Origin of the sequence: Rhodococcus marinonascens NBRC 14363 (assembly GCF_001894885.1) — a bacterium.
Classification (GTDB): Bacteria; Actinomycetota; Actinomycetes; order Mycobacteriales; family Mycobacteriaceae; genus Rhodococcus_F; species Rhodococcus_F marinonascens.
The window spans coordinates 1-53922 of the sequence record NZ_BCXB01000029.1 but is presented as its reverse complement, the minus strand read 5'-3'; the positions used below and the strand labels follow the sequence as shown (position 1 = coordinate 53922).

The following is a 53922-nucleotide window of genomic DNA, read 5'->3' as shown; positions in this document are numbered from 1 at the left end:
TCGACCACCCCGAGGAGGATGTTGTTGACCCGATATTGCAACCGGGCTGAACTCCCGATTGCCGATTATTGGTAACGCTCTACGCCTTCCATGACGCTTCGCGGTCCGTGCAGGACGAGGCGCGGAAGTTGCAACAGCCACGCGCCGCAGAAAATTCAAATCAGAGAGCACATCACGTCCGCTCGGGCCTGTGCCCTTCACAGTTCTGAGGTCGGCGGAACTCGACCTCGGAACACGGAAACCCCTGACGAAAGACCAGGGTCGAGATCGGGGTATCTCCCGATGTGCGAACTGGCCACGCAGACCAGACTGCAAGCATGACATTCGACAGCAACACTCCCCGCCAGTTCACTCGATCCGGAAACCAGAAGATGTTCGCGGGAGTCTGCGGCGGCCTCGCCGAATACGTGGGTGCCGACGTGAATCTCATCCGACTGCTGACCGTCGTCGCCGCGCTGGTCACGGTCGGCACCGCTGCGCTCGTCTATCTGGCAGCGTGGATGCTGATGCCGGCAGGTCACTGAAACCCGTGAAACCAGAAGCACTGAAACGGGCTGTGTCGAACCCTATCCGCTCGCCTGGATCACAGAGAACCCACGAGAAAACCAGACAAGATCATCAGAACAACTTTCGCTCCCGAGATGATCGCGGACGAGATATCAGCGCTTCCCATCAGTTTCTCCATGAACTTGAACGCATCGTGCGTCTCTTCGGTAGAGGTCCGTCCCGATAGCGCCGAGAGGTGGTTTGATCAGCTGAAGAACTTCACCGTCTCTGTGAGCAGATCGAAGACGAACGCGAGTGCGTCAGGTACGCTTCCCATGAATCTTCCTGCTAGCCAGTTGTTTCCAAGCAGCGGTCTTCACATTCCGTTACTTTCCGATACATTAGATCAGCTTTCTGAAATGACCAGGTTCCCCGGGTGGTCCCGGTGCCTATCTAGAGTCCGATGCCCAATGCTGGACGCAGGAGGACCTCACAATCGAAACACGACGAGAGCATACCCCCGACAAGGCGTTCTGCAAGTTCCACTAGGGTGAGGCAGCGCTCGGGTAGGTAGTGGCACCGCTCTCGGGGTCCCGTGATCGAGGGAAGAAGATCGATCGAAATCCACCTTCTGCAACAGATTGCAAGCACCACACCCAATACATCATCGGCACGACAACGGCATTATGGGCAGACGCGCAGTGAATTAGTCACTCTGCTTATGGCAGAGACGAATTAGAGACAGCGGGCAACAAATGCGCTATTGATTCCAGCAACTGTGCCCGATAGTCTTTTCATCGACTCGGCTCCACCGAAGCCAATCTCTTCCGTCCCCTGACCGTCATCGCGCACCGGTCACGGGCGGCACCGCCGCGCTCGTCTACCCAGCGGCGTGGATGCTGATGCCGGCCAGACACTCAGACACCGAAACAAGAATGACTGAAGCGCACTGCGGCCGTGGAAAAAATCCACGAGCACAGTGCGCTTCGGGCCCTACCTGCTTGCCAGGATCACAGAGAGCTTGTGAAGATACCCTGCATTATTTGCAGCACGATTTTCAACATGCCCGCGTCGATGCTTCCCGACTCCGCGTCTCCCATAGTTTCCTCCGTGGTCTTGGACGCACTGCGCCCGTCTGTAGATCCGTCCCGGCGGCGCCGGAAGGTAGTTCGATCAGCTGAAGAACACCGTGAAATCTTCGAGGCTCCCGAAGATGAACGTGACGAGATCGGATGTCAAGCTTCCCATGTATCCTCCTATTGATTGATCTTCAGCAACGGAATTCATGTATCCATTGCCGTGTTCGCGCCTTCTGCGGTGTGTGCCAATGGATCGAAAACCACTGTTTTACAGCAGTTTCCGACCTATGCCACACCAAGGATGATCATCGGCAAGGCAGGAGCGCTATCATCCCGCCCCGCCGATTCAATCTCGTTCGGCTGACACCAGCGTCTACAGTGATGCCGGCATGACACTGAAACAGCCGAAGCGATCAACTCTGCTGTGGCCCTGAAACAAGTCCACCACCACGGCCGAGTCGAGGTCTATCGGCTCGTCAGGAGTCCTCCATCGACCCCGCGATAATCACGCCTCCGAGCCCGAAGATCGCCTCAAAAACTGATGAAATCGCGGTGATGCCGCCAGCCAAGCTTCCCATTGTTTCCTCCATCATTTGGACGCAGGTGCGCCAGTTCGTCAAACGTGCATCCCGGCAGCGCCGGGAAGCGGTTCGATCAGCTGAATTGGTCCACAGAACCACTGAGCTGACCGAAGATGAATTCAATGACCTCGGTGATGGTGGTGCTTCCCATGAATCCTCCTGGTAGTCGCAGCGCAGCAACGGAATTCGTCGTCTCCGTTACCGTCGATAACATTAAATCATCAACTTGGCCCAAAGTGTATACCAATCGGAAACTATTTTGCTGCAATATTTTCCGGCACCTTGTGCATAGAACTTTTCGACATCACAAGAGCTTGGTCGTCCGCAAGCTGGATCAATAGATGCGCAGATCTACTGTTGCAGAGACAGATTGGAGAAAGTGATGTTCCTTAGACTCAATCCGTAGCCCAATCGATACGGCGAGGACGCGGCGACGATTCGTGTGGGTCTTCCCCGTTGCCCACCTGATCCTCCGGCAGTGCCGGCCCACGGCCGATCGACCGCGCATTCAGAATGCCCTGCCCGCCAGGAAGTCCCGGGTCGAATGAGATGAACATGATTGTACTAGCAAGCTTCTCGCCGTGGCCCAACGGGTCGTTCTCGGCACGGCCGAGGCCTCCGACTGGACCACAGATGTTCCCCACGCTGGCTCCGATCCCCTGATTCAGCGACGGGTTCGCGATTGCGAGACTCAGCATTGACGCCCCGAACTCGACATCGATGGACCCGGCATCGACGATCGGTCGCCACGCCCTCGCCAGGAACGTAGGCCCTTCTCCTCGACCGTCTTCACGGTAGTCGCACAGCCTTCGCTGAAGCAGATGACAGAGCTACCAACGCCGTCCAGTGCGCGTTGCGCCGCTCTTGCCTGTAACTCACTTCGTTTCCCTGTTCTGTCGTACCTACACGGCAACCAACCAGAGCCGTTGTTCGGAATGGTTGCCGAGCGTTCCTTGTACACGAATAGGTTCTTTGTACACGAATTTTGTCGGCATGTGACCAGAACGAGAAAATGAGTTGAGCAACTGAACAAAATGAGCAGAAGTCGAGTTCAGACACAAGAAAAGGCCCGGGACACCATGAGGTGTCCCGGGCCTCTTCGGGCACTTCGGGCCTGTGCGTGGTGAGGGAGTCCGTGGACTCCTCAGCCGCTCACAGGAGGCGCAACCGCCTTTAGAAGTCCATACCGCCCATGCCGCCGGTCGGATCGCCCGCGGGCGCCCCGGCCTTCTCCGGCTTGTCGGCGACAACGGCCTCGGTGGTGAGGAACAGAGCCGCGATGGACGCTGCGTTCTGCAGCGCGGAGCGGGTGACCTTCACCGGGTCGTTGATGCCGGCTTCGAGCAGGTCGCCGTACTCGTTGGTCGAGGCGTTGAGGCCGTGACCCGCGGGCAGGTTGCGAACCTTCTCGGCGACGACGCCGGGCTCGAGGCCTGCGTTGAACGCGATCTGCTTCAGCGGTGCTTCGAGGGCGACGCGAACGATGTTCGAGCCGGTGGCCTCGTCACCCTCGAGCTTCAGGTCGTCCAGGACGGGAGCGGCCTGCAGCAGAGCCACGCCACCACCGGCGACGATGCCCTCTTCGACGGCAGCCTTGGCGTTACGCACGGCATCTTCGATGCGGTGCTTACGCTCCTTGAGCTCCACCTCGGTGGCAGCGCCGGCCTTGATGACTGCAACGCCACCGGCCAGCTTGGCCAGCCGCTCCTGCAGCTTCTCGCGGTCGTAGTCCGAGTCGCTGTTCTCGATCTCGGCGCGGATCTGGCTCACGCGACCGGCGATGGCGTCGGAGTCGCCCGCGCCCTCGACGATGGTGGTCTCGTCCTTGGTGATGACGACCTTGCGGGCCTGGCCGAGCAGCTCGAGTCCGGCGGTCTCCAGGGAGAGGCCGACCTCTTCGCTGACGACCTCGCCACCGGTGAGGATGGCGATGTCGGCGAGCTGCGCCTTGCGGCGGTCACCGAAGCCGGGAGCCTTGACGGCTACGGACTTGAACGTGCCACGGATCTTGTTGACCACCAGCGTGGACAGGGCTTCGCCCTCGACGTCCTCGGCGATGATGAGCAACGGCTTGCCCGACTGGATGACCTTCTCCAGCAGCGGCAGCAGGTCCTTGACGGTCGAGATCTTGGAGCTCACGAGCAGGATGTACGCGTCCTCGAGGACGGCTTCCTGACGCTCTGCGTCGGTGGCGAAGTACGCCGAGATGTAGCCCTTGTCGAAGCGCATGCCCTCGGTGAGCTCGAGCTGCAGGCCGAAGGTGTTGGACTCCTCGACCGTGATGACGCCTTCCTTGCCGACCTTGTCCATGGCCTCGGCGATGAGCTCACCGATGGACGGGTCGCCCGCGGAGATACCAGCGGTAGCAGCGATCTGCTCCTTGGTGTCGATCTCCTTGGCGGTGTCGAGCAGCCTGGCGGTGACGGCCTCGACGGCCTTCTCGATGCCGCGCTTGAGACCGAGCGGGTTAGCGCCGGCAGCAACGTTGCGCAGACCCTCGCGGACGAGAGCCTGGGCAAGAACGGTCGCGGTGGTGGTTCCGTCGCCGGCGACGTCGTCAGTCTTCTTGGCGACCTCCTTGACCAGCTCGGCACCGATCTTTTCGTAGGGGTCCTCGAGCTCGATCTCCTTGGCGATGGACACACCATCGTTAGTGATCGTGGGGGCGCCCCACTTCTTCTCGAGCACGACGTTGCGACCCTTGGGTCCCAACGTCACCTTGACTGCGTCGGCGAGGGCGTTGAGTCCCCGCTCGAGGCCGCGACGAGCCTCTTCGTCGAACGCGATGATCTTGGCCATTGCGAAGTGATCCTCCGGATTCGGGGTGACACACAGGACGACCGCTTGACGGGTCGCCCCATTTACGCGTGCGGCCGGGGTCAGTGCCCGCGACGGACGACCAGGGGTGTCTGTGGTTCCCGGTCTCACCGTCCCGACCTGGCACTCACGTGTCGCGAGTGCCAACTGCCTTTTTAGCACTCGAGCGAGGTGAGTGCAAGGTCGGGACGGAACCGCCAGGCAGTGCGATCAGCGCATCGCGCAGAACTGACCGGTGTTCAGATTGAATGCGAGAGACAGCGCGCCGACACAGTCGACGCCAGTGGAGTCGACTGTCGCACCAGAACCCCAGCCGGCGATCGCGACGGTGGTTGCGCCGTCGTTCGCAGCGGAACGAGCGATGCCGCCGCCGAGTGAGATCGCGTACGCCTGGCCCGAACCCGTCGAGGTGCCGAGCGAGGTTCCGAAGCCGTTTGCGTAGGTGGTGGTGGAGGAACCCTCACCGTTGGCAACGCTCACCGCCGTACCACTTTCCATCGCCGACGCACGCGAGAGACCGCCGTCGTTCGCCATGGCTCCGCAACTGGCGGTGTCCGACACCTGGATGTCGTTGTCGGATGGCGGGGAGACGCACATGACTGGGGCGGCCGCGGCGACGCCTCCACCGGCAACCGAGATTCCCGCCGCAATGCCGAGGCCCACTGCCATTGCTGCTCCCGCACGCACAAGCCGCCGGTCGAACAGTGAGGAGGTGCGAGTACGAGTTGCCGAGGCGGCGGGCGCGGAGACAGCGAGCATGGAAGCTCCTTCTGGGAACGTCGAATTGGAGGAATCGTCGAGACTACCTGTTCTCGTCCGGATAGTCCCGCACCGCGGTCAGGCAAGTTCGTCGAGGAGCCTGGGGAGTTGCGCGACGGAGTCGATGACATGGTCCGGTCGCTGTTGAGAAAGATCAAGAACCGACTGCCGAAACTTGCCCGTCCGCACCAGCGCACCGGTGAGTCCGACCCGTTGTGCGGCCAGGACATCGCCCGTCAGGTCGTCGCCGACCATCATGGTCATATCGGGTTCCGTACCCATCAGTTCGGTGGCGGTGAGGAACGCTGCGAGCGACGGCTTACCCACCGAGACGACATTGGTCCCCACGACCTCCTCCATCCCTGGGAGGTAGGTGCCGGTGTCGATGAGCAACCCGTCGCGGGTCGCCCAGGTAGTGCCGCGGTGCATCGCGACGACGGGGACACCGTCGAGCATCAGCTCCACCACGCGACTGAGCGCACGGTGGGTGAATTCCGGGCCGGCCCCACCGAGGATCACCACCTGTGGGTCGTCTTCGTCCAACTCGATACCGGACAGGTCAGCCGCAACATCGCCGCTGTTGAGGACCCAGGCCCGCCACCCCGGATACGTCGCCCGTACGTACTCCGCGGTGAGCCGGGCCGCGGTCACGATCTCGCCGGATTCGGCCTCGATCCCTGCGGAGCGCAGTGAATCCGCGATCTCGTCGCACGTCCGCGAGGTCGTATTGGTGAGGTAGGCGCACGCGAGGCCGCGGTCACGCACCTCTCGCACGGCGACGGCAGCACCGTCGATCGGGTGCCACGAAGTAACCAGTACCCCGTCGATATCGAGCAGAACGCCCTCGACGCCAGCCATACGTCGAGCCTATCCGCGACAGACCAGGGACGGGCAGGGAACGTGACCCCGTCCAGTCATTTTCGTCCCTCTACATCTCGAGAACTGCTGCACCACTGAAATTTCCGTCGGACAAGTCACGCAAGGCGCAATCGGCCCGGTCGAGTGGATAAGGGTGGATATCGATGGTCAACCGACGTTCCGCTGCGATGCGCAGGAATTCGACCGAGTCCGCGCGTGTATTGGCGGTGACACTCCGGATCTGTCGCTCCCGGAACAGATGCTTCTGGTATTCGAGCGGAGGAATGTCGCTGAGGTGGATTCCCGCAATCGCCAGAGTGCCACCGTCTGCGAGCGCCTCCATTGCGGTGGGCACCAGATCTCCGACCGGCGCGAACAGAATCGCCGCGTCGAGCGGTTCGGGCGGCACGTCGCGCACTGCCTGCACGGAAACCGCTCCGAGTCGCTCCGCCAGCGCGCGGGCCTCTACCCCCCGCGTCATCACGTGGACCCGTGCACCCCTGGCCAGCGCAACCTGGGCTGTGAGGTGGGCACTGCCGCCGAATCCGTAGATCCCGAGCGCGCCGCGATCCGGCACGACGGCACGTTCGAGCGCGCGGTAGCCGATGATCCCGGCGCACAGCAGAGGCGCAAGTTCGCTATCGGTATAGCCGCCCGGCAGACGCAGCGCATAGTCGGCGGGCACGGTCGCGAACTCCGCGTATCCGCCGTCGGCGTCCCATCCCGTGTACTGCGATTCCCTGCACAGATTCTCGGCACCCCGCCTGCAGGCCGCGCAGCGTCCGCAGGTGAAGCGCAGCCACGCGATACCCACCCGATCCCCGGTAGAGAAGTCGCCGGACACCGAATCACCCAGTGCGGCAATCTCACCGACCACCTCGTGGCCTGGAATCACCCGGGGTCGGTGCACCGGGAGATCTCCCTCGGTCACGTGGAGATCGGTTCGGCACACACCGCACGCCAACACTCTGACCAACAACTCGCCGGGGCGGGGCTCGGGGATCGCCTCACGCCCCCACTCCAGTGGGTGACCCGAGACGGGGCCTGGACTGACAGCACGCCACGCCGACATCGTCCCGGATTCGACCAGCGCCGCCGCCATGTCTACAACAATGCCCCGTACTGGGAGCAGCCGCCAGGGCAATTCGACAATTCGGGCCGACCCGCCCACAGGCTCTCCAGAGATTAGGCTCCAGGTCATGGACCTGCGCAGTGAGGACCTGTTCGCAGTGGCGGAGTCACTCGCCGAACTGATCGGCGCCCCGGTCACCATTGAAGACGAGAATTCGACGGTGCTCGCCTATTCGACTGGCGAGCAGTCGGTGGACGAAGCCCGCATCGACACAATCCTCAAACGGCAGGTGCCGGGCCGGTATCGGCAGCTACTCACCGACGCCGGGGTGTTCGAGCGGTTGTATCGCGACACCGATGTCCTCTACGTCGACCTGCACCTACCCGAGGTTCTGCCACGCGCAGCGATCGCCGTACGCGACGGCGACCGGCCGGTCGGGTCCATCTGGGCGGCGATGAACTCCGTCCCAACCCCCATGCAGGAATCGATCCTGCGGTCAGCGGCCCCCTTCGTCGCCGAACACATCGCGGCTGAGCGGGATCGAAGCGACGTGACGCGCAGAGTGCAGGTCGATCGGGTCCGTACGCTGATCAACGGGGGAGAGCCCGCTTCCCGAGCCGCCGAGGCCCTTGGGATGGAGGGGCGACTGACGGTCGCGGCCGCCGCCCCGGTTGCGATCGGACGATCGGTGCCGTCCGGAGGCCTTTCTTCCTTCTCCCTGTACCTCGACGCGCTGGCGGTCGATTCGGTCGCCGCTCAGTTCGACGACGTCATCTACGTGGTGCTCGCAGCATCCGAAACGGATGTCCGACGCCTCGCCGAGGATTTCCTCGGGCGCTCTCGCAGCGGACCCACGTTCGTGGTGGCGATCGGGCGCGAGGTGAACACGGCCAGTCAGGCGCACCTATCGAAAGGGGACGCCGACCGCGTACTCACCGCCCTCCAGCACGCGCGAACAGGCGGCGCCGTCGGGACCATGAGAGAGAGCCTCGGCTCGGTGCTTGCGCTGCACGTAGCGGACATCTTCGACGGACTGGGCGCTCTGACCCCGCTCGCCGCACTCGCCCGACACGACGACCAGCACGGTACAGATCTGGTGGCCACAGCCAGCGCCTTCCTCCGCTGCGGCGGCGATGTCGCCGCAGCGGCCGCCACTCTGCACGTACATCCCAACACGCTGCGGAACCGGCTACGGCGCTGCGTCGACTCATGCGAGGTCGACCTGACCGATGCGGACACCCGGCTCATCCTGATGTTGCATCTGAAACTGGCCGGATTGCGGGACCGCTGAGGCCCCCTGTCCAATTGCACTGGGGTCCCTGTCCTGCACTGGCCAAGCGGCCACTCCCCCAGCGCCGTCCTCGACCGATCATGGACTCATGAGCGCAGCCAAACACCCGGACCACGTCGCAATCGTCGGCGCCGGCATCGTCGGATTGTCCACGGCATGGTTTCTTCAAGAGCGTGGCGTCCGCGTCACCGTCGTCGATCGAAAGGGTGTCGCGGGCGACTCGTCATGGGGCAACGCGGGATGGCTGGCACCGGCGCTGACGCTGCCCCTGCCCGAACCCGCGGTTCTGAAGTACGGGCTGCGCGCGATGCTGAATCCGTCCTCCCCCGTCTACGTTCCGTTCACCACCGACGTCCGCCTCTTGCGTTTTCTCGTCGGCTTCGCCAGGCACTGCACTGCCTCCCACTGGGAGTCCGCGATGAAGGTGTACGCCGAGGTGAACCGGATGTCGCTGGGTTCCTACGACGAACTCGCGGACGGCGGCGTGCGGGAGCAGACGCACCTGGCCGACCCGTTTCTCGCCGCGTTCCAGTCGAACGACGATCGGGAGTTGCTCGTCGACGAGTTCCGGCATCTCGAAGCCGCGGGCGGAGAAGTCGAGTACGACCGACTCGACGGAGACGAGATCCGATCTCTCGAACCGAGCCTCGGCGGCGGTGTCCGATCGGGTCTCCGCCTGCGCAACCAACGCTTCATCGATCCGCCGCGTTTCGTGCATTCCCTTGCGGACGCTGTGCTGGACCGCGGCGGCGAGATCGTGTCCGGCTTCGACGTCTCGGCGGTCCGCGACAGCGAACGCCGCGGTGTCCGACTGTTGTCGCGTACCGCCGATTCCGTGACCGCCGATTCCGTCGTCGTCGCCAGCGGTGCCAGGCTGAACGCGCTCGCCCGGCCGTTCGGTGTACGGGCACTCGTTCAGGCCGGCCGCGGCTACAGCTTCAGCGTCCAACCCCGCCAGATACCGAAGAACCCGGTGTACTTCCCCACCCAGCGGGTGGCATGCACTCCACTGCACGACCGTTTCCGCGTCGCCGGAATGATGGAATTCCGCGGGCCCGATGCGCCTCTCGACCCTCGGCGCGTCCAAGCCATCGTCGAGGCCGCGAAACCCATGTTCACCGGTATCGACTGGGATTCACGTCAGGAGGAGTGGGTCGGGTCCCGGCCCTGCACCACCGACGGCCTTCCGCTCATCGGTGCCACCCGCTCGCCCCGCGTCCACGTGGCGGGCGGTCATGGAATGTGGGGCGTCGCCCTGGGTCCGCTCACCGGTCGCATGATCGCCCAGTCGATGACCGGCGACCAGGTTCCCGGCGTCATACGGCATTTCGACCCGCTGCGGTAGCGGTCGGATCAGGCGCCCCCAAGGCGCGGGCCGCGCGGATCGATCTACTACTTGCCTCGGAGAACTTCCTCGATCTCGCAGGGCGTCAGGAGGCGTTCGAGTTTTTCACTCGGCCACTTCGACGGGCGGCCCTGCATGCGGGCCGACTGGAGCAGAGGGACCGAACTACGATCCCACCGCAGGATCGAATGAACATTCACGACAGATCACTTCCGAAAATAAGCTGGACAACTCTTTTCCTTACATCTGCAAACTTTCGTCCACAATGAACTCATCGTCAACCCTCCCCATTTGGTTACACCGCTTTCGACGAGATAGCGGAAGGGGTGCGGATCGTCCGCCGGGCGGGTTGAGTGACCTGCCGCACACGCGATTGTGTGTCGCGCCTACGATGGCGCGGAAGTAATTGTTACTGCCCGTATCACCTTCCTGACTGGAGACATCCGATGCCCAACGCACTCGAAGCGAATATCGATATCGACGCGACCCCGCAGGATGTGTGGGCGGTCGTGTCCGACCTGAAGAGGATGGGCGAGTGGAGCCCTCAGTGCCGCCAGATGCGCGTCCTCGGTGGAATCGTCCAAGAAGGCACGAGAACCCTCAACATCAACCGCAAGGGTTTCCTCGTCTGGCCCACCAGGTCGAAGGTCGTGAAGTTCCAGCCGAACAAGACGATCGCGTTCCGCATCCTCGAGAACGGCACCGTCTGGTCTTACGAACTCGAGCCCATTGCCGGCGGAACCAAGGTCACCGAGCGCCGCGACATACCGGCCGAGGTGTCGAAGGTGTCGCGGTTCCTGGTCAAGACGGTCTTGGGCGGCAATGACGACTTCGAGGTCGATCTCGTCAACGGCATGAACACGACGCTCGCCCGCATCAAGTCGGAGGCCGAGCGCAAGTAGTCCGCCTGGGCAGTCGCTGGGTGGACAACCGTCATCCGGCAACAGTCCGATCGCACATCAGATCTCCCGGGTGCGCACTCTCCCCTGATGCCATTGCAGTCGGTAGTGCTCACGTAATCTGTGGGGGCTATCGCACAATGCGAAGGCAGCACGCCCGTCCGACACAGTAAGAGGAGCCCGTGGCACGCAAGCCCACACCACCCGGAACCCCGCAAACCACAGGGGTAGGTCACATCGCCGACCTCGTCCGCGGAGCCGTTCCACCTCTCCATCCGGCTGGACTGCCCTTTGTACTCGCCCCGCTGGGTGTGGCTGTCCTCGGCCGCAAGCACACCTGGGTCCGTCGTGGGGCGATCGCCTCCGCCGCAGCGTGCGCCGCCTTCTTCCGGCATCCGCACCGCGTGCCACCCAACCGCATCGGTGTGGTGGTCGCACCCGCCGACGGTGAGGTCGCGCTCGTCGACACGGCGGTGCCGCCGAGCGAACTGAACATGGGTACCGAACCGCTCCCCCGGGTCAGCATCTTCCTATCCGTGCTGGACGTGCACGTGCAACGCAGCCCGGTCGGCGGCGTCGTGCAGAAGGTCGTCCACCGACCCGGGCAGTTCCTCTCGGCCGACCTCGCCGACGCCAGTGAGGTCAACGAGCGCAACAGCATGCTGCTGCGCACACCTGGCGGCCACGACATCGCGGTCGTGCAGATTGCCGGACTGCTCGCCCGCAGGATCGTCTGCGACGCCGAGGTCGGCGATGCTCTCCCGATCGGCGACACGTACGGCCTGATCCGTTTCGGCTCCCGTGTCGACACCTACTTCCCTGCGGGCACCGTGCTGCTCGCAGAGCGTGGACAGCGAACGATCGGCGCCGAGACCGTCATCGCTCAACTGTCGTGATCGCCAGCGCGAGCCGACAACGGCGGGGAAGGCCTCAACAGGCGGTTCGGCTGCTGCCGAGCGTAGTCACGATCCTCGCCCTCTGCGCTGGACTGTCCGGCATCAAATTCGCACTCGACGGCGACCTCGGCAGGGCACTCGCCATGATCGGTGCGGCCGCCGTGCTCGACTCCCTCGACGGGCGGATCGCACGACTTCTCGACGCCACCAGTAAGATGGGTGCCGAACTGGATTCGCTGGCCGATTCCATTTCGTTCGGCGTCGCCCCCGCCCTGATCCTTTACGTAACACTGTTGGACGGTCAGAGCTTCGGCTGGATCATCGCGCTGATCTACTCGGTCAGCATCGTGCTGCGACTGGCGCGGTTCAACACGCTGCTCGACGAAGACGACATCCCCGGCTACGAAAATGAGTACTTCACCGGTGTGCCTGCGCCCGCCGGCGCGCTGGTCGCGCTGACCCCGCTGGCAGCTACAGCCCAGTGGGGTGAGGGCTGGTGGTCGTCGTATCCCGTCGTCGTGGCATGGACAGTGCTCACCGCCGCCCTGATCGTCAGCAGGGTCCCCACATTGGCACTCAAGACTGTGTCCGTGCCCCCGCGCATGGCTGCAGGTCTGCTCGTCCTCGTGGCGCTCGCGGCGGCGGCCCTGGTGACCTACCCGTACATTCTGTTGATCGCCCTCATCGCGGCGTATCTCGTGCACATTCCCTTCGCGGTCCGTTCCAAGCGGTGGGTGGCCGCCCGACCCGAGACGTGGGACATCAAGCCCGCCGAGCGGCGCGCGATCCGCCGTCATCCCGCCGCCCGCGGGCGGCGGTCGGCGGCGCGACTCGGACTGCGTCGGCCCCGAGCTCAATAGAGCACCCCCGCACGTAGGCTCAACGGGTGACCTCACCGGAACTCGCGCTCACGGTCCGACTGAACACGTCGGCCGCCGACACTCGACGTGGCGTGGTGCGGCTACATCCGGAAGCCCTGGCCGCGCTCGGCATCCGCGAGTGGGACGCCATCTCGCTGGTTGGCGCCCGCCGGACCGCGGCGGTCGCCGGTCGAACGCCGTCCGGAACTCCCACCGGGACTGCGCTCCTCGATGACGTGACGCTGTCCAACGCAGGACTGTCCGAGAACAGCACCGTCGTCGTGACGCCGGTGACGGTCTACGGCGGGAAGACCGTGACGGTCAGCGGCTCGAACCTGGCAGTCAACTCCGTTTCCGATATCACCCTGCGCCAGGCGCTGCTCGGCAAGGTCCTCACCGTCGGCGACACCGTGTCGCTGCTCCCCCGCGACCTCGGCCCGGGAACGAGCACCCTCCCTGCCACCCAGGCTCTCTCGCGGACGTTCGGTGTCGCCTGGACGTCAGAGTTACTCACTGTGACCGGGGTCGATCCGACCGGTGGTCCGGTGAGCGTCCAACCCAACACCGCGGTCTACTGGGGCGAGGGTGCGCGCGCCACGACCTCCCCCACGACATCACGATCCGGCGCTTCCGCGACTCCCGCCGAAACCGCCGAGGTGCCGTCGGTTCCGGTCGAGGACCTGATCGGCGCCCACACCCAGGCGGCCAAACTCACCGAGTGGCTGGGGCTGGCGCTCGACGAACCCGAACTACTCCGGAAGCTGGGTGCCTCACCTCATCTGGGCGTGCTGGTGACCGGGCCAGCGGGAGTCGGCAAGGCGACTTTCGCCCGTTCGACGCTTGCCTCGCACCGGGTCGTGGAACTCGACGGACCGAGTGTCGGCGCGCTGGAGGCCGATTCACGGCTGCAGCGGGTCACGGTGGCCGCGGAGTCGATTCGCACCGGCGGCGTCCTCTTGATCACCGACATCGACGCCCTGCTGCCTTCCACCCCCGAACCCGTGTCGGCACTGATCGTCGATCAACTCCGCCGCGGCGTCGAGACTGTCGGGGTCGCGTTCGTTGCGACGACGGCGCACCCCGAATCGATAGATACCCGGTTACGCAGGCAAGACCTCTGCGACCGTGAACTCGCCCTCACGCTGCCCGTCGGCGCCACCCGCAAGGCGCTCCTGGAACTTCTCCTGCGAAAGGTTCCCACCGACGCGCTGTACCTAGACGCGGTCGCCGCCCGCACACCGGGGTTCGTCGTCGCCGACCTCGCCGCGCTGTGCCGGGAAGCGGCCCTGCGCGCCGCCTCGCGTGCCATCAAGAACCCGGCCGATCCGGCCCTGACACAGGACGACCTACTCGGCGCCCTCGACGTCATCCGCCCACTATCGCGAACGGGTAGCGAGGAACTCGCGATCGGCAGTCTCACTCTCGACGACGTCGGGGACATGGTGGAGACCAAACGGGCGCTGACCGAGGCGGTCCTGTGGCCGCTGCAGCACCCGGATTCGTTCACGCGACTGGGTGTGGATCCCCCGCGAGGAGTTCTGCTCTACGGACCGCCTGGCTGCGGCAAGACGTATCTCGTGAGGGCACTGGCAAGTTCGGGACACCTGAGTGTGCATTCCGTCAAAGGCGCCGAACTGATGGACAAGTGGGTGGGCTCGTCCGAGAAGGCGGTGCGCGAACTGTTCCAGCGAGCGCGCGATTCGGCACCGTCGCTGATCTTTCTCGACGAACTGGATGCCCTGGCCCCGCGACGTGGTCAAAGTTCCGACTCCGGGGTGTCCGATCGGGTGGTGGCCGCGCTGCTGACCGAACTCGACGGCGTCGAACCGCTTCGCGACGTGGTGGTTCTCGGCGCCACCAACCGGCCAGACCTCATCGACCCGGCACTGCTGCGCCCCGGCCGGCTCGAACGACTTGTGTTCGTGCCGCCGCCGGACGGCGACGCCCGCCGCGCGATCCTGCGGACATCCGGCAAGTCCGTCCCTCTCGCCGACGATGTCGATCTCGACGACATCGCCGACGACCTCGACGGCTACTCGGCCGCCGACTGCTCGGCGCTGCTACGCGAAGCCGCGATGGCCGCGATGCGCCGCGACATCGACGCCGCCGACGTCACCGCCGCCGACGTGGCCGAGGCACGCGAGAAAGTGCGGCCCTCACTCGATCCCGAGCAAGTGGCACACCTGAAGGACTACGCCGAGTCGCTCTGACAGGGTCGATATCACCAGAAACGGGATGGTCAGTTGCTGTGGGGCGCGTGAAGACCGCGGAGGAGCTGGCGCACGCCCTTTGCGGAAGGCTTCTACTTCCAGTCCCAGGGTGACTGGGACAGTCCGCTCGGCGCCTACCACGCCGGCGAATTTCAGTTCGTGGTTGTCCAGGCGTTCGAGTACGCCGTAGAGAACGGTATCGCTGTCCCGAAGCCATTCGTCGAGGCAGCCCTGGAGCTGATCATGCGGCCCTCCAACCTCAATGCCGACGACGTCAACGACGTCAACGCCGTCAACGCCGACGACGTCGAGTCGATCACGGATTCGATTCGGCAGCTTCGCGCCCGCCACCTGATCTAGCCGCACCCATCAACGTGTTCGGTGTTGGCAGCAGGTTTACGCTCTCCATGCCTACTGGCTCGAGTACGGTGGAAAAATGGACATCCGCGCACCCATCTCGGCCGCGGCGGCTGTCGCGTCCGGAGGGCTGGCCGGTTTCGTCCTCACCAATCCCCGCAACCGGGCATGGACCATCAACGCGTCGGATCGCGAGATCGACCGATGGCTCAGCAGCCAGCCGACGGGTGTCGTGGTGGCCCTGGTCCTGGCGGTCATCGCCGTGGCCGGTCTACAACGATCCGGCTCCCGGCGAGCATCGTGGCTACTGGCTGCCGTCTGTGCACTCGTCCTGACGAGCGTGGCCTGGGCAGTGCCCTATGCGAGCGGCATCGATACCCTGATCGCCCTGCACTTCGCCAAGACCGCGGCGGCCGGAATCCTGATGGGTTCAGTGGTCGCTGCGGTGTGGGGTCGCCGGGCACCGCAACTGGCACTGGCCCTCGGCGTCTCGACCGCATTCGTCCTCGCAAGTGCGCAACGACTGCCGCGCGCGGAGGCCGCCTACCTCGAGCCGGCGACAAGGAGTACGTCCACGATCGGCGAGCCTCCACTCTGGCTGCTGCTCGGCGTTCTCGTCCTCGCGCTCCTGGCAGCCGTCGCAGCTCAATCCCGGTTCCGGGTGCAAACACCCGACGGCACTGTCTTGTTGACCGCTCTGGTCGGCGCGCTGGTCCTTGCGGTCCTCAACCGACTACTCGGGGCGTGGATCGACGATCAGGAGTTCGGCGAGCCCATGACCGTGTGGCTGATCGTCGCGTTGTCCCTCGCGTTGATCCTGGCATGCACCGCCGTGATCGCGCACAGATTCACGCACGTCGACGGACGCTTCCTGCTGGCATCGACGGGTGTGGCTGCCGCGGCTATGCCCGTCCTCGACGACCTTCGGTCAACACCGGTGACGACGCCCGTGTCCGCCCTGCTCGTGGTGGGTGTTCTCGCACTCGCTGCGGGAATCGGTGTGGCGGTCCTAGTCCCGCCGCACCTTCGCAGACCCGAGTGGGGACTCTGCCTCACCGCCCTCGTTTCGCTGGTGTCCGCGATCTGGCCCGCCTTCGGCGAGACCAGCGCCTCACTCCTGATCGAACTGCTCGTGCTGAACGTCGGGACAGGCTTCGCCCTTGCCACGGCCCTGCCGAGTTCGGCGTCCGTCGCCGCGCTCGGGTTCGTCCTGCCGTTCGCATCTCTGGTGTTCGTGGCCGCGACCACCATTCCACGCAGCAGAGTCGTCTACTCGGGTGAATACGATTCAGTGGGCGAGAGGATGGCGACCACCGGCTTCGACACCCGGTTGCCCTCAACGCCGGCTTCCGCGGCGGCGTCCGATCACCTCACGGGTTTGGCGATGTTGCTCGTGGTCGGCTTCTGCGTGTACTGGGTGCGTGAGCGGCACAGCGCGTGGGGCTACAGGGAGCCACGGGACTAGTCGAGCAGTCCGAGAGATTGCAGTCGGCGGAACACCAACATCGAACCCGGGGCCACCTCAGGCATCGTCGCGTACTCCCCGACGGTGAAGTACCGCAGTTCGGCAATCTCGCTCGTCGGCCGAGGTTCGACGCTCAGTTCGGCGAGGAAGCAAGTCATGTGCAGGTCCGTACCCACAGGGTGCCCGTAGGCAGGGGCCTCGAAAACGCCCAGTGGCTCGAGGGTGCCGTCTACGATTCCGGCATCGAGTTCCTCCCAGATCTCCCGATGCAACGCTTGTTCGGCGTTCTCGCCCGGGTCGATCTTGCCGCCTGCCATATAGAACGCGGTCTTCCCCACCGACCTCGTCTGCAGGAGTCTCCGGTCGCGGATGTGGGCGAGCGCGGCGGTTCGGATTCGTGCAGGCACGAGCACACGATAGAGCAGTCCGCGAGTGTGTTCATAACATACTTCGCCGATTTTCCGAGATCGTAGGTCCGGCTAACGAAGCCAGTAGGATGTACATGAAGCCCGACCCGCTGCCCACACGAACGGCTCTACGCAACCCGTTCGTCCCGACACCCCGCTGACCCCCGACGGAGTGCCTTTGCTCGCTGTTCTGCTAGCCCACGCCGTAGCCGCGGTTCTGTCTCCGCTTGTAGTGCGCAGGTTCGGCCGCAACGCTTTCTACCTTCTGTCCCTCGTTCCACTGGCTTCACTCGGGTGGGTGATCGCGCACTGGGGTACGGAGCAGACCCTCTCAATCCAGTGGATTCCCGGTTTGTCGATGAACATCGACTTCTGGTTCGATCCGCTGGCCGCGATCATGTCAGTCCTGGTGCTGGGCATCGGCACGCTCATCCTGGTCTATTGCGCCCGCTACTTCACCGACGACGAACCCAGGTTGGGAATCTTCGCCGCCGAGATGGTGGCGTTCGCCGGAGCCATGTTCGGCCTCGTCGCCAGCAACAACATGCTGCTGCTCTACACTTTCTGGGAACTGACGACGGTACTGTCGTTCCTGCTGGTCGGCCACTACGCCGAACGCGCGTCGAGTCGCCGGGCCGCGACTCAGGCGCTGCTCGTCACCACGGCGGGCGGGCTGGCCATGTTGGTCGGCATCATCATTCTCGGCCAGGTCGCGGGCACCTATAACCTGTCCGAGTTGATCGAGGTCGCACCGCGCGGATGGCTGCCCGGGGTCGCGATCGTGCTGGTTCTCGTCGGCGCATTATCGAAGTCTGCCATCGTCCCCCTGCACTTCTGGCTCCCCGGGGCGATGGCCGCCCCGACGCCGGTCAGCGGCTACCTGCACGCCGCGGCCATGGTGAAGGCCGGTATCTACCTGGTGGCCAGGTTGGCCCCCGGCTTCGCGGACGCGGCCCCCTGGAGGGGCACGATCATCACGCTCGGTGTGCTGACGATGGTTATTGGTGGATGGCGGGCCACGAGGTCGTTCGACCTGAAACTCCTCCTTGCGTTCGGCACGGTCAGTCAACTCGGTTTTATGATGGTTCTCGTCGGCCTCGGCACACGGGACGCAGCGCTGGCCGGCATGACGATGGTTGTGGCCCACGCGATGTTCAAGGCTGCACTGTTCATGGTGGTCGGCATCATCGACCACTCGGCTGGCACCCGCGACATCCGCAAACTCACGCATCTTGGTCGGCGCGCACCAGCGCTCATGGTGTTTGCCGCGTTGGCCGCGGCGAGCATGGCCGGTCTGCCCCCACTTCTGGGATTCATCGGCAAAGAAGCCGCTTTCGACTCCCTGCTGAGCACATCCGCCCTGACGGACCCTGCAAGATTCGTCACGGTCGGTGTGGTGGTGCTCGGTTCGATTCTCACGGTCGCCTACAGCGCGCGTTTCATGTGGGGAGCATTCGGACGGAAGGGGCATCACTCCCCGAGCACGGAAGTGCAGAATATGCATCTCCCCGGGGCCGGTTTCCTCGCCGCACCCGCGATTCTCTCCGTTCTGGGTCTGGCCGCCGGACTCATGTCGCCACAACTCGAGAAGCTACTGACGCCCTACTCCCATACTCTGCCCGCCGAGGGCGCCTCCGACTACCATCTTGCGTTGTGGCACGGCGTCAACACCGTTCTGCTGCTCACGCTGCTGGTGATCGCTGCCGGAACCGCCATGTTCGTCGCACAACGCTGGGCCAGGCGTGTACGGTTCGAGCACCTGCCACTCGGCAACGCCGACCGGATCTACGACGCAACTTTGCGCGGCATGGACGCGCTGTCGATGCGACTGACGGGTGCCACGCAGCGCGGTTCACTCCCCCTCACCCAGGCGACCATTCTCGGAACGCTCGTCGTGGTTCCGCTGGCGCTGCTCGTGATCGGCACCAGGACCGGCGCCGACGTCCGACTGTGGGATTCGTCGATGCAGTTCGTGATCGGCCTGATGATGGTGGCAGCCGGGTTTGCCGCGACCGTGATGCGTAACCGCCTGGCCAGCGTGATCCTGGTCGGCCTCAGTGGGTACGGATGCGGTGTTCTCTTCGCCCTCCACGGCGCACCCGATCTCGCGCTCACCCAGTTCCTGGTGGAGACGCTGACGCTCGTCATCTTCGTGCTCGTCTTCCGGAAGTTGCCGGCCGAAGTGGACGAGCGGAGATCTATCGGGTTCAAGATTCCGCGGGCTCTGCTGGCCGTAGCGGTCGGTGCCACTATCACCACCATCGGGGCGTACGCGATCAACGCCCGCAACACCACGCCAATCTATGAGAGGCTCCCCGACGCCGCCTACTACCTCGGCAACGGCAAGAACGTGGTGAACGTCCTGCTCGTCGACATCCGCGCCTGGGACACACTCGGCGAAATTTCGGTGCTACTCGTCGCCGCCACCGGCGTCGCGAGCTTGGTATTCCGCAACCGCCGATTCGGCAGCGCACCGCGGGTGTCCGACGCAACCGCAGTCGAAGCTGAGTCGGCGACGTCGCACTCCTCCGAGACCACATGGCTACTCGGCGGAGATCTGATCGATCCGAAACACCGGTCGCTGGTCGTCGAGGTGACGACCCGGCTGATCTTCCCGGCCATCATGGTGCTGTCGATCTACTTCTTTTTCGCCGGCCACAACGCTCCCGGCGGCGGCTTCGCCGGCGGACTGACGGCCGGACTCGCGCTGGTGCTGCGCTATCTCGCGGGTGGGCGATACGAACTCGGCGAGACGGTGCCGATCGACGCCGGCAAGATCCTCGGCCTGGGCCTGACCCTGGCCGCTGGTACCGCAGTGGCATCGCTGTTCTTCGGCGCCCCAGCGCTGTCCTCCGCGGTCTTCGAGGTGACACTGCCGCTGATCGGTGACGTCAAGATGGTCACGTCGCTCTTCTTCGACCTGGGTGTGTATCTCATCGTGGTCGGTCTCGTACTCGACGTCCTCCGCAGCCTGGGAGCCCGCCTCGACGCCAAGATCGAGGTGAAGCGATGAGCGCCGACATCGGATTTCTGGTCATCATCGGCGCGCTGCTGTCGGCCGGCACTTACCTGCTCATCGAGCGCAGCATCACGCGGATGCTGCTGGGACTGCTGCTGTTCGGCAACGGGATCAATCTTCTGATCCTGACGTCGGGGGGCGCAGACGGAAACCCGCCGATCGTCGGTCGTGAGTCGATTCACGAGTCGATTGCCGATCCACTGGCGCAGGCGATAATCCTGACGGCGATCGTCATCACGATGGGTATCGCCGGATTCGTCCTCGCGCTCGCCTACCGCTCGTTCACGATCACCACCCAGGACGCCGTCGAGAACGACCCCGAGGACACCAAGGTCCTGCGGCGGCGTTCACCCGCCGAAGCACCCGGCCGCGACCGCTCGGACGACCCGGTCACCGGTGAGCCCAGCTTCAGCGGCGACGCATTCGACAAGGACGGCAACCCCATTCCCCTGGATAAACTGAAGAACCTTGAGGACCTCGAATCTTATGAGGATCTCCACGAGGGCGACTTCGACGACGGAGAAGGCGACGACGGAGAAGACACGGACACGGCCGGGATCGGGGAGAAGTCGTGACCATTTCCCCGAACATCATCACGACCCTCGCGCCACTGCCCGTCCTGGTACCGATGCTCGCGGCCGCGGCCACGTTGGTTCTCGGTCGTCGTCCTCGCGCCCAGCAAATCATCACACTCCTCGCACTGATCACAGTGCTCATCGTGTCCGGACTGCTGCTCTTCCTCGCCGACCGCGACGGAACGACGGCGATCCAGGTGGGCGGGTGGGAATCCCCGATCGGGATCACGCTGGTGGTCGACCGACTGTCTGCGATGATGCTGGTGGTCTCATCGATCGTGCTGCTCGCCGTCATGGCGTACGCCGTCGGTCAGGGCATCCGCGACGGCAGCGACGACCAACCCGTCTCCATATTCCTGCCCACCTATCTGGCGATGACGGCAGGAATTTCCAACGCATTCCTCGCCGGCGACCTGTTCAACCTCTTCGTCGGGTTCGAGGTGCTGCTCGCCGCGAGTTTCGTGCTGCTGACGCTCGGGGCGAGTGCCGACCGGGTCCGCGCGGGTGTGTCGTACGTGATGGTGTCGATGCTGTCCTCGCTGATCTTCCTGGCCGGCATCGCCTTCGCTTACGCCGCCACCGGCACACTCAATCTCGCCGACATGGCTACCCGCCTAGACGACATCCCGTCCGGGACGCGCGCGGCGATCTTCGGCGTACTGCTCGTGGCGTTCGGCATCAAGGCCGCGGTGTTTCCGTTGTCGGCGTGGCTGCCCGACTCCTATCCCACCGCGCCTGCCCCCATCACCGCCGTGTTCGCCGGACTACTGACCAAGGTCGGTGTGTACGCGATCATTCGCACGCATTCGCTGCTCTTCCCGCAGGGCGAACTCGACAACGTGCTGATGATTTGCGGGTTGTTGACGATGCTTGTCGGCATCCTCGGTGCTATCGCGCAGACCGACATCAAACGTCTGCTGTCCTTCACGCTGGTCAGTCATATCGGCTACATGGTGTTCGGCATTGCGCTGTCCACGCAGGAGGGGCTCTCGGGCGCCATCTACTACGTGGCCCACCACATCCTCGTGCAGACCACACTCTTCCTGGTGGTCGGTCTGATCGAACGGCAAGCAGGGTCTTCGTCGCTGCGTCGCCTCGGCGGGCTTGCCGCAGCCAGCCCGGTCCTCGCCATCGTGTTCCTCGTACCGGCGCTCAACCTCGGTGGAATTCCTCCGTTCTCCGGATTCATCGGCAAGGTCGCACTGCTGCAGGCCGGTGCCGCGGACGGGAGCGCTCTGGCATGGGTTCTCGTCGCCGGCGGCACCGTCACCAGCCTGCTGACGCTCTACGTCGTCGCGCGCGTGTGGACCAAGGCCTTCTGGCGGGCCCGGGCAGACGCCCCGGAAGGTGATCTCGCGGATGTCAGCCCGTCCGCACTGCTCGACGAGTCAGCGGCCGACATCGCCTACGACGACCGCGCCGACGTGGGCCGCATGCCTGCAATGATGTTGATACCCACCATCGCACTCGTCGCGGTGGGGGTGGCGATGACGGTCTTCGCTGGGCAGATCATCCACATCAGCGATCGCGCGGCGAGCGATCTGCAGGACCGCTCGATCTACATCGACGCAGTCCTCGGCGGTCACCACGGCGGCGAAGCACAGGAGGCACCTCGATGAAGCGCGATAGACTGCTCCACCTCGGTTCGCTGCTGTGGCTGACGGGGGTGTGGATCCTGCTGTGGGGCAACGTGAGTGTCGGCAACATCATCGGCGGGCTCGCCGTGGGCTCCCTCATCACCGTGCTCATGCCTCTGCCGCGAATGCCGGTGGAGGGTCGTGTGCACGTCCTTCCCCTGCTTCATTTGACGGTGATGTTCGCGTACTACTCGATCCAGTCCAGCCTCCAGGTTGCGTGGCTCGCGCTCCGGCCCGGCCCATTGCCTGCCACTGGCGTTCGGCGCTACCAACTGGGTATCAAGTCGGACCTGGTGCTGACCCTGTGCGTCGATGTCCTCAACCACATTCCGGGCACCATGGTTCTCGAGATCGACCAGGTCAAGCGGGTTGTCTACGTCCACGTCCTGGACATGGGCTCCGAGAAGGCAGTCAGCCACTTTTATCACACGGTCGCACAATTGGAACGGTTGTTCATCGCAGCCTTCGAGCGCGACTCGGACTGGAAGCCGAGCACCTGGCGAAACCGTGACCACGAGTACGACGACCACACGCAGGAGGGTAACTGATGATAGTCGTCTCGGTCATTTCCGGGATCATCCTGGTCGTCGCCGCATTGCTGACAACGTATCGTCTCCTGGACGGTCCCAATTCGCTGGATCGGCTCGTCGCGCTGGACACTTTGATCGCGCTCTCCATGTGCGGGCTCGCCGTGTGGGCCGCCTACACCGGAGACTCCACGATCGTGCCCGCCATCGTCGCGCTGTCACTGATGGGCTTCATCGGTTCGATTTCGGTGCCCCGCTTCCGGGTGCGCGACAAGTGAACACCGTGTTGAACGTCATCGGTGCCACGCTGATGCTGTGCGGTGCCCTGTTCAGCCTGACGGCCGCCATCGCCATCGTGCGCTTCCCGGACACTCTGCGACGCATGCACGCCGCCACCAAACCTCAGGTGGTCGGTCTTATCATGGTTCTCGTCGGAACCGTCATCGAACTCCGTGGCAACGTAGACATCTGGATGCTGATCCTGGCTTGCATCTTCACCCTGTTCACCGCTCCGGTCATCGCACACAGGGTCGGCCGGGTGGCCTACCGGGAGCAACAGGGGCAGGCCGGGGCGGCGAGACCGCCAAATGTAGACAATCCTTGAGCGCCCGCAGAGTGTAGATAACCCGTGAATGGGAGTGAACGAGCACTCCTACCCTGGAAAGCGTTTCACCTCCCGAGCTCTTTCACCAGCGCGCCGACCACAGCCACCAGATCGCCTCCCGTCGCCGCAGCGACGCGACGTTGCCGCTGGTAGGAGGCACCCCGGTGTGGAATCTCTGCGACAGTGGCCAATTCGTCCGCGCAGCCGAGACGAGCGGCGGTCGGTGCCAGCTTCTCGAGCAGGTCGTTCAGGTCGTCGGTGACGGGGCGCTCGTTGCAGTCCTCGTCGAGAATGATTTCGGCATCGAGCCCGTACCGAGCGGCCCGCCACTTGTTCTCCTTCACGTGCCACGGCTGTAGGTTCGGCAGCGTCTCCCCCGCCTCGAAACGCCGGTCCAGATCGACGATCAGGCAGTGCACGAGGGCGACGAGGGAACTGAGTTCGGCGCGCGTCGAGATGCCGTCGAAAACACGGACCTCGATTGTGCCCCAGCGTGGCGCGGGCCTTATGTCCCAATGCATCCCACTGATCTTGGTGATAACACCGGTCTTCATCTGGTCGCTGATGAAGTCTTCGTACTCCGCCCAATTCGCGAACTGGTACGGTAGCCCGGCCGTGGGTAGTTGTTGGAACATCAGCGCACGGTTGCTCGCATACCCGGTGTCTACTCCCCCCCACATGGGCGAGGACGCGGACAACGCCAGCAGATGTGGATACCGCTGCAACAGGGCGTTGAGTATCGGGAACACCTTCAGCGGCGAGGACACACCGACATGCACGTGCACACCCCAGATCAGCATCTGACGGCCCCACCACTGGGTACGTTCGATCAGCTCATCATAATCCGGTGTGCGCGTGACCAATTGGGTGGACCACTGCGCGAACGGGTGCGTTCCCGCGCAGATGAGATCGACCCCTAGCGGGTTCGCCGCGCGACGCAACAGGTCGAGCGACTCGCCCAGGTCGTCCATCGCCTCACCGACGGTGGAGTGAATGCCGGTGACGAGTTCGACTGTGTTGCGCAGCAGCTCTTTGGTGATGCGTGGGTTTCCCGGGCCAGCCAGATCCGCCACCGCGGCGAACACTTCCGCAGCCGTGTTAGAGAGGTCTCGCGTGACCCTGTCGACCAGCGCGATCTCCCACTCGACACCCAGTGTCGGCCGCGGGGATCCAGGAAAGGAAACTACCACGATACCGATCCAACCACAGGCCCATGGTGTGTGGCAGCACACCGGCATCCCGGCATTTACCGGGATGTCACACCACCTCAGCTCGCGTCGATGACACCGCAGGCTACCCGGGAGCCTGCGTCCCCTGTATTCAGGGTCTCCTGATCCGGAGCGGGTGCGTAACGGGCCGGGATGTTGCCGAAGTTGTCGGGACCCGAGTGGATCATGACCGCGGTACCGATATCACCGTTCTTCAGATCCTCGACCGTGAAGGCATCGGTGGTCGTGACCAATTCGGCCGTACCATCGGCCAGCACCTGCAGCGAAGTGAGGTCGCCGCTGGAGGGGTGACCCGAGCGATCCTCGGCCTGGAAGTGCCCGCCCGCTGATAGGAAGTCTCCCGGTGCGCCGCCTGCCGGTGCAACCGAGTTCGGCTCGCACTTTCCGACCGAATGAACATGGAAGCCGTGAAATCCGGGCGTCTGACCCTCGACCGACACAGTGACCACGACGTGGCTGCCGTCCTGCCGGAACGTGGCAGTACCCACTTCGGCGCCTTCCGCGTCCTCGAGCGTCGCGGTAGCTGCGCCGCTCGCACCGGACTCACCCGAACCGCTCGCGGCGTCGCCGGGAACGCCTGCAGCACTGGGATCCGCAGCGCCCGTCCAGACCGGAGGGGTGGTACCGGGAACGTCGGTCGGTTCCTCGCTGTTGCTGCATGCGGCCAACCCGAGTGCTGCAATTGCCACCACCGGGGTGACACTGCGCCAGGGCATCCGCCGGGAAGAACTCGAGGCCATCAAACCGCTCCTTTTGAGGTGGCGAAGAACTGCGACTGATCATAACTGCAGCGCTGCGCGCACCGCCGTCCGGTCTCCTACCCGGTGGTGACGATAACGATCACACCTGGGGACAAGTCTTCGATACCCGGAATCCGCGGCGCAGCGGATACCCCGAGTTGGGCGGCGATCTCCGTGGCCGCCTCTTGCTCAGCAGCGGAAGTTCCGTAGTACACCGTGGTTTCGGAGATGTCGCTGTCGCTGAAGTTGCCCGTTTCCGACACCGTCCAGCCCAAGTCCGTCAGCCTGGTGGCGGTCTCCGCAGCAAGACCGGTGACATCGCTGTTGTTGAACACCTGCACCGAGACCGACCTCGCATCGGCGGACTCGGGCGTGGTCGTACTGGTCGTGGTCGTGGTCGTGATCGTGGTCGTGACCGAGGCGGTGGTGGTCTCTTCTGAGTCCGAACCGGCGAGGGAGGCGAATCCGAGACCTGCGAACAGAATCGCGAGGGCAATCAGCACCATCGCGAGGGCACGCAACGGCGGGCCGGACGATTCAGGTTTCGGAGTACTCACGATGTCGACCTTAGCGACTGGGCGCTATGTGACGTCGAATCCGAGGCGACGCGCCGCGCGGGCTTTCTGCCTGCTCGCACGTAACCTGCGTAGCCGCTTCACGAGCATCGGATCTGCGGCGAGGGACTCGTGCCGGTCTACCAGTGCGTTGAGGACTTGGTAATATCTGGTCGCGGACATATCGAACAGTTCTTTGATCGCGTCTTCCTTGGCGCCGGCGTACTTCCACCATTGGCGCTCGAAAGACAGGATGTCGCGCTCCCGACGTGTGAGACCGTCGTCACCGATCTCGTCGGCCCCCGCGAAGTTGTTCTCGTCGGTGCGCTCAGACTGATTCTGATTACGCGCTGTTGCGCCGTCCATCTCACTCCTCGACTAGCTCTCGCTCGATCTCAGCGAATCCACGTTCCCCCGACCCCCCGATCGCGTGGTCGACCGAGGAACGAATTACACTGTTGTATTTCAGTGACTATTCAACCATGACGAAGGCCCCAGGCAGTGCCATCGACTCGGGCGCGCCGCACTATCCTTGGCAACCATGGCCATCCTCCCCATCCGGATCGTGGGCGACCCGGTACTGCACGAACCGACTCAGACGGTATCCCAGTCACCTGCGGAACTCGCTGATCTCATCGCCGACCTGTACGACACTATGGACGCCGCCAACGGTGTCGGTCTCGCCGCCAACCAGGTCGGACTACCACTGCGATTATTCGTGTACGACTGCCCGGACAAGCGGGAGAACGGCCGAACCAACAGCCATCGGGGCTGCGTCGTCAACCCCGTCCTCGAAACCTCGGAGCGGCCGGAGACCATGCCGGACCCCGACGACGACCTCGAGGGTTGCCTCTCCGTGCCGGGCGAGCAATTCCCCACCGGACGAGCCGATTGGGCGAAGGTCACAGGCACGGACGCCGACGGCGCTCCCATCGAGATCGAGGGCCACGATCTCTTCGCCCGTATGCTCCAGCACGAGGTGGGCCATCTCGACGGTCTCCTCTACGTCGACATGCTGATCGGCCGCAACGCACGTGACGCGAAGAAAACCATCAAGCGCGCCGGCTGGGGCGTTCCCGATCTCAGTTGGGTACCGGGAACGGTCGAAGACCCATTCGGGCATGACGACTGAAGTTCCGCTCGGTAGCCGGGTGGTAATGCGGTACGCGTTGCCTCCAGGCCACAGCCATCCGATGACCGACGTCATCGGGATCTTGGAAAGTATCGAACCGTTCGTGATCGTCCGCTCGGCGCACGGCACCGTAGTCGAGGTGGCACCCGAGCGTGTGCTCGCGCTCAAGGCGGTTTCCGCACGTCCGGTGCGGACGAGCGAGATCCGTTCCCTCGAACTCGCCTCCGCCGACGGTTGGCCGGGTGTCGAGCACGCGTGGATCGACGGGTGGCTCGCCCGGTACGGACAAGGCTTCACCGGACGCGCGAACTCGGCGACCCCACTCGGCGATCCGGGAACAGTCGGGAATCTGAACGACTCTTCCCGTGGAAGCACACTCGCGCGTCTTCGGGCCTGGTACGACGAACGCGGCCTTCCGCTGAGGTTGCTGATCCCGGATCGACTGGCGGACGTTCCGCTCGGCTGGAACGTCCGCGACGAAGTGGTCGTGATGGCAGCCGACATCGAAAGCCTGGCGCTACCGCAAGGACCGAGGTCCGCCATCGTGGCCGATCACCCCGATCCCAAGTGGCTCGCCCTGTACCACTACCGCGGGTCGGCACCCAACTTCGCGGTGGACGTGCTGAACTCGGTCAACAACGGCAGCCTCGGCTTCGGCCGGATCGAAGCAGCCGATTCGGCTCTCCTCGCGGTCGCGCGTGGTTCCGTGACGTCCGCACCGGACGGTCGTCTCCGGGTAGGCCTCACCGCAGTCGAGGTGGCCGAGGCTCACCGTCGGCAGGGGATCGGCACCCTGATCTGCGGAGACATGATCAACTGGGGGCGCGAACGCGGTGCCACTCAGGCGTACCTTCAAGTCGCCGGGGAGAATGAGGGCGCCCAGGCGATGTACCGCAGCATCGGCTTCCTCGCGCACCATCACTACCGCTACGCCACCGAACCCGGCGGCAGGCGACGTGTCGGGAGCGGGCGCTAGTCTGGCTATCGTGCGTATTGCAACCTGGAACGTGAACTCTGTTCGTGCCCGCACCGACCGGATTCTGGACTGGCTCCAGCGGACCGACACCGACGTGCTGGCGATGCAGGAAACCAAATGTAAGGACGAGCAGTTTCCGTACGAGCGGTTCCGCGAAGTTGGGTACGAGGTGACGCACGTCGGCCTCAGCCAATGGAACGGTGTTGCGATCGCGTCTCGCGTCGGGATCGACAACGTGCAGATCGGCTTCGAGGATCAACCCGGGTTCCACAAAGATCCGGAGGTGGCACCCGCAGAGGAAGCGCGTGCGATCGGCGCAACGTGCAACGGCGTCCGGGTGTGGAGCCTCTACGTGCCGAACGGCCGCGAACTTGCCGACCCGCACTACACGTACAAGCTCGACTGGCTGGCGAAACTGCATGCCGACGCGGTCGGGTGGTTGGAGAAGAACCCGGACGAGCAGATCGCGCTGGTCGGCGACTGGAACGTGGCCCCCACCGACGAGGATGTGTGGGATCCGGCGCTTTTCGAGGGCAGAACCCACACGTCCGCACGCGAGCGTAAGGCATTCCAGGCGTTCGTCGAGTCGGGGTTCGCAGACGTTGTCCGGCCCCACACTCCGGGCCCCGGTGTCTATACCTACTGGGACTACACCCAGTTGCGATTCCCGAAAAAGCAGGGCATGCGCATCGACTTCGTGCTGGGTTCACCCGCCCTCGCTGACCGTGTCGACAAAGCCGAGATCGATCGGGGCGAGCGCAAGGGCAAGGGCGCTAGCGACCATGCGCCGGTCATCGTGGACCTCAGCGACTGAGAACGCGTCGGTCCCGTCGCAGACACAGCGTTGTCGCAGACACAGCGTTGTCGCAGATACAGCTGGCACGCTGCTCGGTTCAACGCTAGTCGGCCACCATCACGTCCAGGCGTTCCGGGTTCAGCGCCAGGTAGTGTTGCACATACGTGCAGATGGTACGCACTTTCCAGCCACGTGTACGGGCCGACTCCAAAGCCTCGCGCACGAGGACCGCGGCAAGTCCACGACCGCCGAATTCTTCCTTGACGACGGTGTGCATGAAAGCAATCACCTCGCCGGACGTGGTGGTGAATCCAGGGATTTCACTCTCGTCTCGATAGCCGAGGATGCCGACCAGCTCGTCCCCGAGCCACAGATCGAATCGTTCATGTGCAGGGTTGTCGAGCACGCGAGCATCGCTGATATTCACGCTCCCCAATGACTCGGAACCGTCCAAAATGTGATTCATGCCACTATGAAAGCAGCAAGACGGCATTCTGGCTAGTGCCATTTCGGTTTCGTTGCCGAGAGGTGGTCCGAACGTGGCCGGACCGTCGTCAGCACTCGACCGGGGCGATGAGATCGCGGTACTCGGGATGGGCAGAGACGAAACGCTGCACGTACTTGCATACGGGCCGCACCTGCCAGCCGTAACGTCGGGCGAGATCGAGCGAGCCCCCAACCATGACGCCCGCGAGTCCGCGGTGACCGAAATCCTCCACGATCACTGTGTGCATGAAGGAGATGACCGGCCGCCGCCGGGACGCGATGAGCGGTCTCGCTTCCGCCACGCCCATTCCCACGCCCCCAGATGCCGCGAGGTCAAAATATCCGAGAATCCCGACCAGATCACCACTCAGACGTAGTTCGAAGCGATTCTGATCGGAATTGTCTATCACGTCCACGACCTGCTGGTCCATCAGCATTTCGACCTCCTAGGGTATGCGTCCGTAACCAAGTTGTGACGCGACTCACCCTTTATACCGATGCCGCTCACCCCTGTCCAAGTTTCTCTCAGATGAGTTGTCACAGAGATTTCGTATGTGTCCATTGAACAACTACACCTGGTGACGGTCGGGAGGCCGCCACAGCCTCACACGTGCCGGAGCCGCCACAGCGGGGAGACGGGACCATGCCCGCCGCCCAGATCATAGGATGCTTCCAGGCACTTGGTGACCCATTCCTTGCCGAATGCCACCGCGTCGGGCACCGACCACCCGTGAGCCAGGGCGCTCGCGATCGCCGCGGCGAGCGTGTCGCCGGCGCCGTGGTCGTTGCCGGTGTCGAGGCGGGGGCTGGTAAACTCGACGAAGCTGTCGCCGTCGAACAGCAAGTCGGTGCTCGACGCCGAGGTGCGGAGGTGACCGCCTTTGACGATCGACCACTGCGCTCCCAGCGCGTGGAGCGCCTCGGCCGCCCGGCGTGCGGTCGTGTCGTCCACGACTTCGATGCCGGTGATCAACCGGATCTCGTCGAGGTTCGGCGTCACCACCGTGGCGATCGGTATAAGCGTGTTTCGTACGGCATCGAGTGCCTCGTCGTGCAGGAGCGAATCCCCATGCATCGACGCGCACACGGGGTCCACAACGAGCGGGACCGGTTGATCGCGGCCGATCCCGACCTCGGTGCATACGGCGGCGACGGCTTCGATGATCGCTGTCGAAGCCAGCATGCCTGTCTTCGCCGCGCCGATCCCGATGTCGTCGACGACGCAGCGCACCTGCGCGGCCACCGTTTCCGGGGGAATTTCGTGGAATCCGCTGACGCCCACCGAGTTCTGCACCGTCACCGCCGCGACCGCGACGCACGCGTGGACGCCACACAGTGCCATCGTCCGCGAGTCCGCCTGGATCCCGGCACCACCACCAGAATCGGTACCGGCGATGGTGAGGACACGAACAGGAGTCTGGCCGTCGGGGGTCAGGGGCAGCAGTTTCACAGAATGAACCTTACCGATTCCCCGTGGTGCCGGATTCGCCGGAATCACACTCGAGGCGCCACGTCAGGTCACTTCAGCCTGCAGTGCCCCGGCGCCCACCCCGACGACGTCGAGCCGATCGTGGATTCGATCAAGAGGCTCCCCGGCCGGCATTCGGCCTGATCGAGAGCCACACCCCGCCAACCTCGTAGCGCCCGTACCGCGGGGTTTTTCATGCCCGCGGACTGTCGTCCTACCCGGAAGATGGGGTGGAAATCCTCCAGGCCAGTTTTCCGGTGTGCAGCAACGGCGTGATCGAGAATGTGGAAGGCGGCGGGAAAGTGTCTCGGGACTTCGATCAGCCCTGCTCGAGATAGTCTCGCGGACATGATGTCCGACATCGAATTCAAAGAGGTCGCAAGGGGGATCATCACCGCTCTGCGACCACGCTTCGACGACTGCCGGGCGGATCACATCGACAGTGAGATGGGTGGTGGAGAATTCTTCATCGCCGTCGACGACGCACTCCAAGCTGCCGCGCTCGCCCGATACCCGGCAGCTGCCGCCGTGTTCCGGGACGTCGACCGCATCCTCGCCGACCTCGAGCCCGCCTTGAAGGACTACCAGAGGCTCGTCCGATGGTCCACACAGATACCGCGCGCTGACATGGCCTGACCTGGCCACACCACCCAGTAGCACCGTGCTGCGGGTTTTTTCATGCCTACCCTCGTTTGCTGGTGACGGATCACTCCCCGGCCCGCGCCTTCACCCGATCCTCTCCGGTAGGGACACCGTTCGGACCCGCGAGCGACTCCGCGTACACCCCAACCGCGTAGGCGACGGCAGTTGCGTTTTTGGCCAGGACAAGCGGGTCGACGTTGTCGATGGTGTCACTCGGGCCGTGGTAATTCAGGTCGAACGGCACGTCCGCGTTGCCGCCCCACTTTTCGACCTGCTCGACGGTTTTTCTCTGTTCGGCGCCGCTGAACACGCCCCCTGCCGGAATATCGTGGTCGAGGAAGGGGGCGTAGTCGGATCGACCATCGAATGCGGCGCCTTCCACGAGGGTGCCACCGCCCTCCAGGAATTCGATGAACGTCCGCTCGATGCCCGCGGAACCCTCAGGGCCGGGACCACCCCCGAGCCTGTCGGAGTCGTCGCCGTCATAAGCCATGTAGGCAGCATTCTCCGAACCGAGCATGTCGAAGTTCATATACAGCGCGATGTCGTTGCGCTCAGCATCGCTGAGACCATTCACGTAGGCCTTCGAGCCGAGCAAACCCTGTTCCTCGGCACCCCAGAACGCAAAACGCACCGCATTCGCACTGTCGGGTGAGGAACCCAACTGGACGGCCGTTTCAAGGGTCGCGGCCACGCCGCTACCGTTGTCGTTGATACCGGGGCCGTCCGGGACGCTGTCCAGGTGGGCGCCGACCATTACGACGTTGTCGGTCGCGCCGGTCTCGGTCTGGGCGATGACGTTGCGGGCCGTGTCCGACTCGGTGCCGGTGTCCAGCGTGAGCGTCACGTCGCCCCCTGCCTGTTCAAGTGCAGCCCCATCCGCCGTGCTCACGCCACCGGTGGGGATCTTTCCTGCCTCCGGGTCACCCAGAGTTGCGTCGCTGAGCGGCCCTTCCTCGTTGTTGACGACAATGACGGCAGCGGCGCCTCGATCAGCGGCGACCTGCTGCTTGTCTGCGAATGGGCATACACCACGGTCCACCAAAACGATTGCCCCGGTGAGGTCGAGGCCGTCGTAGTCCGTGGCCTCACACCCGGGACTCTCCTCCTTCGGCGCGGAAACCAGGCGGCTGGCGATCCCTTCGGGCCCGGTCGACGGCGAATAGGTCAGCGCATTCACCTCGAAGTCAAGGTCCCCCGACGTCAAGGTCGCGGCGTTCACGTCGAACTTCTGGAACTCGAACTCCGGCGTCTGTACATCGAAGCCGTTGTCTTCCAGAACTTGGGCCACGTAGTCGACGCTGGCGTCGTACCCGGAAGTTCCCGATGCGCGGTTGCCGTCGTTGTCGTCGGCGATCATCTGCAGTTTCTCCAGGTGCTCCATCACGCCGGCCTCGGTGACCGAGGCGGCGAGCGCGCTCGCGTCGACTGGCGGTGCACCGGATTGTGTCTCCGTTGTACACCCTGCCAGTGCGAGCGCACCGGCCACTCCGACCGCCAAAACTGCCCTTTGCCGCATGGCGGGAAGCCTAGCCGAGAAATCACCTGATGGCCGGGGCGAGAGGGTTTCATCCCGGCCATCAGGTATTTCAAGCGTCGCGCTTGTTCACGACCACCAAGCTGGCACCGAAGATCACCACGACCACTACCGCGAAGTAAAGGAGGCTGCCCCACGGACCCCAGTGGAAGTTGGTCCCCTGGGTCGCCCCCAGGAAGTGGTTGGCGTTGAGGAACGGCAGGAAGGGCATGATCTTCTCGCCGAATGAGCCGAACAGGTTGAACAGGTTCTCGATCAGCAGCGGCCACAGCAGCAGCAGCGCGATCGCGCCCGCCGACTGACGCAGCAGTGCACCGACACCGACCGCGAGCACGACACACAAGAACGCGTAGATCGGCACCCCGTAGATCGACCGCCACGAGGCGTTGTCCGACAGCGAGAGGGCAGCTCCCGCCTCGGCCCCCGCAGTCGCCTTCGCGATGGCGTAGGCGCCGAACGTCAGCACGAAGGTCAGCACGGCGCCGAACACCCCGATCAGACCGGCCTTTGCGATCAGCACGGATGCCCGGTTGGGGATGGCCTGGAATGTGGTGCGGATGACCCCGAACCTGTATTCACTGGTCACCGCGAGCGTGGCCAGGATCATGAGGACGAGCACACCGAACCCGGAAACACCTAAGACCGCGTCGGACATCTGAGGAAGGAAGGGTTCGAAGTTTGGTTCCTCACCCGCAGCGATCTGGTTGTTGACGGAATTGATGCCGGCCTTGGTGGTTAACCCGATGACTGCCGCGAGGCCGAGGCCCAGCACGATGATGATTGCCGTGCACCACCACGGCGACCGCGTCGAGGTGATCTTTATCCGTTCGGCATTGAGAACAGCCATTACAGCGAACCTTTCATCTCATCGACGCTCTCCGCGTGGTACTGCACGTCGTCTCCGGTCAATTTCATGAATGCCTCCTCGAGCGATCCGCGCTGAGATGCCAACTCGTGCAGGACGATGCCCTCGGAACCGGCGACAGCGCCGATCACCTCGGTGGACGAATCCACGACCAGAAGAGCCTTCTGTCCGCCCGATCCGTCCTCCCGGACGGTGAGGCCCTTGGAGGTCAAGGCGCTCCGCAGCGCGTCCAACTGTGGACTGCGCACCCGGACAGTCGATTCCGAGGACTTGTTAACAAATTCCGACACCGTGGTGTCGGCAATCAGACGCCCGCGCCCGATCACCACCAGATGTTCTGCAGTCAAGGCCATCTCAGAGAGCAGGTGGCTCGAAACCAGAACGGTGCGCCCCTCGGCCGCGAGGCGCTGCATGAAGTTGCGGATCCAATGGATGCCCTCCGGGTCGAGACCGTTGACCGGTTCGTCGAACAGCAGCACCTTGGGGTCGCCGAGCAGCGTCGCGGCCAAGCCGAGGCGCTGGGACATGCCGAGCGAGAACCCGCCCGCCTTCTTCCCTGCCACCTCGCTGAGCCCGACGAGGTGCAGCACCTCGTCGACCCGGCTCTTGGGCAGTGAGTTGGACGCGGCCATCCACTGCAGGTGGGCGCGGGCGGAGCGGTTGGGGTGCACCCATTTCGCGTCGAGAAGTGCCCCCACCGTCCGCAGCGGTTGCACCAATTCGCTGTACGGTTTGCCGTCTATCAACGCGCTGCCGGCCGCCGGCCGGTCCAGCCCGAGGATCATGCGCATCGTCGTCGATTTTCCTGCACCGTTCGGGCCGAGGAAGCCGGTGACCATACCCGGCTTCACGGTGAACGTCAGGTTGTCCACCGCCTTCATCGCACCGAAGGTCTTAGTCAGTCCCTTCACTTCAATCATGATGAAAGGATGCCGGAACCACCGGTCGCGCGAATCGGCCACAGGTCTACTCCTGCTTCGTCCCCTGGTACCGGTCGCACCCTGAGTCCGACCCCGAGCCGACCCCGAGATCTAGGACGACGCCTGCGCCCAGAACCGCTTAGGAATGCGGCCGGCGTGACGTGCCTGGTAGCCCGCCACCACCGCCCCACGCATCGCCGACGCCATGAGTACCGGGTCCTTCGCCCTGGTCACTGCCGTGGCCAACAAAACGGCGTCGCAGCCCAGTTCCATGGCGCGAGTGGCGTCACTGGCCGTTCCGATGCCGGCGTCGAGGATGACGGGCACACCCACCCTCTCGACGATCATCTCGATGTTGTGCGGGTTCGCGATACCCAACCCGGTACCGATCGGCGAGCCCAGCGGCATCACGGCTGCACACCCAACTTCCTCTAGCCTGCGAGCCAGCACCGGATCGTCGGTGGTGTACGGCAGGACGACGAAGCCGTCGTCAACCAATTGCTCTGCAGCGCTGACTAACTCGATGACATCAGGCATCAGGGTGCGTTCGTCGGCGATGACCTCGAGCTTGACCCAATCGGTCTCGAGCGCCTCGCGGGCGAGTTGCGCCGTCAGTACCGCCTCGGCCGCACCGCGGCAGCCCGCGGTATTGGGCAGCGGGGCGATGTCAAGGCGGCGCAGCAGGTCCAGCACGCCGGTGCCGCCGGACACGTCGACGCGGCGGATCGCGACCGTGGTCAACTCCGTGCCGGACGCGACGAGAGCCTCCTCGAGGACTGTCAGGTTCGCGGCGCCGCCGGTACCCATGATCAACCGTGAACCGAACGTGCGGTCCGCGATCGTGAGTCCGTTCGGCGCAGCGAGCGCCCCGTCAGCCACCCTGTACCGCCGTGAGGATCTCAATCTCCCAGCCCCGAATCACAAACTCGTCCCACCGGGCACGCGGAAAGACTGCACCGTTGACCGCGACAGCGATGCCCTTGGTGGGCAGGTTCAGCGTCTGCAGCAATTCGGTGACGGTCAACGGTTCCGTGAACTCCCGGTCCTCGCCGTTGACACTGATGCCGATCGGCACCACTACTTGTTGCTCACGCATCTCTACCTCACTACTTTCTCGAAACGTTCAACGTCGGCGGCTTTCGCCTCCACCAGAGCCGAACCCCCCAGCAGAGCCACCGTCGCGTCGGCGGTGACCGGCGCCAGAAGGATGCCGCCTCGGCCGTGACCGGTTGCCACCACGACACGATCGGACACCCGGCCGATCAGAGGCAAATTGTCTGGAGTCATCGGGCGTAGACCTGCGGAAACCTCGCGCAGTTCGTACTCGCCGACAGCCGGCATCAACGCTTCGGCATCCGCGATCAGGTCACGAACACCCGCGACGGTGACCTGGGTGTCGTTACCCGACTCGTATTGAGTGGCACCCACGACGATGCCGTCGGGGCGCGGCACCAGGTATACGGGACGGCCGTGCACACTGCCGCGAATGGTGCGTCCAGGCGCGGGCGTCACCCCGGGCCGGGAGCACAGCCGCAGGATTTCGCCCTTGACCGGGCGAACCGGGAGTCCGGGCCACAGCGACGGAGAGTCGATGCCCGCGGCGACCACGATCTGATCCGTTTCAAGCCGCTCGAGGCTGTGCACCGCCTGGGCGATGCACTCAACTCCCGCGTCCACCGCGCACTGCCGCAGCGCATGCAGTAGCTGTCGGTTATCCACGGCCAGTTCGTCGACCGCCAAGAGTCCCAACCGGACTCCGCGGCCCAGCATCGGCTCCAATTCACGGACCTCGGCGCGGTTCAGGATCTGCAGATCCCGACCCTGCGCGCCCACCCATTCGGCGATGGTTCGCAGGTCCTCGACGTCGGCGCCGTCCAGCGCGACGGTGAGCGAACTTTCCGACGTGAATAGGTCGACCCCCGCGCCGACCTCGAGTTCCTTGCCGAATTCAGGCCATCGGTCGAGCGACGCGATCCCCACTTCGAGAACGCTCTCCTCACCCGGCCAGCCCTCGGAGAGTGGGGCAAGCATTCCGCCCGCCGCCCAGGACGCGCCTGATCCGATCGACGGGTCGTACAGACGAACCGACCAGCCATTCCTGGCTGCACGCCACGCAATCGACAGACCTATCACTCCGCCACCGACGACGGACACCGATCTCGGCACGAAATCCCACCTCCACTTCCTGCGCCGGCATGATCCGGGTCAGGTATGACGGTCGGGTTCGGCGTGACCCCCTCTCAGCCCCACGTTCCTCGGGACTCCCGTGTTGCACCTTCAGCGTAGAGGCTACCGTCATGCAGTGACCACCATGCCTCCCGCCGATTTCGCAGACCGCGGCCGCCGCCTCGAAACAGCGCGCTTGTATCTGTGCACCGACGCGCGACGCGACAAGGGCGACCTGGCGCAATTCGCGGAGGCCGCGCTGTCCGGTGGCGTCGACATCATCCAACTCCGCGACAAGGGTTCGGCCGGGGAGAGGGAGTTCGGTTCGTTGGATGCCCGGGACGAACTGAATGCACTGTCGGTCCTCGTGGCCGCGGCGAGGCGCCACGGTGCGCTACTCGCTGTCAACGACCGTGCCGATATAGCCCTGGCTGCCGGGGCGGACGTGCTCCACCTCGGTCAGAGCGACCTACCCGTACCGCAAGCGCGGACCGTGGTGGGCCCCGACATCCTGATCGGTCGGTCCACTCACAACCGCGCGCAGGCGAGCCTCGCGGCGATCGAGGACGGCGTCGACTACTTCTGCACGGGACCGGTGTGGGCAACTCCAACCAAGCCCGGACGCAGCGCGTCGGGAATCGAGTTGGTTCATTCGACCGCCGATTCTCGGCCGAACCGTCCCTGGTTCGCGATCGGCGGCATCGACGAACCCCGGGTGCCGGAGATCCTTGCGGCCGGTGCCACCCGCATCGTCGTCGTCCGGGCCATTACCGAGGCTGACGACCCACAGGCGGCCGCACGCTCACTCTCGATCCTGTTGCGACAGAACGGGTAAACTACAGCCAGCCCAGCACCGTGGACGGCGGAAGAATCACGATCGTGGACGGCAACTGATCGATCACGTCGGGATCGGTGGTCACGACGGCAGTCACCAATCCCAGAGTGCTACCATGACCGGCTGACTCGGCGAGACGATCTATCAGCTGCGGCGCTTCGAGTACCTTTACGCGCCGAAGCCACCCGCACGTGCCGTCGGGTAGGTGAACCGTGCGAGGCAACACCGTCGACAACTGAGTCAGGTCTCCGTGCTTCGCCGGCACATCCTGTGGGTCGAGCAGCAACCGGACCTCGGTGGTCCTCAATCGCGGCCATCCCGCTTCGAATCCGGGGTGCAGTAGCAGACCGGTGACCTCGGCCTCCCGAACCCAGCGCAACTCCACGCTCTCCCGGTTCGCAACCGTGGGCATCGGACGCTCGGTGTCGGCGATCACCGTGGTGTAACTCCAACCGCTCGCCGCCTTGGTCGTGAGGATCTCGCCACGAACCCGTATCACCTCGGTCTCGATGCCTGCTTCCTCTTGCGCCTCACGTACCGCGGCATGGGTGGTGGTCTCGTGACTGTCGCGAGCCCCACCCGGCAACGCCCACGTACCGCCCTGGTGACTCCACAATGCACGGTGCTGAAGCAACACCGCGGGTGTTTGGTCGGCAAGAGGCGCGCGCAGCAACAACCCGGCAGCGCCATGCTTGCCCCAATGACGACTGCCGTCCGGTCCGGTTACCCAACCGTCACCATCACCACGCATCGACTACCCCTGTCCGACCTGATGGGTCACCTTCGGTTCCCTCACACTAGCGGTTCGTCCCGCAAGTACCCGCAGGCAATCGGGCGACGATCCGGACCGGTCCGGATCGCGCCGAACCGCGGCTTTCCCTTATATGCTCGCCATTAGTAGAGAACATTCCTGGGAGGTGATCGAGGTGGTTCTGCGAAAGGCTCCGTCGATCGAACCCCACGGGAGCCCCGCTTCGACCGCCGGCGCGAAGGACGACGTCGAACCCGTGATGACACCCTGGAAGGAACTGCGCGCCTTCCTCGCCTCGACCCCCGGCAAACTCACCGTACTCGGCGCCCTCCTCACCCTCCTCACCCTGACCGCGGGTTTCGTCGCCGCATCGATTGTGAACGCCAGCGAGGCCACCCTCGACACCATGCTGGCCGAGACGGAACCGCTCGCGTACTCGACACGGAGCCTCTACACCTCTCTGTCGGTGGCGGACGCCGCGGCAACGACGGCGTTCATCTCCGGGGGTCTCGAACCGCCCGAACTCCAGGACCGGTACGCGCAGGCCATGGCCACAGCCTCCTCAGACCTCGTTTACGCGTCGACGGGCGGACCCGCAGTACGTGATCCGAACAGCAGAAGGCTGCTGTCCTCGATCGCCACTGATCTCAGCGCTTACGCGGGCGTCATCTCTACCGCGCGGGCCAACAATCGGGCCGGTAACCCGGTCGGTGCCTCCTATCTCAGCGAAGCCTCCACATTGATGCAGAACCGCATACTGCCGATGGCCAGGCAGTTGCTCGCTCAGCAAGAAACCCGCATCGCGGACATTCAGCGGAGCTACTCCCGTCCGCCCTGGCTGGCACTGGGCCTGATTTTCGTGTCCCTCGTGGCTCTAGTGTTCGCTCAAATCACCATCGCCAGGATCAGCCGGCGCAAGTTCAATCTCGGCTTGATCCTGACGTCGTCGTGCACGGCAATCCTCCTGGTCTGGATGCTGGTGGCCGGGCTGATCTCCTCCGTCGACGCCAGACGCGCGCTGACCGAGGGCGCCCGCCCGCTGCACGACTTGGCCGCCGGGCGAATCCTGGCCCAGCAGGCGCGCACCCAGGAGATGCTCAAACTGGCCCGCCGCGATTCCGACGGCGACTACGACGAGATTTTCGACGACAAGTCGAGGCAGTTCGGCGATCTACTGTCCCACTACCCCGGCGATGTCGATCAGCGGGTCGGTCAGGACGAGGTGACGAATGCTCAGGAAGCGTGGACTCGCTGGTTGTCGGCGCACGAGCGGATGAACGCCATACTCGGCACGGGTGATTTCGACTCGGCGGCGACGGTTGCCATCGGTCCGGGACCTGACGATTCCGCCGCCCAATTCGCCGCCGTCAACGACGCCCTCAACGATGGAATCGAGATTGCCCGCGACCACTTGCGTTCGAACGTCGCGTCCGCGGCCGGGGTGCTGACCGCGCTCGGTCCCGTCACACTCGGCCTGACGCTGGTCGGGTCCGGAGGAATTATCATCGGGTTGTGGCCCCGGTTGAGGGAATACCAGTGAGGCGGCCCCGTATGGCGCTCGCACTGATGGCGCTCGCACTGTTGATCGGCGGGTGCGCGGAGTCGAGTCCGGACTACGCCGGATCGCCGAACCCCACGTACATCCAGCCGCTACTACCCGCCGGCGCAACCGAGATCCCCGGAAGGGCCGAGGCCCTGCCACCGACTCCAGAGAAGGATTGCGGCGACCCTACAGCTAGCCTTCGACCCTTTCTCGACTCCGACCAGGCCCACTCAACACCCACCGTCGACGCGATTCGCGCAAGGGGACGTCTGATCGTCGGACTCGACACCGGCCGCAACCTCATGAGTTTTCTCAATCCCACCACCGGCGAGATCGAGGGCTTCGACGTCGACATCGCTCGTGAGATCTCTCGGGACCTGTTCGGCGATCCCAACCGCCTCGAACTCCGCATCGTCATGTCCGAAAACCGCGAGAAGGCACTCGAGGAGTCAACAGTCGATGTCGTGGTGAATACCATGTCCATCACTTGCGACCGACGGGAGCGGGTGGAATTTTCCACCGAATACCTCCAGGCGAAACAGCGAATTCTCACCGTAAAGGGTTCACCGATCCGTAGTCTCGCCGACCTCGACGGAAAGCGTGTCTGCGTCGTTCCCGACACAACCTCAATGGAACGGTTACAGCAGATCGCCCCTACTGCAAACATCCTTACAGTCCCGATGTGGTCGGATTGCCTCGTGGTACTGCAACAGCGACAGGTCGATGCGATCAGCACCGACGACGCGATCCTGGCGGGCCTCACGTCCCAGGACCCGTACCTCGAGATCGTCGGCGACAGCATGGGCGTCGAATCCTATGGGATCGGCATCCCTCAGGCGAACAAGGACCTCGTACGTTTCGTCAACGGCACGCTCGAGCGCATCCGCAGTGACGGGACCTGGACCAGGATCCACTCTCAGTGGCTGCCGATACTGGGGCCGCCCACCGCACCGTCCGCCGTGTATCGAGATTGAGGGGATACGTGCCGCAGCATTCGAAAGATCCGGAGTCCCCGAACCCGGAACTCACCACCCAGGCCGCGGTCCGGGAATCCGACGACGGGCCTGCCACCCAGGCCGCAGAGACGACCCAGTCGTCTGGCTGGGCAGAAACCGGTCGCTCGGTGCGCTCGGCGCGCAGCCGTTCCGGTCACCGCCTACGCCTCGGCGGTGGCCTCGTAGAGATTCCGGTAGTGACGACACTCGACCCAGCCTCTGCGGTGATGACTGATCCGAAGGTTCCCGAAAGTAAACGCTTCTGCTGGAAATGCAATAAGCCGATCGGCCGCAGCAGCAACCTGTCCGAGGGATCAGAGTTCGGCCAGTGCTCCTCGTGTGAAGCTACATTTGACTTCAGGCCGCTGCTGCACCGGGGAGACCTGGTGGCTGGTCAGTACGAGGTGCAGGGATGTATCGCGCACGGCGGTCTCGGGTGGATCTATCTCGCGATCGATCGCAATGTGAGCGACCGGTGGGTGGTCCTCAAGGGCTTGCTGCACTTCGGTGATACCGAAGCTCAGGCCGTGGCGGTGTCCGAACGCCAGTTCCTCGCCGAAGTGGGCAATCCCAGCATCGTGAAGATATTCAACTTCGTTGAGCACCCCAGTTTGGACGGCACTCCGATTGGCTACATCGTCATGGAGTACGTCGGTGGTCATTCGCTGCGGGACGTCATGTCGACTCATGCCCGTCCTGGGCGGATCCCGATCGAGCAGGCTATCGCGTATGTGCTCGAAATCCTTCCCGCACTGGAATACCTACATACCATCGGACTCGCCTACAACGACCTCAAGCCCGATAATGTGATGGTCACCGAGGATTCAGTCAAGTTGATTGACCTCGGTGCGGTCTCCGGTCTCGGTGCCTACGGCCACATCTACGGCACTCTCGGGTATCAGGCCCCGGAGATCCTGAAGACTGGCCCGACCATTGCGTCCGACATCTACACGGTCGGGCGAACACTCGCTGTGCTGACCCTCGAAATGCCGTTCGACAATGGTCGGTATCTCGACGGGATTCCGTCTCCCGAGGAGGCACCGCTCCTCGCCGAATTCGAGACCTTCCACCGCCTGCTGTTACGCGCCACCAACCCCGATTGGAACCAGCGTTTCGTATCGGCCGACGAAATGGCGGGCCAACTCACGGCCGTGCTGCGCGAGACGCTTGCCCAGCAGACCGGAGAGGAGCATCCCGGAATTTCCCGTGTGTTCGGCAGACAGAGAACAACTTTCGGCACGAACGAGACAGTAGAACAGACCGACGTGTATCTGGACGGTGTCGAGCGAGACAGTAATCTGGGTCCGAAGTCGGTGGCCCACGCGTTGGCGGTGCCGCTGATCGACCCGACCGATCCAAGTGCTCAACTTCTCGCCTCCACGGTGCACAGCGAGCCGCAGTTGACGCTGGATTCCATTCGGCGCGCGCGTGAGGGAGGAATCGAAGGGGTCGTCAGCGGCCTCAACGAGTCCTTCTCCCGCGAACTCACGCTCGCCGAGGTCAGGGCGAACCTCGACCTCGATGACGCTGCGGCCGCGATCGAACTCGTCGGCACCGTAGAGGCAGAGATCGGAAGAAACTGGCGCGTCGACTGGTACGCCGGGCTCACCTGCCTGGTTGACGGCGCATACGAGGCCGCGTTCAACCATTTCGATTCCGTGTTGCAGGCAGTCCCCGGCGAGATTGCGCCTAAACTCGCCCTCGCCGCCACCGCCGAATTGATCCTGCAACAGAAGGAAAGTTCCGCCCATCCGAAATGGCGGACAGTCGCAGAGACGTACTACCAGGCAGTGTGGCGCACCGACCACAGCATTGTCAGTGCCGCGTTCGGGTTGGCACGGCAACTTACCGAGCGCGGAGATCTTGCCCGTGCCATTGCAGCCCTCGACCAGGTACCCGCCACGTCCCGGCACTTCAACATTTCCCTGATGACGAGCGCTCTGATGCTGCTGTCCGGCCGGCCGATCGACGAGATTGACGAGACTTCGCTTCGAGAGGCCGCAGCCCGAATCGAGTTGCTTGCGCCCGAGGTAGGCCGAGGACTGCAGATGCGAACCCTCATACTGGGAACAGCGCTCGATTGGGTGTGTTCGGGTCACACCTCGAAGACAGAACACGAACCGATCCTCGGCGTGACGTTCACAGAACGGGGGCTGCGTGCGGGCGCAGAGGCGGGCCTGAGGGCGCTGGCGCGCAACGCCACCGAGCGCGCTCACCGATACACCCTGGTGGACACCGCCAACGCCATCCGGGCGAAGAGTTTGCTGTGACACCGCCCCCAACCAATTGAGCCACAGCACGGGCGATTGCCAGTTCCCCGCTAGCAGGTGCGCCCAGTATTTCGACCCGGAGATTCCACCGAGATCCTCAGGACAGCAAGGAAATCCGTGTAGCCTGGGCCGGTTTGCACCATTGCAGGGGCCGACCGCGACGGTGAACGCACGTAAAAGCCCGCAGCCCGCAACCGAGCGGCTCAGCCGACCGACAAGACGTCGAAACGGGGCTGGGACGGCTGATAGGGCGCAGGGCTTCCCGGCGGTGGGATTGCCGCTTCAACCTCGCAGGATGCACAATTCGCCGACCGTGTTGGCGTCGCTGAGCTAGCCTCCTCGCGAAGGGGATGCAACCTGGTATGTACTTCGCGAGCTTCGAAAGGTCTTCTGTGAGAATGCTCGCCAGGGCAGGTGTCTTGGCTGAGTGACCTCGGGTCGCCATCTCGACCACCGTGATCAGTCGGCGCTGACGGCCGGTGGGGCGGCGGGGTTGGGTCTCATCATCTGCGGTAATCCTGGCGTCGGCCAGTCCGCCTAAGCGGCGGCAGTGGGTGCGTTGGCCGGCGCGGCGTCGTACGTTGCTTCGTATAGTCACTGCCCAAATCGCATTACGGGTTCGACTTCTACTGAAGCTGAGCTAGAAACCAACGTCCTCAGCCGGCCGAACCCGTACCCTCGGTGCACATGCGTCTGAGGAAAAACGAGGTCCAAGGCCTGACCGCGGGTTTGATCATTCTGGTGATAGCTTCGGTCACCGCTGGTGTGCAATCGCACTCCTGGGCCACGTTCGCGTATGTCGCCGTAGTAGGGGGCATCTTCGGTGTTGCAGCGCTTGCGGCGGTTCGTCTACTGTTCTCGCCGAAACGCGATCAACCGAAGAAGAAAAGGGAGTGACGGGTCTCCGTCTGCGGCCTCGGTGTGGGCGCGTTCTGCAAGTGAGATCGACCGGCAGCAGAGCCTCCTCTAATCCGTCCTCACGGACCGACGACTGGACCGTCGACTCCTGGAAAACTGTCACGGCGTAGCCGTAGTTCCCCGACGTTCGACTGATCTTCGCAGGCGTGGTGGGAATCGTGGTGCTCGCTGGTCCCGGAGAGCAGGCTCAGAGAAGGTTGTCCTCCCGGTGATCTCGCTGCCGGCAGTGGGGCTGTTCACGACCGCGCAGGCAAGAGCGCTTGGGTTCTCCGCCCAGCAGATCGCCCGGCACCGGGCGTGGCACCGTCGAGTGGCTACGCCAGCATCTATCGGATCGAGGGCGCCCCAAGCGCACCGGACGAACAGTTGCGGGGGCCTGGCTGTTGATCGAACCGGTAGTCACCGCCGGAGAGCATTCTTGCAGCGCTTCCTCGCCCATCTGTTCTCCGAGCCAGGAGACCGGTAGCAAACAAAACCCCCTGCGGCCCGGCTGGACAGCCAAGTAGCAGGGGGTTTAATGTGTTCAGATCCAGAACAATTCTGGTGGTGGTTCCATTTCGATACCCTGACGTTCCAATTCCGTCAGCACCCCCCTGTCCCACACCTCATGCTCCCGTTGCGATTTACGCACACATATCACATCCTGTTCAAGTTCGTCCACGCGCTTGTTGACCAGTTTCACTTGCCTGATCGCGGCATCCGACAACACCGCCACACCGTCGATACGCACCCGCTTGCGGGTCACCAGAGCCTTTACTGCGACGCTCCCGACACTACCCGTGGCCAGCAGCAGCACAGCTGACAGAAGCACTTCCCAGTTCATTCGGGTCCCTCCCAGCCGCAACGGCTCACGGGGTCGGCGTCACCCGTGCCCGGGTCAACTCACCCGCGCCGACACCGAGCACAACGGTAGCTATTGTCAGCAGCGCATCGGACATGTCCGCATCGAGTTTCCCGGTGGCGACACGACCACCCAGCAGGATACCCAGCAGCGCCACCACGGCGACCCGGACCGGCTCCTTGGCAAGGATGTTCTTCAGGATGTTCTTCAGGACGTTCATCTTTCAGTTCCCTTCTTCCGGACCCAGCGGTGTTGCCGGATCGACCCATTCAACTTCCACGTAGGAATCCGTCACCGCATCAAGAGACCTCATCGCTTGCTGCGACACGTCCACCACGCGATACTTCGGCCCTGAGGGCACAGCCCACGCACCCGGACCCCAGTCCGCCGGGCGAACCACCACAGCGCGCCCATTGGCCGGATTTGCTACCCGCAGCCGACGATTCGGCAGATACGCTTTCAGCTCGAAGTCCGACGTTCCGGCAACCGGCTTCACCCACAGGCGGTTCACCGGATCAGGCTGAACCTCGCAGTAGCCGAATCGCATCGCGCAATACCACGGGTCTGCAGGGTTATCGGCAGGTTCACCCGAGATGCCCATCTTCCGACCGTGCGTGCTCCGATCGTCAGGTCCACCGAAATAACTTATGCCTCCACGCATCCCGTCCACCGGCATCAGCTTCCGTTCCTGCACCGTCGGAATGTACTGCGCTCGGTCACTGAGCGGCACATCGTCACCCTCTGCGGACAGAACAGCGAGGGTTCCTTCCGGTGCCCAGTAGATGCGCCCGCCGTCGAACTGTTGGTATGCACCTGAGTCGAACGGTATTTGGTTGGAAACAGGCCAGCCTAAAAGACCTTCCTGGAACCCGGCACGCTTCCACCGTTCACCGATTGGACCGGCAACGTAGAAACCCCACTTCCCGGTCTTCCGGTACAACGTGCCCCGTTCGAAAGACTGCACCAGGCCACCCTCCAACTCGCTGTGATCACCCACCGGGTAGCCGAGCGAGCCTGTCTCCCAGCCGAGTGCGGTGTACGTGATGAACAGTTCTTCCGGGATCGGGTGCGCGCCGTACTCCGGGGTCCAGTAGATGTGCCCGTGCTCGTACTCTGCGTAGCGGCCGCGACCGTCCGGTGTGGGCAGTTCGATTGCCTCGGTCAGCTTGTCCCCCAACCATTCGGATACGGCTCGCTTCGCCGCGATGGCGTTCGGAACCGGCACGTCCACCACGGGTGGCGAGTCGCCTCGATAGTGGGCTATCCACGCGGCGAACACATCCCACGGAAAGTTTTGGCCCACGTCGGTGTGGCTGCCGATCCGCAAGCCCTTCGTGATTCCGTGATGATCTGTAGCACCGGACATGCCGCGCGCAATCTGATCCCAATCAACGGTGTACAGGTTGTCGAAACCGTACTTGCGCCCGTCTTGCACGAAGATCCGCGCCGACTCCTGTATGGCGTTGCCGAACTTTGTGCTCCACTCGTTGCGGGTCATCTCTGCGAACGAGCCGGCAAAACAAAAATTCACCGTGTAGGGGTTGGCGTCCAGCACGGACCAGGAAGCGCGGTCGGTGTCCACCACGTCTACGTTTGTGAAGTTATCGCACGAATAGTGGTAGGTTACCCCGCTGCTCGGCTGCTGCAGGTACCTTGCCAGGCTGTACGCGTCTCCCCTGCCCTGCTGGGTGTGCAACACGTACAACCGGATCCGCGCGCCGTGTCGGCTGCTGTGGTTCGGTGAGATGCCGGTCTGGTCTACTTCAATCATTGCTCTGCCTCCCCCAATACGGGCCAGATACCTACCGGGCCCAGTCCGATGTAATCCTCTGCGCTGGTGAATACTTCGATCCAGTTCCGAGAAATTCCTGTCAATAGGTTGTATGACCGGCGCAGCAGTCGCACTGCCAGGTTCTCTGCCTCCGACCGCCCGGGGCCTCTACGTTGGCCCGCGATATGTTTCGAGACCTGTGCCGCTTGAAGCTCTGTGCACGTATCGTCGTCATCTCCTGTGATATGCACTGGTCTCGACCGGCCACCACCGCCCACTGCGTCGCGATTTGACACGCATCCCTTGTATGCTGGCCTTGATCACCGGCCCACCCAACGTTGGAGCACTGCGCATTCCGGTCTAGTTCGAATTGGGTGATCCGGTCTTGAACCACCCGGATTCGGCTGCCGCCTTGGCCACCATGAGTGCGACCACGTCGTTCGTGACCTCGCCGTCGTCGCGGGCTTCCTCGAACGCTGCGGAAAGAGCGGCAGAAACAATGGATTGCAGAGTGCTGTGGACCAGTCCGCGCGGACAATCGCGGTACTTCTCGTTCAGGTCGGACGTGATCCTGGCCGGACTGTATCGCCAGCCCACCCGGGTTGCCGCTTCGGCCACCGCGTCACCCAGTTCGATCGGCTGGTAGTAGATGCCCTTTTCGACGAAGTCCTGTCCCGCGCAGAAAAGCACTGCAGCAGTGATGTGTTCGAGTCTGTCGTGGTCCTTACCACAGGTGCAGGATCTGGTGTTGTAGGTGCTGCGGCTCTCGTGGAAGGTCATGGAGTGCTCCTTCAATTTTCGGCCCAGTCCAACCTCTCGACGATCTCATCGAGAATGCATGCAAGTGTGCGAACGTCTTGACTTTCCAATGCGAGCGGTCCGAGGTGTGTCTGAATGCCGAGCGTGGTGTTGTGCGTCATGCTGACCGGCAAATCCATCAGCTGGTTGCCTATTCGAATTCCGACGATGCCGAATTCATACAACGTTGCGTCTGTTCCGGGGTCCGGCTGCGTCGTGGCCGTGAACGGGTTTGCCATGGTGTGCCCGTACTTTCTCGAATGATCGGCTGTTACGCCGTATCAAATGGTCTATCAATTCATCGGGGAGGTTCCTAGACCTCTTGCTCACACGCTTCTCGCTTTCTCTCGGCATCCTGGGGTCCGTAACGGCCTTTCCCCTCGGATCGGCGGGAAGGGTGCGCCGCGTTTTATCGGATGGACGCGATGCCACTTCGTAGCAAGCTGAGTGCATCGATCAAGGCCTGAATATCGCAGACCAGCTTGACAGCATCGTTTTCGTTCAACGTCATGTCGGCGACGGCACCAGAAAGCTTCTCGATGTCCTTAGCGGTGCGGTACAAGTCACCGAGTGCGGCGAGGAACGGGTTGGCCGGTTCGGGTTCCTGCTCGAGTTCGGTGGTTTCCTCGGCGTTTTCCGGTTCCGGGATTTCGCCGGCTGCCACCTGTTCGGAACTCGGTTGGGCGGCAGCCTTGGCACCGCTGTCGTAGTACGTCTGCCAGTCTGCCTCGTCCTCCTCGGGCAGGGATACTTCCTCACCGGCCAGGATGCCGCCGTTCACTACGCCGTCCACACGGGCCGATTCCCATGCATGCCAGTACTGCGATACCGTTTGGCGCTTGCGGAGTCCGAAGATTCGGAGGGCTGCGAATTCTGAGAAGGTGAGTCGAGGCGCCTGTCCGTTAGCGGACGAGCAGATCAGTACGTGCTGGTTACGGCCAGGCGCACACCATGCGTAGACCATCGCGGCCCGGGACCACTGGCCCTTCTCGATGGCGCGGCCGATCTGGTTGCCCTGCGTCACGAGCTGGTTCTTCGTGGTCGGGACTTTGAATGTCGCTGAAGTGTTCATCGTTCCATCCCTAATCCTGTTCTCGCAGCTGCTTCTGTGTGGTTCTCCTGTTACTGATGTTGCTGGTGTGATCCGAATCACCTTGTCTACACACTGTGCGCCTCCCAAATCTTGGGGTAAAGGGTTACAGGATTACGGGATGATTACAACCGCAATTGACTCTCCATCTGCAGGTCACCGCACTATGTGCGGATTTTCTGACCTAAACCTGGCGAAACCTCTTCCCAAAAACAAACTCGGGGGGCAAAATGTTTGGGGCGAAACAAACCAGCCAGCCAGGGAGTACATCAGCCGTTCGGCCACAGACCAAGTCGGGAAGAAAGCGAGCAAATAGAACTGATGGACATAGACCACAAGGTCGACCGGCTGCCATCATCCGCGCCAGCCGCTGACCAGAAGAAGGCGCTGGGAGACCTGATATGTCGGCGCCGCGAGGAACTTTCGCTGTCGCAGGAGAAGCTGACCGAGCTTGGTGGACCTTCTCCGGAAACGTTGCGACAGTATGAGATCGGCAACATCCCGGACCGGCCGCAGGATCGTACGCTGGCCAGCCTGGACCGCGCTCTGCTGTGGCGCGTCGGTTCCGCGCGAAGCGTGCTGGTGGACGGCGCCGCACCGCTACCCGTGATAGAAGAACCTGGCAGCCATCGCAGCGGGCAGCACGTCACAGTTGAGTCGAAACAGGTCGCTCGTCTACTGAATGTCTCCGCCGAGCTACTGCAGTGCGCGAAACGGCAACCGCTGCGACCGGACGTTTCGGCCGCCGTGAATCAGCTGCATCTGATCGCGAGCGAGTTGGGCGTACAGGCTCTCAATCAGTAGACACACCACTCGATCTCGATATGGGCCGGCTTCTTTCACCCGGTTGGTCGTCACGGTTATCGAGGTGCGGATGATCTCGCGCTGATCGTCCGGATCGAGGGCGTCCCGCATCGCCGGGCTCAACTGTCCGGGCCCCAACCAACCCCGCCGCCGCCCAGCTCAGCCCCCGACCAACTCAGCTGCGGCTCGGGCAATCGCCAATTCCTCGTCGGTAGGCACAACCAGCACCTGGACCCCGGAGTTGTCCGCCGAGATACGCCGGGGCGCATGAGAATCCGCGCAGTTGCGCTCGTCGTCTACGACGATGCCGAGGCGCCCCAGCCCAGCCAGACTGTCGCGCCGTACATCTGCGTTGTTCTCGCCTACTCCCGCGGTGAACGTGATCACGTCGACGCCGCCCAGTTCGACGAGATAGGCACCGATGTACTTGCGTAGGCGGTGAATGTACACGTCGTAGGCCAGCGCGGCGCGCTCGTCCCCCTCACCGACGAGCGTCAGCAGCGCCCGAAAGTCGTTGACTCCCGACAAACCCTTCAGGCCGGAATGCCGGTTCAGGAGGTCGTCGATCTGACCGATCCCCATTCCGGCGCTCCGGTGGAGGTGCAGTACGACCCCGGGATCGATGTCGCCGCACCTCGTACCCATGACAAGTCCCTCCAGCGGTGTGAGGCCCATGCTCGTGTCGATCGCCCGACCACCGCGGATCGCGGATGCCGAGGCGCCGTTGCCCAGGTGCAGCACGATCTGGTTCAGTTCCGAGAGGTCTTTGCCGAGGAATTCTGCCGCCCGGGCCGACACGAACTGATGCGAGGTGCCGTGGAAGCCGTACCGCCGGATGCCGTGTTCCTTCGCCACCTCCCGATCGATGGCATAGGTGGCTGCTTCGGCGGGGAGAGTATGGAAGAACGCGGTGTCGAACACACCAACGTGCGGGATGTCGGGCAGCGCCGCCCGCGCCACCTCGATACCGATCACATTGGCAGGGTTGTGGAGCGGTGCGAGGGAAGACAAGTTTGAAATAGATTGCACCACTTCGTCATCAATGACCGTGGGTTCGTAGAACACATCGCCGCCGTGGACGAGGCGGTGTCCGACGGCGAGGATGCCCACTTCGCTCAACGGACGGCCGACCTCGGCGACGATGTCCGCCGCCATCGTCAGTCCGACGCGGTGGTCGGGAATGGCTACCTTCCGTTCCTCCACGCCACCGCAATGGCGGTACACGATGCGACCGTCCGGTTCGCCGATTCGTTCGATGAGACCGGAAGCCGACGACTCGCCCGTCTCCGGATGGATCAACTGGAACTTGATCGAGGACGAACCTGAGTTGAGGACCAGTACCGAACCTGCGGTGCCTTCGCTCACTTCTCCGCTCCCTGCGCCTGAATCGCCGTGATCGCCACGGTGTTGACGATGTCCTCGACCAATGCCCCTCGTGACAGGTCGTTGACGGGTTTGCCGAGCCCCTGCAACACCGGGCCCACCGCGACGGCGCCGGCGCTACGCTGCACCGCTTTGTACGTACTGTTGCCGGTGTTGAGGTCAGGGAAGATGAAGACGGTCGCCTTTCCCGCCACCTGCGAGCCCGGCATCTTCTTGTCCGCGACACTCTGCTCGATGGCTGCGTCGTATTGAATAGGACCATCCACCAACAAGTCCGGGCGACGTTCGCGGACGAGGGCAGTAGCCGACCGCACCTTGTCGACATCCGCACCGGAACCTGAATCGCCGGTGGAATATGACAGCATTGCGATGCGGGGTTCGATGCCGAACTGCGCTGACGTCTGGGCCGAGGAGATTGCAATGTCGGCCAACTGCCCGGCGGTCGGGTCGGGCACCACCGCACAATCGCCGTAGACGAGAACCCGGTCGGACAGGCACATCAGAAACACGCTCGACACCGTGGACACACCTGGCGTCGTCTTGATGATCTCGAGCGACGGCCGGATGGTGTGCGCCGTCGTGTGCGCGGCACCGGACACCATGCCGTCCGCGATTCCCAAGTGCACCATCATGGTTCCGAAGTACGAAATATCTGTCATTACTTCTCGGGCGCGTTCGACGGTCATGCCCTTGTGCGCGCGGAGCCGCGCGTATTCTGCCGCAAACTGCCCAGCGTGCTCAGATGTCCGGGGGTCGAGAACCTGCGCGTCACCGAGATCGACGCCGAGTTCCGCCGCACGGAGCCGCACCTCAATCTCATCACCCAGGATCGTGAGCTGCGCTACCTTCCGCTGCAACAGCCTGCCCGCAGCCCGGAGGATGCGGTCGTCGTCGCCCTCGGGGAGGACGATGTGCTTTCGCTGTGCGCGAGCCCTGTCGATCAGCTTGTACTCGAACATCTGTGGGGTCACCACCGACGGGATCGGCAGCTTCAATCGCCCGAGCAATGTCGGCGCGTCCACCCGCTGTTCCATGAGGCCGAGGGCGGTGTCGACCTTACGCTGCGAGCCGACCGCCACCCGGCCGCGTGTCTGCGCGGCAATGCTCGCCGCGTCGAACGTGCCCAGCGCCGTCGTGATTATCGGCAATCTTGGCTCGAGTCCCGCCAAGAGGTTGGTGATGGCCGGATGCGGAGACAAGCCGCCGTTCATGATGATGCCGGCGAGAGACGGAAACCCTTCGGCCTCATGCGCGTTGACCATCGCCAGGAGGACGTCGGAGCGGTCCGCGGGAACGATCACCGCCACCCCCTCCGTCAGCCGCTCGAGGATGTGCTCGGCCGTTATGCCGCCCACCATGACTCCCAGCGCCTCGCGGTGGAGCAATTCGGGGTCGCCGCTGAACAGCGTGCCGCCGAGCGCGTCGAGGAGCTCCGCCATCGTCGGCGCAACCAGCAGAGGGATCTCGGGCAGGCTCCATGCCGGTACCCCGGTGTGGGACAGCGCGGCGGCAACAGCGTCGAGGTCGCCGGGGTCGCATCGATTGGCAACCACGGCCAGCAGGTGTGCATGGTGGACAGCCAATTCGCCGCTGCAGAGCTTCGCGAGCTGGGCGACCTCATCGGGGGTGCGTCGCGCGCCCCGCAACGCCAGCAAAACCGGCGCGCCAAGGTTGACGGCGATCCTAGCGTTGTAGCCGAGCTCGCTCGGGCTTGCCACGTCGCTGTAGTCGCTGCCGACCACGACGACGGCATCGCATTGCTCCGCAACCTGGTGATATCGGGCGACGATCTCACTGAGTGCGCCCGTGGGGTCGGCGTGGACGTCCTCGTAGGTGACGCCCAGAGATTCTTCGTAGCTGATGTCCACAGTAGTGTGCTCGAGCAGCAGTTCGAGGATGTAGTCGGTCTTCTCGGTCGATCGGGCGATGGGACGGAAGACCCCTACCCGCGCCGCCGAAGCGCAGAGCATGTGCAGGATCCCCAGAGCCATGGTGGACTTGCCGGTATCCCCCTCAGGCGCGGCGATGTAGATGCTCGTGGGTTGGGGACGTGGCGGCGGATTCACTGGTAGGGGTGTCGCGGACGGAGCCATGGCCCTAGCGTATCCGGCGAAATATGCGGCGTGATTGACACCGGCTGAGCAGGGCGGTGTGATAGGTCATGGTCGACTCACCCTTTCCCGATTCCCGTTGGGGCAGCGAGAACAGCATCCTCCGCGAACCCCTGACGGCATTCGCCTCCACCAGCCTCGGCTCGTGGGTGATCAGGTCACTCACCCCGGTGGACCGCCGTCTGCTCGAGCGCACCAACGGCCGTTTCACGATTCTCGGCCCCATCGCTGCTCCCGTCGTGCTGCTTACCACCACGGGACGGAAGTCAGGCGCGCCGCGGACCACGCCGTTGCTATTCCACCGCGAGGGCAAGCAGATCTTCGTTGTAGGCAGCAACTTCGGTCAGGAGCAGCACCCCGCGTGGACGGGGAATCTCCTCGCCGATCCGCATGCCGTCGTCACCATCGGCGGAGTGAAGATCCCGGTCACCGCCACCCTCCTCGCGGAACCGGAGCGCGCACGCATCTACCAGTCGTTCGAGCACATCGCGCGCGTGTACGGCGTCTATGAACATCGAACACACCGCGAAATGCGGGTCTTCGCGCTCGCCGCCATC

Annotated in this window: 54 protein-coding genes and 1 riboswitch; of the genes, 26 read left to right on the top strand and 28 right to left on the bottom strand. The window is 63.8% G+C overall.

Annotated elements, in window-relative coordinates; translation table 11 throughout:
• Positions 1-317: 317 nt before the first annotated feature.
• Positions 318-524, top strand: a complete 207-nt coding sequence (locus tag RM2_RS18550; protein WP_072691014.1) for a PspC domain-containing protein — start codon at positions 318-320, stop codon at positions 522-524.
• A gap of 2017 nt (positions 525-2541) precedes the next feature.
• On the opposite strand, the gene RM2_RS18545 is transcribed toward RM2_RS18550, so the two are convergent.
• The 5 genes from RM2_RS18545 to RM2_RS18525 form a co-directional block, all read right to left on the bottom strand.
• Positions 2542-2844, bottom strand: coding sequence for a hypothetical protein (locus RM2_RS18545; protein WP_072691013.1), 303 nt, complete (start codon positions 2842-2844; stop codon positions 2542-2544).
• A 475-nt stretch (positions 2845-3319) separates the two neighbouring features.
• On the bottom strand, positions 3320-4945 hold the full coding sequence (groL, locus tag RM2_RS18540; RefSeq protein WP_072691012.1) for a chaperonin GroEL: 1626 nt from the start codon (positions 4943-4945) through the stop codon (positions 3320-3322).
• A 228-nt stretch (positions 4946-5173) separates the two neighbouring features.
• Complete coding sequence (locus RM2_RS18535; protein WP_072691011.1) at positions 5174-5722, bottom strand: DUF6764 family protein; 549 nt, start codon at positions 5720-5722, stop codon at positions 5174-5176.
• Between the two features lie 78 nt (positions 5723-5800).
• Positions 5801-6580, bottom strand: a complete 780-nt coding sequence (locus RM2_RS18530) for an HAD-IIA family hydrolase (protein WP_072691010.1) — start codon at positions 6578-6580, stop codon at positions 5801-5803.
• A gap of 70 nt (positions 6581-6650) precedes the next feature.
• Positions 6651-7652, bottom strand: a complete 1002-nt coding sequence (locus RM2_RS18525; RefSeq protein ID WP_072691023.1) for a zinc-binding alcohol dehydrogenase family protein — start codon at positions 7650-7652, stop codon at positions 6651-6653.
• A 127-nt stretch (positions 7653-7779) separates the two neighbouring features.
• Here RM2_RS18525 and RM2_RS18520 point away from each other — a divergent pair, with 127 nt between their 5' ends.
• The 8 genes from RM2_RS18520 (at position 7780) to RM2_RS18485 (ending at position 16975) form a co-directional block, all read left to right on the top strand.
• A complete protein-coding gene (locus tag RM2_RS18520) occupies positions 7780-8943 on the top strand; it encodes a PucR family transcriptional regulator (RefSeq protein WP_072691009.1) in 1164 nt (387 codons plus the stop codon).
• An 88-nt stretch (positions 8944-9031) separates the two neighbouring features.
• The gene (locus RM2_RS18515) at positions 9032-10288 is read left to right on the top strand and encodes an NAD(P)/FAD-dependent oxidoreductase (protein WP_072691008.1); all 1257 of its coding nucleotides are present in this window, start codon (positions 9032-9034) and stop codon (positions 10286-10288) included.
• A gap of 446 nt (positions 10289-10734) precedes the next feature.
• Positions 10735-11190, top strand: a complete 456-nt coding sequence (locus RM2_RS18510) for an SRPBCC family protein (RefSeq protein WP_072691007.1) — start codon at positions 10735-10737, stop codon at positions 11188-11190.
• A gap of 179 nt (positions 11191-11369) precedes the next feature.
• On the top strand, positions 11370-12083 hold the full coding sequence (locus RM2_RS18505) for a phosphatidylserine decarboxylase (protein ID WP_072691006.1): 714 nt from the start codon (positions 11370-11372) through the stop codon (positions 12081-12083).
• Entirely contained in the window at positions 12080-12943 is an 864-nt protein-coding gene (gene pssA / locus RM2_RS18500) for a CDP-diacylglycerol--serine O-phosphatidyltransferase (protein ID WP_072691005.1), read from the top strand. Before RM2_RS18505 ends, pssA begins: the two co-directional genes overlap by 4 nt.
• Before the next feature lie 26 nt (positions 12944-12969).
• Complete coding sequence (locus tag RM2_RS18495; protein ID WP_072691004.1) at positions 12970-15153, top strand: AAA family ATPase; 2184 nt, start codon at positions 12970-12972, stop codon at positions 15151-15153.
• Positions 15154-15312: 159 nt separating this feature from the next.
• A complete protein-coding gene (locus tag RM2_RS18490) occupies positions 15313-15513 on the top strand; it encodes a hypothetical protein (protein ID WP_072691003.1) in 201 nt (66 codons plus the stop codon).
• A gap of 76 nt (positions 15514-15589) precedes the next feature.
• Positions 15590-16975, top strand: coding sequence for a hypothetical protein (locus RM2_RS18485; RefSeq protein WP_072691002.1), 1386 nt, complete (start codon positions 15590-15592; stop codon positions 16973-16975).
• On the opposite strand, the gene RM2_RS18480 is transcribed toward RM2_RS18485, so the two are convergent.
• Complete coding sequence (locus RM2_RS18480; RefSeq protein WP_072691001.1) at positions 16972-17388, bottom strand: NUDIX hydrolase; 417 nt, start codon at positions 17386-17388, stop codon at positions 16972-16974. The two genes, RM2_RS18485 and RM2_RS18480, sit on opposite strands and share 4 nt — an antisense overlap.
• A gap of 172 nt (positions 17389-17560) precedes the next feature.
• On the opposite strand from RM2_RS18480, the gene RM2_RS18475 reads away from it, so the two are divergent.
• The 6 genes from RM2_RS18475 to mnhG are packed head-to-tail and all read left to right on the top strand — an operon-like array spanning position 17561 to position 23744.
• The gene (locus RM2_RS18475) at positions 17561-20395 is read left to right on the top strand and encodes a Na+/H+ antiporter subunit A (RefSeq protein WP_072691022.1); all 2835 of its coding nucleotides are present in this window, start codon (positions 17561-17563) and stop codon (positions 20393-20395) included.
• On the top strand, positions 20392-20976 hold the full coding sequence (locus RM2_RS18470) for a Na(+)/H(+) antiporter subunit C (protein WP_072691000.1): 585 nt from the start codon (positions 20392-20394) through the stop codon (positions 20974-20976). Before RM2_RS18475 ends, RM2_RS18470 begins: the two co-directional genes overlap by 4 nt.
• Positions 20973-22595, top strand: a complete 1623-nt coding sequence (locus RM2_RS18465; protein WP_072690999.1) for a Na+/H+ antiporter subunit D — start codon at positions 20973-20975, stop codon at positions 22593-22595. Before RM2_RS18470 ends, RM2_RS18465 begins: the two co-directional genes overlap by 4 nt.
• The gene (locus RM2_RS18460; RefSeq protein ID WP_072690998.1) at positions 22592-23161 is read left to right on the top strand and encodes a Na+/H+ antiporter subunit E; all 570 of its coding nucleotides are present in this window, start codon (positions 22592-22594) and stop codon (positions 23159-23161) included. The genes RM2_RS18465 and RM2_RS18460 overlap by 4 nt, the downstream gene beginning before the upstream one ends.
• Positions 23161-23418 carry a monovalent cation/H+ antiporter complex subunit F gene (locus tag RM2_RS18455; protein WP_072690997.1) on the top strand — a complete coding sequence of 86 codons (258 nt, stop codon included), beginning with the start codon at positions 23161-23163 and terminating at the stop codon, positions 23416-23418. The genes RM2_RS18460 and RM2_RS18455 overlap by 1 nt, the downstream gene beginning before the upstream one ends.
• The gene (gene mnhG, locus RM2_RS18450; protein ID WP_072690996.1) at positions 23415-23744 is read left to right on the top strand and encodes a monovalent cation/H(+) antiporter subunit G; all 330 of its coding nucleotides are present in this window, start codon (positions 23415-23417) and stop codon (positions 23742-23744) included. Before RM2_RS18455 ends, mnhG begins: the two co-directional genes overlap by 4 nt.
• Before the next feature lie 65 nt (positions 23745-23809).
• On the opposite strand, the gene RM2_RS18445 is transcribed toward mnhG, so the two are convergent.
• The 4 genes from RM2_RS18445 to napA form a co-directional block, all read right to left on the bottom strand.
• On the bottom strand, positions 23810-24934 hold the full coding sequence (locus RM2_RS18445) for a glutamate--cysteine ligase (protein ID WP_072690995.1): 1125 nt from the start codon (positions 24932-24934) through the stop codon (positions 23810-23812).
• A gap of 77 nt (positions 24935-25011) precedes the next feature.
• Positions 25012-25713 (bottom strand): superoxide dismutase[Cu-Zn], encoded by a 702-nt coding sequence (gene sodC, locus RM2_RS18440; RefSeq protein WP_072690994.1) that lies wholly within the window; start codon positions 25711-25713, stop codon positions 25012-25014.
• A 77-nt stretch (positions 25714-25790) separates the two neighbouring features.
• The gene (locus RM2_RS18435) at positions 25791-26270 is read right to left on the bottom strand and encodes a LytR C-terminal domain-containing protein (RefSeq protein ID WP_072690993.1); all 480 of its coding nucleotides are present in this window, start codon (positions 26268-26270) and stop codon (positions 25791-25793) included.
• 24 nt (positions 26271-26294) lie between these two features.
• On the bottom strand, positions 26295-26633 hold the full coding sequence (gene napA / locus RM2_RS18430; protein WP_072690992.1) for a nucleoid-associated protein NapA: 339 nt from the start codon (positions 26631-26633) through the stop codon (positions 26295-26297).
• Between the two features lie 175 nt (positions 26634-26808).
• On the opposite strand from napA, the gene RM2_RS18425 reads away from it, so the two are divergent.
• Genes RM2_RS18425 through RM2_RS18415 form a run of 3 tightly spaced genes read left to right on the top strand, consistent with a single transcriptional unit; the run spans position 26809 to position 29189 of the window.
• The gene (locus tag RM2_RS18425) at positions 26809-27399 is read left to right on the top strand and encodes a peptide deformylase (protein WP_072690991.1); all 591 of its coding nucleotides are present in this window, start codon (positions 26809-26811) and stop codon (positions 27397-27399) included.
• Entirely contained in the window at positions 27389-28375 is a 987-nt protein-coding gene (locus tag RM2_RS18420; protein WP_072690990.1) for an N-acetylglutamate synthase, CG3035 family, read from the top strand. The genes RM2_RS18425 and RM2_RS18420 overlap by 11 nt, the downstream gene beginning before the upstream one ends.
• A 10-nt stretch (positions 28376-28385) precedes the next feature.
• Entirely contained in the window at positions 28386-29189 is an 804-nt protein-coding gene (locus RM2_RS18415; RefSeq protein ID WP_072691021.1) for an exodeoxyribonuclease III, read from the top strand.
• A gap of 85 nt (positions 29190-29274) precedes the next feature.
• Here RM2_RS18415 and RM2_RS18410 read toward each other — a convergent pair whose 3' ends face one another.
• From RM2_RS18410 to thiD, 3 genes are all read right to left on the bottom strand, one after another.
• A complete protein-coding gene (locus RM2_RS18410) occupies positions 29275-29637 on the bottom strand; it encodes a GNAT family N-acetyltransferase (protein WP_072690989.1) in 363 nt (120 codons plus the stop codon).
• 88 nt (positions 29638-29725) lie between these two features.
• Positions 29726-30094: a GNAT family N-acetyltransferase gene (locus RM2_RS18405; protein ID WP_072690988.1), complete on the bottom strand. Its 369-nt coding sequence runs from the start codon at positions 30092-30094 to the stop codon at positions 29726-29728.
• Positions 30095-30261: 167 nt separating this feature from the next.
• A complete protein-coding gene (thiD, locus tag RM2_RS18400; RefSeq protein WP_072691020.1) occupies positions 30262-31107 on the bottom strand; it encodes a bifunctional hydroxymethylpyrimidine kinase/phosphomethylpyrimidine kinase in 846 nt (281 codons plus the stop codon).
• Positions 31108-31473: 366 nt separating this feature from the next.
• Here thiD and RM2_RS18395 point away from each other — a divergent pair, with 366 nt between their 5' ends.
• The gene (locus RM2_RS18395) at positions 31474-31761 is read left to right on the top strand and encodes a hypothetical protein (RefSeq protein ID WP_072690987.1); all 288 of its coding nucleotides are present in this window, start codon (positions 31474-31476) and stop codon (positions 31759-31761) included.
• A 70-nt stretch (positions 31762-31831) separates the two neighbouring features.
• Here RM2_RS18395 and RM2_RS18390 read toward each other — a convergent pair whose 3' ends face one another.
• The 6 genes from RM2_RS18390 to thiO form a co-directional block, all read right to left on the bottom strand.
• Positions 31832-33286, bottom strand: a complete 1455-nt coding sequence (locus RM2_RS18390; protein ID WP_072690986.1) for a M20/M25/M40 family metallo-hydrolase — start codon at positions 33284-33286, stop codon at positions 31832-31834.
• 70 nt (positions 33287-33356) lie between these two features.
• The gene (locus RM2_RS18385; protein ID WP_072690985.1) at positions 33357-34151 is read right to left on the bottom strand and encodes an ABC transporter permease; all 795 of its coding nucleotides are present in this window, start codon (positions 34149-34151) and stop codon (positions 33357-33359) included.
• The gene (locus tag RM2_RS18380; protein WP_072691019.1) at positions 34151-35089 is read right to left on the bottom strand and encodes an ABC transporter ATP-binding protein; all 939 of its coding nucleotides are present in this window, start codon (positions 35087-35089) and stop codon (positions 34151-34153) included. The genes RM2_RS18385 and RM2_RS18380 overlap by 1 nt, the downstream gene beginning before the upstream one ends.
• A gap of 111 nt (positions 35090-35200) precedes the next feature.
• Positions 35201-35968, bottom strand: coding sequence for a thiazole synthase (locus tag RM2_RS18375; RefSeq protein ID WP_072690984.1), 768 nt, complete (start codon positions 35966-35968; stop codon positions 35201-35203).
• Positions 35961-36185 carry a sulfur carrier protein ThiS gene (thiS, locus tag RM2_RS18370; protein ID WP_072690983.1) on the bottom strand — a complete coding sequence of 75 codons (225 nt, stop codon included), beginning with the start codon at positions 36183-36185 and terminating at the stop codon, positions 35961-35963. Before thiS ends, RM2_RS18375 begins: the two co-directional genes overlap by 8 nt.
• A gap of 2 nt (positions 36186-36187) precedes the next feature.
• Positions 36188-37255, bottom strand: a complete 1068-nt coding sequence (thiO, locus tag RM2_RS18365; protein WP_072691018.1) for a glycine oxidase ThiO — start codon at positions 37253-37255, stop codon at positions 36188-36190.
• Positions 37255-37367, bottom strand: a riboswitch (TPP riboswitch). Its footprint overlaps the gene before it by 1 nt.
• 33 nt (positions 37368-37400) lie before the next feature.
• Between thiO and thiE the strand changes: the two genes are divergently transcribed.
• On the top strand, positions 37401-38090 hold the full coding sequence (thiE, locus tag RM2_RS18360; protein WP_072691017.1) for a thiamine phosphate synthase: 690 nt from the start codon (positions 37401-37403) through the stop codon (positions 38088-38090).
• A gap of 1 nt (position 38091) precedes the next feature.
• On the opposite strand, the gene RM2_RS18355 is transcribed toward thiE, so the two are convergent.
• Entirely contained in the window at positions 38092-38841 is a 750-nt protein-coding gene (locus RM2_RS18355) for an NUDIX hydrolase (protein ID WP_072690982.1), read from the bottom strand.
• A 175-nt stretch (positions 38842-39016) separates the two neighbouring features.
• Between RM2_RS18355 and RM2_RS18350 the strand changes: the two genes are divergently transcribed.
• The 4 genes from RM2_RS18350 to RM2_RS18335 all read left to right on the top strand — a co-directional run bounded on the left by RM2_RS18350 (position 39017) and on the right by RM2_RS18335 (position 44546).
• Entirely contained in the window at positions 39017-40381 is a 1365-nt protein-coding gene (locus RM2_RS18350) for a GlnX family signal transduction membrane protein (RefSeq protein ID WP_072691016.1), read from the top strand.
• Positions 40378-41358 (top strand): glutamate ABC transporter substrate-binding protein, encoded by a 981-nt coding sequence (locus tag RM2_RS18345; RefSeq protein ID WP_084721872.1) that lies wholly within the window; start codon positions 40378-40380, stop codon positions 41356-41358. Before RM2_RS18350 ends, RM2_RS18345 begins: the two co-directional genes overlap by 4 nt.
• A gap of 8 nt (positions 41359-41366) precedes the next feature.
• On the top strand, positions 41367-43649 hold the full coding sequence (locus tag RM2_RS18340; RefSeq protein ID WP_072690981.1) for a serine/threonine-protein kinase: 2283 nt from the start codon (positions 41367-41369) through the stop codon (positions 43647-43649).
• A 687-nt stretch (positions 43650-44336) separates the two neighbouring features.
• The gene (locus RM2_RS18335; protein ID WP_072690980.1) at positions 44337-44546 is read left to right on the top strand and encodes a hypothetical protein; all 210 of its coding nucleotides are present in this window, start codon (positions 44337-44339) and stop codon (positions 44544-44546) included.
• Between the two features lie 544 nt (positions 44547-45090).
• Here the strand turns inward: RM2_RS18335 and RM2_RS18330 are convergent.
• The 6 genes from RM2_RS18330 to RM2_RS18305 form a co-directional block, all read right to left on the bottom strand.
• Entirely contained in the window at positions 45091-45390 is a 300-nt protein-coding gene (locus RM2_RS18330) for a hypothetical protein (protein WP_072690979.1), read from the bottom strand.
• Positions 45391-45415: 25 nt separating this feature from the next.
• The gene (locus RM2_RS18325; protein ID WP_072690978.1) at positions 45416-45628 is read right to left on the bottom strand and encodes a hypothetical protein; all 213 of its coding nucleotides are present in this window, start codon (positions 45626-45628) and stop codon (positions 45416-45418) included.
• Positions 45629-45631: 3 nt separating this feature from the next.
• Complete coding sequence (locus tag RM2_RS18320) at positions 45632-47179, bottom strand: hypothetical protein (protein WP_072690977.1); 1548 nt, start codon at positions 47177-47179, stop codon at positions 45632-45634.
• Between the two features lie 360 nt (positions 47180-47539).
• Positions 47540-47959: a hypothetical protein gene (locus RM2_RS18315; RefSeq protein ID WP_072690976.1), complete on the bottom strand. Its 420-nt coding sequence runs from the start codon at positions 47957-47959 to the stop codon at positions 47540-47542.
• An 11-nt stretch (positions 47960-47970) separates the two neighbouring features.
• Positions 47971-48216 carry a hypothetical protein gene (locus RM2_RS18310; RefSeq protein WP_072690975.1) on the bottom strand — a complete coding sequence of 82 codons (246 nt, stop codon included), beginning with the start codon at positions 48214-48216 and terminating at the stop codon, positions 47971-47973.
• A 170-nt stretch (positions 48217-48386) separates the two neighbouring features.
• Positions 48387-49049 carry a hypothetical protein gene (locus RM2_RS18305; protein WP_072690974.1) on the bottom strand — a complete coding sequence of 221 codons (663 nt, stop codon included), beginning with the start codon at positions 49047-49049 and terminating at the stop codon, positions 48387-48389.
• 339 nt (positions 49050-49388) lie between these two features.
• On the opposite strand from RM2_RS18305, the gene RM2_RS18300 reads away from it, so the two are divergent.
• Positions 49389-49871, top strand: a complete 483-nt coding sequence (locus RM2_RS18300) for a helix-turn-helix domain-containing protein (RefSeq protein WP_072690973.1) — start codon at positions 49389-49391, stop codon at positions 49869-49871.
• A 159-nt stretch (positions 49872-50030) separates the two neighbouring features.
• Here RM2_RS18300 and RM2_RS18295 read toward each other — a convergent pair whose 3' ends face one another.
• Together RM2_RS18295 and pta are read right to left on the bottom strand one after the other, a co-directional pair.
• Complete coding sequence (locus tag RM2_RS18295; RefSeq protein ID WP_072690972.1) at positions 50031-51236, bottom strand: acetate kinase; 1206 nt, start codon at positions 51234-51236, stop codon at positions 50031-50033.
• Positions 51233-53347, bottom strand: coding sequence for a phosphate acetyltransferase (gene pta, locus RM2_RS18290; RefSeq protein WP_072690971.1), 2115 nt, complete (start codon positions 53345-53347; stop codon positions 51233-51235). Before pta ends, RM2_RS18295 begins: the two co-directional genes overlap by 4 nt.
• A gap of 68 nt (positions 53348-53415) precedes the next feature.
• On the opposite strand from pta, the gene RM2_RS18285 reads away from it, so the two are divergent.
• Positions 53416-53922 (top strand): nitroreductase/quinone reductase family protein (locus tag RM2_RS18285; RefSeq protein WP_072690970.1); only part of this gene is annotated, 507 nt, incomplete at its 3' end.

What these genes read in the sequence shown, in the direction of transcription:
- RM2_RS18380 (WP_072691019.1), bottom strand. Translation starts at nt 35,089, where the DNA reads ATGATTGAAGTGAAGGGACTGACTAAGACCTTCGGTGCGATGAAGGCG.
- sodC (WP_072690994.1), bottom strand. Translation starts at nt 25,713, where the DNA reads ATGGCCTCGAGTTCTTCCCGGCGGATGCCCTGGCGCAGTGTCACCCCG.
- RM2_RS18325 (WP_072690978.1), bottom strand. Translation starts at nt 45,628, where the DNA reads ATGAACGTCCTGAAGAACATCCTGAAGAACATCCTTGCCAAGGAGCCG.
- RM2_RS18510 (WP_072691007.1), top strand. Translation starts at nt 10,735, where the DNA reads ATGCCCAACGCACTCGAAGCGAATATCGATATCGACGCGACCCCGCAG.
- RM2_RS18405 (WP_072690988.1), bottom strand. Translation starts at nt 30,094, where the DNA reads ATGCTGATGGACCAGCAGGTCGTGGACGTGATAGACAATTCCGATCAG.
- RM2_RS18545 (WP_072691013.1), bottom strand. Translation starts at nt 2,844, where the DNA reads ATGCTGAGTCTCGCAATCGCGAACCCGTCGCTGAATCAGGGGATCGGA.
- RM2_RS18320 (WP_072690977.1), bottom strand. Translation starts at nt 47,179, where the DNA reads ATGATTGAAGTAGACCAGACCGGCATCTCACCGAACCACAGCAGCCGA.
- RM2_RS18390 (WP_072690986.1), bottom strand. Translation starts at nt 33,286, where the DNA reads ATGCGGCAAAGGGCAGTTTTGGCGGTCGGAGTGGCCGGTGCGCTCGCA.
- RM2_RS18410 (WP_072690989.1), bottom strand. Translation starts at nt 29,637, where the DNA reads ATGAATCACATTTTGGACGGTTCCGAGTCATTGGGGAGCGTGAATATC.
- RM2_RS18425 (WP_072690991.1), top strand. Translation starts at nt 26,809, where the DNA reads ATGGCCATCCTCCCCATCCGGATCGTGGGCGACCCGGTACTGCACGAA.
- thiS (WP_072690983.1), bottom strand. Translation starts at nt 36,185, where the DNA reads ATGCGTGAGCAACAAGTAGTGGTGCCGATCGGCATCAGTGTCAACGGC.
- napA (WP_072690992.1), bottom strand. Translation starts at nt 26,633, where the DNA reads ATGGACGGCGCAACAGCGCGTAATCAGAATCAGTCTGAGCGCACCGAC.
- RM2_RS18310 (WP_072690975.1), bottom strand. Translation starts at nt 48,216, where the DNA reads ATGGCAAACCCGTTCACGGCCACGACGCAGCCGGACCCCGGAACAGAC.
- RM2_RS18515 (WP_072691008.1), top strand. Translation starts at nt 9,032, where the DNA reads ATGAGCGCAGCCAAACACCCGGACCACGTCGCAATCGTCGGCGCCGGC.
- RM2_RS18330 (WP_072690979.1), bottom strand. Translation starts at nt 45,390, where the DNA reads ATGAACTGGGAAGTGCTTCTGTCAGCTGTGCTGCTGCTGGCCACGGGT.
- groL (WP_072691012.1), bottom strand. Translation starts at nt 4,945, where the DNA reads ATGGCCAAGATCATCGCGTTCGACGAAGAGGCTCGTCGCGGCCTCGAG.
- RM2_RS18355 (WP_072690982.1), bottom strand. Translation starts at nt 38,841, where the DNA reads ATGCGTGGTGATGGTGACGGTTGGGTAACCGGACCGGACGGCAGTCGT.
- RM2_RS18455 (WP_072690997.1), top strand. Translation starts at nt 23,161, where the DNA reads ATGATAGTCGTCTCGGTCATTTCCGGGATCATCCTGGTCGTCGCCGCA.
- RM2_RS18550 (WP_072691014.1), top strand. Translation starts at nt 318, where the DNA reads ATGACATTCGACAGCAACACTCCCCGCCAGTTCACTCGATCCGGAAAC.
- thiE (WP_072691017.1), top strand. Translation starts at nt 37,401, where the DNA reads ATGCCTCCCGCCGATTTCGCAGACCGCGGCCGCCGCCTCGAAACAGCG.
- RM2_RS18520 (WP_072691009.1), top strand. Translation starts at nt 7,780, where the DNA reads ATGGACCTGCGCAGTGAGGACCTGTTCGCAGTGGCGGAGTCACTCGCC.
- RM2_RS18335 (WP_072690980.1), top strand. Translation starts at nt 44,337, where the DNA reads ATGCGTCTGAGGAAAAACGAGGTCCAAGGCCTGACCGCGGGTTTGATC.
- RM2_RS18420 (WP_072690990.1), top strand. Translation starts at nt 27,389, where the DNA reads ATGACGACTGAAGTTCCGCTCGGTAGCCGGGTGGTAATGCGGTACGCG.
- RM2_RS18385 (WP_072690985.1), bottom strand. Translation starts at nt 34,151, where the DNA reads ATGGCTGTTCTCAATGCCGAACGGATAAAGATCACCTCGACGCGGTCG.
- RM2_RS18525 (WP_072691023.1), bottom strand. Translation starts at nt 7,652, where the DNA reads ATGTCGGCGTGGCGTGCTGTCAGTCCAGGCCCCGTCTCGGGTCACCCA.
- RM2_RS18300 (WP_072690973.1), top strand. Translation starts at nt 49,389, where the DNA reads ATGGACATAGACCACAAGGTCGACCGGCTGCCATCATCCGCGCCAGCC.
- RM2_RS18305 (WP_072690974.1), bottom strand. Translation starts at nt 49,049, where the DNA reads ATGAACACTTCAGCGACATTCAAAGTCCCGACCACGAAGAACCAGCTC.
- pta (WP_072690971.1), bottom strand. Translation starts at nt 53,347, where the DNA reads ATGGCTCCGTCCGCGACACCCCTACCAGTGAATCCGCCGCCACGTCCC.
- RM2_RS18530 (WP_072691010.1), bottom strand. Translation starts at nt 6,580, where the DNA reads ATGGCTGGCGTCGAGGGCGTTCTGCTCGATATCGACGGGGTACTGGTT.
- RM2_RS18315 (WP_072690976.1), bottom strand. Translation starts at nt 47,959, where the DNA reads ATGACCTTCCACGAGAGCCGCAGCACCTACAACACCAGATCCTGCACC.
- RM2_RS18535 (WP_072691011.1), bottom strand. Translation starts at nt 5,722, where the DNA reads ATGCTCGCTGTCTCCGCGCCCGCCGCCTCGGCAACTCGTACTCGCACC.
- RM2_RS18460 (WP_072690998.1), top strand. Translation starts at nt 22,592, where the DNA reads ATGAAGCGCGATAGACTGCTCCACCTCGGTTCGCTGCTGTGGCTGACG.
- RM2_RS18395 (WP_072690987.1), top strand. Translation starts at nt 31,474, where the DNA reads ATGATGTCCGACATCGAATTCAAAGAGGTCGCAAGGGGGATCATCACC.
- RM2_RS18470 (WP_072691000.1), top strand. Translation starts at nt 20,392, where the DNA reads ATGAGCGCCGACATCGGATTTCTGGTCATCATCGGCGCGCTGCTGTCG.
- RM2_RS18485 (WP_072691002.1), top strand. Translation starts at nt 15,590, where the DNA reads ATGGACATCCGCGCACCCATCTCGGCCGCGGCGGCTGTCGCGTCCGGA.